General features: G+C 40.8%; 53 protein-coding genes (1 of these 53 only partly in view). 21 read left to right on the top strand and 32 right to left on the bottom strand.

The features are described 5' to 3' along the window. The 3 genes from clpX to tig form a co-directional block, all read right to left on the bottom strand. Positions 1-1,147, bottom strand: the 5' portion of a protein-coding gene (gene clpX / locus JFU56_RS09820; protein ID WP_198437110.1) for an ATP-dependent protease ATP-binding subunit ClpX. It extends 128 nt beyond the left edge of the window; 1,147 of the gene's 1,275 nt are visible here — the first part of the coding sequence; it begins with the start codon at positions 1,145-1,147; its stop codon lies off the left edge, out of view. Positions 1,148-1,229: 82 nt separating this feature from the next. Beyond that, on the bottom strand, positions 1,230-1,853 hold the full coding sequence (clpP, locus tag JFU56_RS09815) for an ATP-dependent Clp endopeptidase proteolytic subunit ClpP (protein ID WP_019440901.1): 624 nt from the start codon (positions 1,851-1,853) through the stop codon (positions 1,230-1,232). A 94-nt stretch (positions 1,854-1,947) separates the two neighbouring features. Further along, positions 1,948-3,258 (bottom strand): trigger factor, encoded by a 1,311-nt coding sequence (gene tig, locus JFU56_RS09810; protein WP_198437109.1) that lies wholly within the window; start codon positions 3,256-3,258, stop codon positions 1,948-1,950. A gap of 377 nt (positions 3,259-3,635) precedes the next feature. Here tig and JFU56_RS09805 point away from each other — a divergent pair, with 377 nt between their 5' ends. From JFU56_RS09805 to JFU56_RS09750, 12 genes are all read left to right on the top strand, one after another. Next, a complete protein-coding gene (locus tag JFU56_RS09805) occupies positions 3,636-3,908 on the top strand; it encodes a hypothetical protein (RefSeq protein ID WP_198437108.1) in 273 nt (90 codons plus the stop codon). A 231-nt stretch (positions 3,909-4,139) separates the two neighbouring features. Further along, complete coding sequence (gene coxB / locus JFU56_RS09800; protein ID WP_242065938.1) at positions 4,140-5,237, top strand: cytochrome c oxidase subunit II; 1,098 nt, start codon at positions 4,140-4,142, stop codon at positions 5,235-5,237. Positions 5,238-5,298: 61 nt separating this feature from the next. Beyond that, on the top strand, positions 5,299-6,882 hold the full coding sequence (gene ctaD, locus JFU56_RS09795) for a cytochrome c oxidase subunit I (protein WP_198437168.1): 1,584 nt from the start codon (positions 5,299-5,301) through the stop codon (positions 6,880-6,882). Beyond that, positions 6,882-7,433 (top strand): cytochrome c oxidase assembly protein, encoded by a 552-nt coding sequence (locus JFU56_RS09790; protein WP_198437106.1) that lies wholly within the window; start codon positions 6,882-6,884, stop codon positions 7,431-7,433. Before ctaD ends, JFU56_RS09790 begins: the two co-directional genes overlap by 1 nt. 21 nt (positions 7,434-7,454) lie before the next feature. Beyond that, entirely contained in the window at positions 7,455-8,351 is an 897-nt protein-coding gene (locus tag JFU56_RS09785; protein WP_198437105.1) for a cytochrome c oxidase subunit 3, read from the top strand. Positions 8,352-8,533: 182 nt separating this feature from the next. Continuing rightward, positions 8,534-9,565, top strand: a complete 1,032-nt coding sequence (pyrC, locus tag JFU56_RS09780; protein ID WP_198437104.1) for a dihydroorotase — start codon at positions 8,534-8,536, stop codon at positions 9,563-9,565. 152 nt (positions 9,566-9,717) lie between these two features. Continuing rightward, on the top strand, positions 9,718-10,443 hold the full coding sequence (locus JFU56_RS09775) for an SURF1 family protein (protein WP_198437103.1): 726 nt from the start codon (positions 9,718-9,720) through the stop codon (positions 10,441-10,443). 40 nt (positions 10,444-10,483) lie between these two features. Next, positions 10,484-10,993 (top strand): hypothetical protein, encoded by a 510-nt coding sequence (locus tag JFU56_RS09770; RefSeq protein ID WP_198437102.1) that lies wholly within the window; start codon positions 10,484-10,486, stop codon positions 10,991-10,993. Positions 10,994-11,016: 23 nt separating this feature from the next. Beyond that, positions 11,017-12,057 (top strand): heme A synthase, encoded by a 1,041-nt coding sequence (locus JFU56_RS09765; protein ID WP_198437101.1) that lies wholly within the window; start codon positions 11,017-11,019, stop codon positions 12,055-12,057. Next, on the top strand, positions 12,054-12,950 hold the full coding sequence (cyoE, locus tag JFU56_RS09760; protein WP_198437100.1) for a heme o synthase: 897 nt from the start codon (positions 12,054-12,056) through the stop codon (positions 12,948-12,950). The genes JFU56_RS09765 and cyoE overlap by 4 nt, the downstream gene beginning before the upstream one ends. Before the next feature lie 350 nt (positions 12,951-13,300). Then, positions 13,301-14,692 carry an L-serine ammonia-lyase gene (locus JFU56_RS09755; RefSeq protein WP_198437099.1) on the top strand — a complete coding sequence of 464 codons (1,392 nt, stop codon included), beginning with the start codon at positions 13,301-13,303 and terminating at the stop codon, positions 14,690-14,692. A gap of 341 nt (positions 14,693-15,033) precedes the next feature. Next, positions 15,034-16,638, top strand: coding sequence for a wax ester/triacylglycerol synthase family O-acyltransferase (locus JFU56_RS09750; RefSeq protein WP_198437098.1), 1,605 nt, complete (start codon positions 15,034-15,036; stop codon positions 16,636-16,638). A gap of 118 nt (positions 16,639-16,756) precedes the next feature. Here the strand turns inward: JFU56_RS09750 and cysB are convergent, their stop codons facing one another. Continuing rightward, on the bottom strand, positions 16,757-17,731 hold the full coding sequence (gene cysB / locus JFU56_RS09745; protein ID WP_198437097.1) for an HTH-type transcriptional regulator CysB: 975 nt from the start codon (positions 17,729-17,731) through the stop codon (positions 16,757-16,759). A gap of 122 nt (positions 17,732-17,853) precedes the next feature. On the opposite strand from cysB, the gene JFU56_RS09740 reads away from it, so the two are divergent. Together JFU56_RS09740 and JFU56_RS09735 are read left to right on the top strand one after the other, a co-directional pair. Then, positions 17,854-18,573, top strand: a complete 720-nt coding sequence (locus JFU56_RS09740) for a sensor histidine kinase KdpD (RefSeq protein ID WP_198437096.1) — start codon at positions 17,854-17,856, stop codon at positions 18,571-18,573. Between the two features lie 55 nt (positions 18,574-18,628). After that, entirely contained in the window at positions 18,629-19,402 is a 774-nt protein-coding gene (locus tag JFU56_RS09735) for a DNA repair protein (RefSeq protein WP_198437095.1), read from the top strand. Positions 19,403-19,525: 123 nt separating this feature from the next. On the opposite strand, the gene JFU56_RS09730 is transcribed toward JFU56_RS09735, so the two are convergent. The 23 genes from JFU56_RS09730 to JFU56_RS09620 all read right to left on the bottom strand — a co-directional run bounded on the left by JFU56_RS09730 (position 19,526) and on the right by JFU56_RS09620 (position 44,005). Next, complete coding sequence (locus tag JFU56_RS09730; RefSeq protein ID WP_198437094.1) at positions 19,526-20,806, bottom strand: CinA family nicotinamide mononucleotide deamidase-related protein; 1,281 nt, start codon at positions 20,804-20,806, stop codon at positions 19,526-19,528. After that, the gene (locus JFU56_RS09725; RefSeq protein ID WP_198437093.1) at positions 20,806-21,990 is read right to left on the bottom strand and encodes a Bcr/CflA family multidrug efflux MFS transporter; all 1,185 of its coding nucleotides are present in this window, start codon (positions 21,988-21,990) and stop codon (positions 20,806-20,808) included. The genes JFU56_RS09730 and JFU56_RS09725 overlap by 1 nt, the downstream gene beginning before the upstream one ends. A 107-nt stretch (positions 21,991-22,097) precedes the next feature. Continuing rightward, positions 22,098-24,209, bottom strand: a complete 2,112-nt coding sequence (locus tag JFU56_RS09720; RefSeq protein WP_198437092.1) for a 6-hydroxymethylpterin diphosphokinase MptE-like protein — start codon at positions 24,207-24,209, stop codon at positions 22,098-22,100. Between the two features lie 9 nt (positions 24,210-24,218). Further along, a complete protein-coding gene (locus JFU56_RS09715) occupies positions 24,219-24,536 on the bottom strand; it encodes a hypothetical protein (RefSeq protein ID WP_198437091.1) in 318 nt (105 codons plus the stop codon). Between the two features lie 2 nt (positions 24,537-24,538). Beyond that, positions 24,539-24,961, bottom strand: a complete 423-nt coding sequence (fliS, locus tag JFU56_RS09710) for a flagellar export chaperone FliS (protein ID WP_198437090.1) — start codon at positions 24,959-24,961, stop codon at positions 24,539-24,541. Between the two features lie 48 nt (positions 24,962-25,009). Then, positions 25,010-26,404: a flagellar filament capping protein FliD gene (gene fliD, locus JFU56_RS09705; protein WP_198437089.1), complete on the bottom strand. Its 1,395-nt coding sequence runs from the start codon at positions 26,402-26,404 to the stop codon at positions 25,010-25,012. A gap of 91 nt (positions 26,405-26,495) precedes the next feature. Then, positions 26,496-26,909, bottom strand: a complete 414-nt coding sequence (locus JFU56_RS09700) for a flagellar protein FlaG (protein WP_198437088.1) — start codon at positions 26,907-26,909, stop codon at positions 26,496-26,498. A gap of 59 nt (positions 26,910-26,968) precedes the next feature. Beyond that, positions 26,969-27,787 carry a flagellin gene (locus JFU56_RS09695; protein ID WP_198437087.1) on the bottom strand — a complete coding sequence of 273 codons (819 nt, stop codon included), beginning with the start codon at positions 27,785-27,787 and terminating at the stop codon, positions 26,969-26,971. A gap of 383 nt (positions 27,788-28,170) precedes the next feature. Continuing rightward, positions 28,171-28,998: a flagellin gene (locus tag JFU56_RS09690; protein ID WP_198437086.1), complete on the bottom strand. Its 828-nt coding sequence runs from the start codon at positions 28,996-28,998 to the stop codon at positions 28,171-28,173. Positions 28,999-29,508: 510 nt separating this feature from the next. Next, on the bottom strand, positions 29,509-30,327 hold the full coding sequence (locus JFU56_RS09685; RefSeq protein WP_198437085.1) for a flagellin: 819 nt from the start codon (positions 30,325-30,327) through the stop codon (positions 29,509-29,511). A 125-nt stretch (positions 30,328-30,452) separates the two neighbouring features. Then, a complete protein-coding gene (flgL, locus tag JFU56_RS09680) occupies positions 30,453-31,691 on the bottom strand; it encodes a flagellar hook-associated protein FlgL (RefSeq protein WP_198437084.1) in 1,239 nt (412 codons plus the stop codon). 5 nt (positions 31,692-31,696) lie between these two features. Continuing rightward, the gene (locus JFU56_RS09675; RefSeq protein ID WP_198437083.1) at positions 31,697-33,676 is read right to left on the bottom strand and encodes a flagellar basal body rod C-terminal domain-containing protein; all 1,980 of its coding nucleotides are present in this window, start codon (positions 33,674-33,676) and stop codon (positions 31,697-31,699) included. A gap of 74 nt (positions 33,677-33,750) precedes the next feature. After that, positions 33,751-34,755: a flagellar assembly peptidoglycan hydrolase FlgJ gene (gene flgJ, locus JFU56_RS09670; protein WP_198437082.1), complete on the bottom strand. Its 1,005-nt coding sequence runs from the start codon at positions 34,753-34,755 to the stop codon at positions 33,751-33,753. A gap of 329 nt (positions 34,756-35,084) precedes the next feature. Beyond that, entirely contained in the window at positions 35,085-36,239 is a 1,155-nt protein-coding gene (locus JFU56_RS09665) for a flagellar basal body P-ring protein FlgI (RefSeq protein ID WP_198437081.1), read from the bottom strand. Between the two features lie 232 nt (positions 36,240-36,471). Then, positions 36,472-37,227, bottom strand: coding sequence for a flagellar basal body L-ring protein FlgH (locus tag JFU56_RS09660; protein ID WP_198437080.1), 756 nt, complete (start codon positions 37,225-37,227; stop codon positions 36,472-36,474). A 48-nt stretch (positions 37,228-37,275) separates the two neighbouring features. Next, positions 37,276-38,064, bottom strand: coding sequence for a flagellar basal-body rod protein FlgG (gene flgG / locus JFU56_RS09655; protein WP_019440868.1), 789 nt, complete (start codon positions 38,062-38,064; stop codon positions 37,276-37,278). Positions 38,065-38,113: 49 nt separating this feature from the next. Then, the gene (gene flgF / locus JFU56_RS09650; protein ID WP_198437079.1) at positions 38,114-38,857 is read right to left on the bottom strand and encodes a flagellar basal-body rod protein FlgF; all 744 of its coding nucleotides are present in this window, start codon (positions 38,855-38,857) and stop codon (positions 38,114-38,116) included. Positions 38,858-38,996: 139 nt separating this feature from the next. Beyond that, positions 38,997-40,304, bottom strand: a complete 1,308-nt coding sequence (gene flgE, locus JFU56_RS09645) for a flagellar hook protein FlgE (protein ID WP_198437078.1) — start codon at positions 40,302-40,304, stop codon at positions 38,997-38,999. A 24-nt stretch (positions 40,305-40,328) separates the two neighbouring features. Beyond that, positions 40,329-41,033, bottom strand: coding sequence for a flagellar hook assembly protein FlgD (locus tag JFU56_RS09640; RefSeq protein ID WP_198437077.1), 705 nt, complete (start codon positions 41,031-41,033; stop codon positions 40,329-40,331). Positions 41,034-41,048: 15 nt separating this feature from the next. Continuing rightward, complete coding sequence (gene flgC, locus JFU56_RS09635) at positions 41,049-41,468, bottom strand: flagellar basal body rod protein FlgC (protein ID WP_198437076.1); 420 nt, start codon at positions 41,466-41,468, stop codon at positions 41,049-41,051. A gap of 2 nt (positions 41,469-41,470) precedes the next feature. Beyond that, positions 41,471-41,866 carry a flagellar basal body rod protein FlgB gene (gene flgB, locus JFU56_RS09630; RefSeq protein ID WP_019440863.1) on the bottom strand — a complete coding sequence of 132 codons (396 nt, stop codon included), beginning with the start codon at positions 41,864-41,866 and terminating at the stop codon, positions 41,471-41,473. A 323-nt stretch (positions 41,867-42,189) separates the two neighbouring features. Further along, a complete protein-coding gene (locus JFU56_RS09625) occupies positions 42,190-43,014 on the bottom strand; it encodes a protein-glutamate O-methyltransferase CheR (RefSeq protein WP_198437075.1) in 825 nt (274 codons plus the stop codon). Between the two features lie 55 nt (positions 43,015-43,069). Further along, positions 43,070-44,005, bottom strand: coding sequence for a chemotaxis protein CheV (locus JFU56_RS09620; RefSeq protein WP_198437074.1), 936 nt, complete (start codon positions 44,003-44,005; stop codon positions 43,070-43,072). 166 nt (positions 44,006-44,171) lie between these two features. On the opposite strand from JFU56_RS09620, the gene flgA reads away from it, so the two are divergent. The 3 genes from flgA to JFU56_RS09605 all read left to right on the top strand — a co-directional run bounded on the left by flgA (position 44,172) and on the right by JFU56_RS09605 (position 45,710). Further along, positions 44,172-44,873: a flagellar basal body P-ring formation chaperone FlgA gene (gene flgA / locus JFU56_RS09615; RefSeq protein ID WP_198437073.1), complete on the top strand. Its 702-nt coding sequence runs from the start codon at positions 44,172-44,174 to the stop codon at positions 44,871-44,873. Between the two features lie 73 nt (positions 44,874-44,946). Further along, positions 44,947-45,261 (top strand): flagellar biosynthesis anti-sigma factor FlgM, encoded by a 315-nt coding sequence (gene flgM / locus JFU56_RS09610; RefSeq protein ID WP_198437072.1) that lies wholly within the window; start codon positions 44,947-44,949, stop codon positions 45,259-45,261. A 20-nt stretch (positions 45,262-45,281) separates the two neighbouring features. Then, on the top strand, positions 45,282-45,710 hold the full coding sequence (locus tag JFU56_RS09605) for a flagella synthesis protein FlgN (protein WP_198437071.1): 429 nt from the start codon (positions 45,282-45,284) through the stop codon (positions 45,708-45,710). Positions 45,711-45,769: 59 nt separating this feature from the next. On the opposite strand, the gene JFU56_RS09600 is transcribed toward JFU56_RS09605, so the two are convergent. After that, positions 45,770-47,137, bottom strand: a complete 1,368-nt coding sequence (locus JFU56_RS09600) for an L-serine ammonia-lyase (protein ID WP_198437070.1) — start codon at positions 47,135-47,137, stop codon at positions 45,770-45,772. A gap of 370 nt (positions 47,138-47,507) precedes the next feature. Here JFU56_RS09600 and JFU56_RS09595 point away from each other — a divergent pair, with 370 nt between their 5' ends. Further along, the gene (locus JFU56_RS09595; protein ID WP_198437069.1) at positions 47,508-48,356 is read left to right on the top strand and encodes a MurR/RpiR family transcriptional regulator; all 849 of its coding nucleotides are present in this window, start codon (positions 47,508-47,510) and stop codon (positions 48,354-48,356) included. Between the two features lie 210 nt (positions 48,357-48,566). Then, positions 48,567-50,003 carry a pyruvate kinase gene (pyk, locus tag JFU56_RS09590; protein WP_198437068.1) on the top strand — a complete coding sequence of 479 codons (1,437 nt, stop codon included), beginning with the start codon at positions 48,567-48,569 and terminating at the stop codon, positions 50,001-50,003. A 160-nt stretch (positions 50,004-50,163) separates the two neighbouring features. On the opposite strand, the gene JFU56_RS09585 is transcribed toward pyk, so the two are convergent. The 3 genes from JFU56_RS09585 to JFU56_RS09575 all read right to left on the bottom strand — a co-directional run bounded on the left by JFU56_RS09585 (position 50,164) and on the right by JFU56_RS09575 (position 54,979). Beyond that, the gene (locus JFU56_RS09585) at positions 50,164-52,452 is read right to left on the bottom strand and encodes an acyl-CoA dehydrogenase (RefSeq protein ID WP_198437067.1); all 2,289 of its coding nucleotides are present in this window, start codon (positions 52,450-52,452) and stop codon (positions 50,164-50,166) included. A gap of 65 nt (positions 52,453-52,517) precedes the next feature. Next, positions 52,518-53,165: a TetR/AcrR family transcriptional regulator gene (locus tag JFU56_RS09580; RefSeq protein ID WP_198437066.1), complete on the bottom strand. Its 648-nt coding sequence runs from the start codon at positions 53,163-53,165 to the stop codon at positions 52,518-52,520. A gap of 305 nt (positions 53,166-53,470) precedes the next feature. Continuing rightward, positions 53,471-54,979, bottom strand: a complete 1,509-nt coding sequence (locus JFU56_RS09575; protein WP_198437065.1) for a fumarate hydratase — start codon at positions 54,977-54,979, stop codon at positions 53,471-53,473. Positions 54,980-55,276: 297 nt separating this feature from the next. Between JFU56_RS09575 and pabB the strand changes: the two genes are divergently transcribed. Next, on the top strand, positions 55,277-56,683 hold the full coding sequence (pabB, locus tag JFU56_RS09570; RefSeq protein ID WP_198437064.1) for an aminodeoxychorismate synthase component I: 1,407 nt from the start codon (positions 55,277-55,279) through the stop codon (positions 56,681-56,683). A gap of 93 nt (positions 56,684-56,776) precedes the next feature. Continuing rightward, the gene (locus JFU56_RS09565) at positions 56,777-57,346 is read left to right on the top strand and encodes a CoA pyrophosphatase (protein ID WP_198437063.1); all 570 of its coding nucleotides are present in this window, start codon (positions 56,777-56,779) and stop codon (positions 57,344-57,346) included. An 86-nt stretch (positions 57,347-57,432) separates the two neighbouring features. Here the strand turns inward: JFU56_RS09565 and JFU56_RS09560 are convergent, their stop codons facing one another. Beyond that, a complete protein-coding gene (locus tag JFU56_RS09560; RefSeq protein ID WP_374221039.1) occupies positions 57,433-57,591 on the bottom strand; it encodes a YqaE/Pmp3 family membrane protein in 159 nt (52 codons plus the stop codon). Between the last annotated feature and the right edge of the window lie 80 nt (positions 57,592-57,671).

Raw genomic sequence — 57,671 nt, 5'->3', positions numbered from 1 at the left:
TATCCAGTAAAACAGCTTCTACAATTGAACGTAAACCACGTGCTCCGGTATTTCGAGACATCGCTTTTTTCGCAATTGCAATCAGCGCATCTTCACGGAACTCCAGCTCAACACCTTCTAAATCGAATAGTGCTGAATACTGTTTAGTCAGTGCATTTTTCGGTTCTGTTAAGATCTGAATTAATGCATCTTCATCAAGTTCTGTTAATGTCGCAGTCACAGGTAGACGACCGATAAATTCAGGGATAAGACCGAATTTAACTAAATCTTGTGGCTCAACTTTTGCAAAAACTTGAGATAAAGTTGCTTTTTCAGCTTCACCTTTCACTTCTGCTGTAAAGCCAATACCACTGCCTACGTTCGTACGCATTTCAATCACTTTATCTAAGCCAGCAAACGCGCCGCCACAGATAAATAAGATCTTAGATGTATCTACTTGTAAAAACTCTTGTTGAGGATGCTTACGACCACCTTGTGGCGGTACTGAAGCAACAGTCCCTTCAATCAGTTTTAGCAATGCTTGCTGAACACCTTCACCCGATACGTCACGAGTAATAGATGGATTATCAGATTTACGTGAAATTTTATCAATTTCATCAATGTAGACAATACCTCGTTGGGCTTTTTCTACATCGTAATCGCATTTTTGCAATAGTTTCTGAATAATGTTTTCAACATCTTCACCAACATAACCAGCTTCAGTTAATGTTGTTGCATCAGCCATAGTAAAAGGTACATCAAGAATACGCGCTAACGTTTCAGCTAATAATGTTTTACCGCTACCAGTTGGACCGATTAATAAGATATTACTCTTACCTAGTTCTACACCGTTTGATGTATCGCCATTGCGTAAACGCTTATAATGATTGTATACCGCAACTGCTAATACTTTCTTAGCATGATCTTGGCCAATGACGTAATCATCTAATTTGCCACGAATTTGATGCGGTGTTGGTAACTCATCACCTTCACGTTTTGGTGCAATTTCTTTAATCTCTTCACGAATAATATCGTTACAAAGATCAACACATTCATCACAAATGTAGACAGATGGGCCAGCAATTAACTTACGTACTTCGTGTTGGCTTTTGCCACAAAAAGAACAATAAAGTAATTTACCGTTATCCCCATTTTTTGTTTCTGTCATTCGATAACCTCACATTACAGGTAGAAAATCTTATGCCTAATCTTAATTATGGCTAAAAGAGCCTCGACCTGTCAAAAATTACTTAATCACGTTTTGTTATTACTGTATCGATAAGACCATAATCCATCGCTTCAGCAGCCGTCATATAATTATCACGATCTGTATCAGCAGCAAGACGATCATACTCTTGACCAGTATGCGCAGCTAATATTTCATTCAATTTACGCTTAGTTTTAAGAATCTCATTGGCGTGAATTTCAATATCAGATGCTTGACCTTGATAACCACCTAACGGTTGGTGAATCATGATCTTAGCGTTAGGTAATGCGTGACGCTTACCTTTTTCGCCACCAGCAAGAAGGAATGCACCCATGCTCGCAGCCATACCCATACAAATTGTAGACACATTTGGTTTGATAAACTGCATGGTGTCATAAATTGACATACCCGCACTTACAGAACCGCCTGGTGAATTGATATAAAGGAAAATATCTTTATCTGGATTTTCTGATTCTAAGAAAAGTAGCTGTGCAACAACTAGATTAGCCATGTGGTCTTCAACCTGGCCAGTCAAAAAGATTACACGGTCTTTTAAAAGTCGAGAATAGATGTCATAAGAACGCTCGCCTTTAGCTGTTTGTTCAACAACCATAGGGACTAACGCGTTTGACGGAGACTCAGTGATATCATTAAAGAATTTTGACATATTATCATCCCTAAATAAAAATGGCCCAAGTGAAATACCCTCACTCGAGCCATTATAGCGCTTAATTACGTATTTTGTTCAATCGAATCAACAATTATGCGTTTTGAGTCGCTTTATTCATTAGTTCTTCAAACGCAACTTCTTTTTCTGTAACGTTTGCTTTTTCTAATACTAAATCAATAGCTTGGTCTTCAACAGCTACGTTACGAACGTTTTCTAGTGCTTGTTCGTTGTCTTTGTAGTGTGCGATAACTTCAGCTGGATCTTCGTATGCAGACGCCATAGATGCGATCATGTCTTGAACACGAGCGTCATCAGCAGTGATTTCGTTTACTTTGATGAATTCACCAAGTACTAGACCGATTTTAACACGACGGCTAGCTTGCTCTGTGAATAATTCATCAGGAAGTTCTGGTGCGTTTTGTGGTGCCATTTGGCCAAAACGTTGCATAGCTTGCTCACGTAATGTAACGATTTCTTGCTTAACTAGTGCAGCAGGAACGTCGATATCATTTGCTTCAACTAATGCGTCAAGCACTTTAGTTTTTGTGTCAGCTTTGATAGCTTGCTCAAGTTCACGGCTCATGTTTTTGCTGATTTCAGCTTTTAGAGACTCAAGAGTACCGTCTTCAACGCCGAATTTACCTACGAATTCTGCATTGATTTCTGGAAGTTCTTGCGCTTCAACAGCGTTTAGCGTGATAGCGAAGCTTGCAGTTTTACCTTTCAGGTTTTCTGCATGGTATTCTTCAGGGAAAGTTACTTCAACAGTGAACTCTTCGCCTGCAGATTTACCTACGATGCCTTCTTCGAAACCAGGGATCATACGACCTTGGCCCATAGCTAGTGTGAAGTCTTCAGCTTTGCCGCCTTCGAATTCAACACCATCGATGCTACCGTTGAAGTCAACTTTAACTTGGTCGTTAGCTTCAGCAGCGCGATCAGCAGTAACCCACTCAGCGTGTTGCTTACGTAAAGTTTCGATCATGCCATCAACATCTGTATCTGTTACTGAAGATACTGATTTTTCGATTGCGATTGCTTCGATACCAGCAACTTCGAATTCAGGGTAAACTTCAAGTGTTGCAGTAAAAGAGAAGTCTTCGCCTTCTTTAACAGCTGCAGGCTCAAGAGTTGGTGCGCCAGCAAGGTTTAATTTTTCAGCTACGATTGCTTCGTAGAAGTTACGTTGCATGATTTCGCCAGCAACTTCTTCTGCTACAGCAGCGCCAAAGCGTTTTTTGATTACTTTAGCTGGTACTTTACCTGGACGGAAACCGTCGATACGTTGAGTTTTTGCTAAACCACGTAAACGATTGTCGATTTCTTTGCTAACTGTTGCAGCTGGAACTGTGATAGTTAAACGGCGCTCTAGGCCTTGAGTCGTTTCTACAGAAACTTGCATTTAGATACCTCTAATGAATTTATTAACATTTCCAACTGGAAATTTAAGACGCGATATTATAGCTAGCAGCAAGAAAAAAATCGAGCATTGCCACTCTAAATAGCACTTTAATATTTTATTTGCTTATAATGTATGGATGAAAAGTTAAAATTCAAGAACAAAACTGACTTTTATGACGAAATAAGATGAAAAACTACAAATTTATAGTGTTATAACTTCACTTTGGTTAATTACTCACCATCACAAGAAAATCCCCAATCTCTTACTTTCACCGACAGTGAACAATATCTACGAGTCAGTATAAAATTAAAATGTACACTATAATCAATTTGACGTGAACCAGAACAACCTGCTTTAGATTGCTATTAGGAGTTTTCATGACCCTTGTCGAAATTGAACATGCATTTTTAGATTTTACCAATCAGCTCGAATCACTCAAAGAAAAATATCCCAATCCTGAGATGATGCAGCATATTGATAACTTGATGACCGATACCCAAATCATCAAACTAAAGGTGATGCGCTTAGACAGCGTAAAAGAACAGGACCAACAAGACTTGTCACAATCGGTTGCCTGCCACATCAAGAAATTACAGGAGCAGATATCAGCCCTAAAAAAATCTTTTGAAATCGTCACCTTCAACGCGTGAAACACGACAGATAAAGTCGTTTATCTTCATCATAAATAGCGCAATTAACATTTCTGTAACTATACTTCGGCAAATAACAGTGGATTGTTAAATGCTGACAGTTGTCGCAGAGAGCTAACACAATTCACTCATTATCTAATCTATATTTTGCGAGTCATTATGGATAATTTTGAGGGAGGTTATGTGCGCTTATCTAAACTAACGATAACATTAGTCGCATTTGTACTAGGGATGGGATCAACACCGCTATTTGCCCAGCAGTCAACACTGAATATGACCGAGGGCGTGACGGGGATCAGCAACACAGTTTATAACTTACACATGACCATTCTCTATATATGTATAGCGATTGCGGTCATTGTATTTGGCATTATGTTTTGGTCTTTATATCGTCACCGTAAATCCAAAGGTGCCGTGGCCGCCAAGTTTCATGAAAGCACCACGGTTGAAATTATTTGGACTGCGATCCCGATCGTCATTTTAATTGCAATGGCCGTGCCTTCCACACAAGCGTTAATCTTGATGGAAGATACCACAGAAGCAGATATCACCATTCAAATCACCGGCTCACAATGGAAATGGCATTATCGCTATTTCGATGATGACCTTGAGTTTTATAGCCGTTTAACCACCAGCCAAGCAGAGATTAATAATGAAGTAGTAAAACAGCCGCATTACCTCAAAGAGGTCGATAACCCGCTCGTATTACCCACCAATAAAAAAATCCGTTTCTTGATCACTGCTGATGATGTGATCCATTCCTGGTGGGTACCCGCCTTTGCGGTAAAGAAGGACGCCAACCCCGGTTTTATTAATGAAGCTTGGACCAAAATTGATACACCTGGAACCTACCGTGGCCAATGCGCTGAGTTATGCGGCAAAGATCATGGTTTCATGCCAATCGTGGTTACAGCGCTAGAACCTGCAGCATTTGATACTTGGCTAGCGCAAGCAAAAGTAACAGCCAAACAACAGTTACAAGCAGAACAAGAAAGTCTGACGCAAACGCTAGACATGCCTGCAATGATGATGCTCGGCAAAGAAGTCTATAACCGCACTTGCGCAGCTTGCCATCAAGCTGGAGGGCTAGGTATTCCAGGCGCATTCCCGGCACTTAAAAACAGCCCTATTGCACTTGGCGATGTGAATAAACACATCGATATTGTCCTGCACGGGGTATCCGGCACCGCAATGGCTGCCTTTGCCAAACAGTTAACTAAAAAAGAGCTCGCAGCAGTTATCACCTATGAACGTAATGCTTGGGAAAATAACACCGGTGACATTGTACAGCCAGCGCAAATTGACACTGCATTAAACAATAGCAACTAATCGGTAATTCAAGGGACTGCACATGAGCGATATACAATTAAAAGATAATGCAGAGCAAGTAATGAACTCTATTCCTGAAGCACTGCACGATGACGAACACCACGGTGCACCGAAAGGCTATAAACGTTGGTTATTTTCGACTAACCACAAAGACATTGGTAGCCTGTATCTGTGGTTTAGCTTAACCATGTTTTTTATTGGTGGCGCCATGGCAATGATCATTCGTGCCGAGTTATTCCAACCAGGCCTACAATTAGTTGAGCCTAACTTTTTCAACCAAATGACCACATCACACGGCTTAATCATGGTATTTGGTGCTGTGATGCCAGCCTTTGTCGGCCTGGCTAACTGGATGCTGCCCTTGATGATAGGTGCGCCGGACATGGCCCTGCCACGCATGAATAACTGGAGCTTTTGGATTTTACCGTTTGCCTTTTCATTATTGCTGTTATCACTATTTACAGAAGGTGGGGGCCCTAACTTTGGTTGGACCTTCTATCCACCGTTATCAACTAAGTACAGTCCCGACAGTACTGCAATGTTTGTATTCTCAGTACATTTAATGGGGATCAGTTCGATAATGGGCGCCATTAACGTCATCGTGACGATTTTAAATATGCGCGCACCGGGCATGACATTAATGAAAATGCCAATGTTCGTATGGACCTGGTTAATTACCGCATTCCTATTAATTGCTGTGATGCCGGTATTAGCGGGCGCGGTGACCATGATCTTGACCGATAAGTATTTTGGTACCAGTTTCTTTGATGCCGCTGGCGGTGGTGATCCCGTACTCTTTCAACATATATTCTGGTTCTTTGGTCACCCCGAAGTTTATATTATGATCTTGCCATCGTTTGGCATCATCTCCGCAATAATTCCAACCTTTGCTCGTAAGCAATTATTTGGTTATCACTCGATGGTATACGCCACTGCATCCATTGCTATTTTAAGTTTCACTGTGTGGGCGCATCACATGTTTACCGTCGGTTTACCGCTTGCCGCAGAACTATTCTTTATGTATTGCACCATGCTGATATCAGTGCCAACAGGGGTGAAAATATTTAACTGGGTTTCAACACTCTGGCGTGGGTCTATCACCTTTGAAGTGCCGATGTTATTTTCACTGGCGTTCATCGTCCTATTTACTATCGGTGGGTTTTCAGGATTAATGCTGGCGATCACCCCCGCTGACTTTCAATACCATGATACTTATTTTGTTGTGGCACATTTTCATTACGTACTGGTTACTGGCGCCGTGTTCTCGATTATGGCAGCGGCCTATTACTGGCTACCGAAATGGACAGGCTTTATGTTCAATGAAACACTGGGTAAATGGCATTTTTGGTGTTCACTTATCTCGGTCAACATCTTGTTTTTCCCAATGCATTTCTTAGGACTTGCCGGTATGCCACGCCGAATTCCTGACTACGCATTGCAATTTGCTGATATCAATAAAATAGTCAGTATTGGTGGTTTCCTATTTGGACTGTCTCAGTTGATTTTCGTTGCTGTGGTTATTATGGCGGTTCGTGGTGGTCAAAAAGCCCCAGCAAAACCATGGGAAGGTGCTGAAGGATTAGAATGGACAGTGCCCTCACCAGCGCCTTATCACACCTTTGATACACCGCCAGAGGTGAAATAATGACAGCGCCGAAAATAAAAAAACACTTACGACTGCTAATTTTTAGCGCCGTCGGTATGTTCGGTTTTGGTTTTGCCTTAGTACCACTCTATGATGTTTTTTGTGACATTACCGGACTAAACGGCAAAGATTTTAGCCGAGAGTCATCCGTACCGATGACAACTGTCGATGAGTCTCGCACTGTGAAAGTTGAGTTTGTCACCTATCTAAGCAAGCAGCTGCCTTGGAAATTTAAACCTGAGATTAACAGCATTGAGTTACATCCCGGTGAACGTTATCAAGTCAGCTTTGTCGCCACAAATCAAAGTGCTCAAGACACCTTTGGCCGCGCCGTCCCGTCGATTAGCCCAGGGTATGGCGCGCAGTACTTAGTTAAAACAGAGTGTTTTTGTTTCCAAGAACAAATGTTAGCGGCCAATGCAGAGGCGATGATGCCACTTATTTTTTATATCGACCCAAACATCCCTGCTGATATATCGACATTAACCCTCGCCTACACCTTGTTTAAAAACGAGCCAACAACTGATTTAGCAATGAGCCAACAAAAGTAGCGATGCGCTAGGAGCCTTGTAATGCAAGATAATAACGAATATGCCAAAGCACCCAAAAATTACTACGTACCAGCCAGTAGTATTTGGCCTTTAGTCGGGGCCATTGCACTGTTTATTATTGCTATTGGCGCAGCGACCACAGTACAACTCATCGGTAAGGAAGGTAGCAATACCGGCATCCCTATTTTATTTGTTGGTATCGCCATTTTATTATTCATGCTGATTAGTTGGTTTCGTAATGTCATCAACGAATCGATGAAAGGTCTCTACAATGAACAGCTCGACCGTTCATTTCGGATGGGCATGCTGTGGTTTATTTTTTCTGAAGTGATGTTTTTTGTGGCGTTATTCGGGGTATTATTTTATCTACGTAACTTGTCGATCCCTTGGCTTGGTGGTGAAGGTAATAATGCCATGACCCATGACGTAATTTGGTCTGAGTTTATCCCCACATGGCCACTAACAACAACGCCTGATGGTAGGGTAACCCAAGCAATGCCTTGGTATGGATTACCATTAATTAATACTGTCATTTTAATTAGTTCATCAGTAACACTACATTTCGCTCACCATAACCTGATCGCCAAACACCGCGCGAAACTAGTGACTTGGTTAGCGATTACTGTGACTCTTGGAGTTACTTTCTTATTTTTCCAAGCTGAAGAGTACATACACGCTTATCAAGCGCTATCATTACGCTTTGACTCCGGTGTCTATGGCAATACTTTTTATATACTCACAGGCTTTCATGGCATGCACGTTACCTTAGGCGTGATCATGTTAACCGTGATGTTATTACGGGTCATTAATGGCCATTTTACCCCAGGTAAACACTTTGCTTTTGAAGCATCAGCTTGGTACTGGCATTTTGTGGATGTCGTTTGGATTATTTTATTTATCTTTGTCTACATCGTTTAACCATTTATCAGTAAAGTGTTTCACTATCGCGACACAAATCACGTCATGACTTCGATACCAAATAAGCTAAAATTAACTATAGACTTACTTGGTATCGTCTTTTCGCATCAATTGATACTAGCTCTTTGACTTCACCAGCATTAATCTTTAGAATCTCCGGAAATTAGCGATGGAGAAATCAAATGGAAACTTTAACGATCACCCGCCCAGACGACTGGCACTTACACCTTCGAGATGGTGATGTTTTAAAACATACTGTTGCTGACATTAGTCGTTACATGGGCCGTGCTATCATTATGCCTAACCTAGTACCGCCAGTAACAAATGCTGAGATCGCCAAAGAATATCATCAACGTATTTTAGCTAACGTACCTGCGAATTCTTCATTTAGTCCATTAATGACTATCTACCTTACTGATCAAACAACGGCTGAAGATATCCACGCAGCAAAAGCAACGGGTATTGTTTATGCGGCAAAGCTTTATCCTGCTGGCGCAACAACAAATTCATCATCAGGCGTGACGTCAATTAAAAATGTTTACCCTGCACTACAAGCATTACAAGATGCAGGCATGCCATTGTTATTACATGGTGAAGTAACAGATGCAGACATCGACATTTTTGACCGTGAAAAAGTCTACTTAGATACAGTATTGAAGCCTGTTGTTGCTGATTTCCCCAATTTGAAAATTGTACTTGAGCACATCACCACTGCTGATGCTGTTGAGTTCGTGAATAACGCCAGTGATAATATTGCTGCAACAATCACAGCCCATCACTTACTGTTCAATCGTAACCACATGTTAGTTGGCGGCATTAAGCCACACTATTATTGCTTACCAATTTTGAAGCGTAATACCCATCAAGCGGCCTTGATCCAAGCGGCAACGAGCGGTAGCAATAAGTTCTTCCTTGGAACAGATTCAGCACCACACGCCGATGATAAGAAAGAGTCTGCTTGTGGTTGTGCAGGTGCTTACACATCGCATGCTGCAATTGAACTTTATGCTGAAGTATTTGAACAAGAAAATGCGCTTGATAAACTAGAAGCATTCGCCAGCTTCAATGGCCCTGATTTTTACAATTTACCACGCAACGCTGACACGATCACGTTAGAAAAGTCGGCATGGCTAGTACCAACAACGCTACCATTTGGTGACGCGAAGATGGTGCCAATCAGAACTGGCGAGACTATCGCTTGGCAAGTAAAATAACACCGCTTTAGTGATGTGTTGCTATCCCAGTACCCTGTACTGGGATATTACTCTGTAAGTTACTTATAAGTTTAATATTTCTACTGTTTTACTCCCTTTCTATTAAATCAACTCTATGCTTAATTGCACGCTACTATTGATCGAGAGTAGATATGCAAACACATGTTGATGCCATACCTAAAGCTAAGTCTAAGCCCAAATATAACCACCCTAAGCGTTTAATTGGGTTTGTGGTTTTTAGTCTATTTGCCGTCGGAATCTGTATTAAATTAGGACTATGGCAGCTTGCACGAGCGCAAGAAAAGCAAGCGCTATTGGATATTGAGCAAGTCACCATCACGACATTAAGCCAAGTGAAAGCAGATAACTTACATCATCAAGTATCATTACAAGGCTCTTTTGACAATCAACAGCCGATATTACTCGATAACCAGATCAATCATAAACGTATCGGTTACCACTTATATCTGCCTTTTCACAGCGATGAAAATACCATATTGGTTAATCTTGGATGGCTAGCCGCATCGCCATCACGGCAGGTACTGCCGGAGATCCCCAAATTCACAGGTCTCTATCATTTAAACGGCACATTAAGCGCCCCACAAGGCTCGCCTTGGTTACTCGGAGATAATATCAGTGCTAGTAAAGACAACGTATTGCTGGTGCAACGTACGGACATCTTACAACTGCAATCTTATTTAGATACCCCATTGAAACCACTATTATTGCAGCTGGAGCATAATTCCACGGTTGGCTTTAACAAAACGTGGCAAATCACCGTCATGCCACCAGCAAAACATATCGCTTATGCTGTGCAATGGTTTGCCTTAGCATTTGCATTAAGTCTATGCAGTGGTTACTGGATAAAAAAATACTAACTCTAACAAACGAACATAGTACGCAAGATAAGGATTAGTCATGCAAAAGAAACCGTTATTTATCATGCTCGGATTATTCATAGCACCTATTTTAGTGGCTAAAATAGTGCTGGTTAATGATTGGTATCAGGGGGCTAAAACCAATGCAGGAACATTAATAACCCCGACTCTCGCAATCCCATCCAGCCCTCAGGCCTGGTTACTACTCTACAACCCAGCCGATAATTGCAGCGTCGTTTGCCAAGAAAGTATCTGGCAAATCCAGCAAGTACACACTCTACTCGCCTCCGAAGGCAGTCGCGTGCAACGCTACCTCACAGCGATCCCCTCATTAGAGTCTGAATATATCGATACGCAGGCACTCACAAAATTACAATTAAGCGCAGTCAATCAACAGCAATTAAGTGCGGATACACTATATTTAGTTGATCCACTAGGAAATATTTTCATGCGTTATCAATTCCCTGCAGATAAAACAGCTGCAATGAAAATATCAGCGGGTCTATTAAAGGATTTAAAACGCTTACTAAAAATATCGAAAATAGGGTAAGCCGTAATACACAAGGATGGTCTATGCCAAAACTACTCAATCTGACGATAATGTTAGCCTTCATCGTTATTATTCTTGGCGCTTATACACGCCTTACCGACGCAGGGCTCGGCTGCCCAGACTGGCCGGGCTGTTACGGCTTTAATGTTGTTCCAGCCAATGCACAAGACATTGCCTCTGCGCAACAGGCTTACCCAGATAAACCATTACACGCAGGAAAAGCCTGGAATGAAATGATCCATCGCTATATTGCTGGACTACTCGGTATTTTTATCCTCATCATTTTCATCCTCAGTGGTAAACAAAAACAACAACTCCGATTAGCAACCGCACTCATTCTCTTGGTTTTATTTCAAGCTGCGTTAGGTATGTGGACTGTCACGATGAATTTACAGCCTATTATCGTCATGGGGCATTTATTGGGTGGCTTTAGTATTTTATCCCTGTTGATATTATTCCGATTGCGGTTATCTCGACCAACAATGACACCGAATCTACTAACCCAGTCTTTAGATAATCAGAGTCAGCAAACTCTTATATTGCCTCTCCATAGACAGCGTTTAGCTCGCGTTCAATTATATTGTGCCATTGCGCTGCCAATCGTCATCATTCAAATTGCGCTTGGTGGTTGGACAAGTTCAAATTACGCTGCAATTGTCTGCACTGAATTGCCTATTTGTAATGGAGACTGGTTAAGTCGCTTTGATCTCAATGATGTATTTAGCCTCAGTCCCATAGCTGACACCTACCAGTACGGGGTTCGAGATACTATCGCCAGAATGAATATCCACATCACCCACCGAATATGGGCAGGCGTGACTATCATTTATATTCTGCTCACAACCTATCAATTACTCAAGCATCAAGTCGAAAAAAAGATACGCGTCATTGCTATCGCCTTGCTTATCATTCTTTGTTTACAGGTCAGCTTAGGTATCGCTAATGTTTTATTCCAGCTACCACTTGGCATTGCAGTGGCACACAACCTAGTTGCGGCGATCTTACTGATAACCTTAATCACTCTACTTTGGTTCAATCAACAGCAACTGCAAGAGGTGCTATGAATACACAATCCATTAAATTAACGCTTGCCCCAAACTGGCGCGCTTACTATCAACTCACTAAGCCTAAGGTTGTGGCACTCCTATTACTCACTGCATTGGTCGGTATGGTACTTGCTGTTCCCCATTTACCTAGTCTCGCGCTATTAGTACCAGCGATAATTGGTATTGGACTACTGTCTGCCGCCGCGGCCGCTTACAACCACATTCTAGATCAGCGTATTGACGCCATCATGACCAGAACCCACCAGCGTCCATTAGTACAAAATACCATTACTACACCCAGAGCATTGGTCTTTGCGACAAGTATGGCAGTCGTTGGTATGGCGACCCTATTTATATTTGTTAATGCCTTAACCGCGTGGTTAACCTTCGCTAGCCTAATTGGTTATGCCGTGATTTACACCATGTATTTAAAACGTGCGACACCACAAAATATCGCTATCGGCGGTCTTGCAGGTGCCACACCACCACTGCTTGGTTGGACTGCAATGACTGGTGAAGTGACCGGCCAAGCACTGCTACTTGTCATGATCATCTTTATTTGGACTCCCCCCCATTTTTGGGCGCTGGCGATCCATAAAGAAAAAGAATATGCCAAAGCGAAAATCCCGATGCTCCCAGTTACCCATGGCGCGGAATATACTAAAACCCTGATACTGCTTTATACGCTATTGCTATTACCTGTCACTTGGTTGCCTTGGCTTACCCAGCTCAGCGGTTTACTTTACTTAGCAGGATCAACAATCTTAGGGGGTTGCTTTATTTATTACGCTTATCGCTTAAAATTCAAACCCACTCGTAAAACGGCATTTCAAACCTTTAAATTCTCAATCATCCATCTAATGGTGTTATTTATATTATTGTTAGTGGATCACTGGGTTATTCACTACTAAAACAAAACCGCTAACTCCCTCCTAAGTAATTCATTGTTAAAGGTAATAATAATCCTGAAAATAAGGTTTTTTATTACCTTCGCCTTTAAATTCCGCCGAAGAAATAAAATCAACAAAGCTTTACACTACAAATTAGAAATATAATGAATTGTTATATGGGATCAATCTCTAATTAACAGCGCTGCCTACTATATTGCTAGTTGTTTTTTAGAATTAAATCGCTATCATAGCGAAATAAAAATTTGAGAGATTAAAAAAAAGTTTAATCCTCGTTATTCTGCCTAACAAGAGACTGTTAGCGCGCTAATTATTTAAGCTTATATAACTTAAGCATCTGCTGAGGAATTACTATGATCAGTGTATTCGATATCTACAAAATTGGTATTGGTCCATCAAGTTCTCATACTGTTGGTCCAATGAAAGCTGCCAAACAATTTATCGACGACCTACGAGCGACAGGGAAGATCCGCGAAGTCACTCAAATCACAGTGGATGTGCATGGTTCATTATCGTTGACTGGTAAAGGTCACCACACTGATATTGCTATTATCATGGGTTTAGCAGGTAACTTACCTGAAACTGTTGATATTGACGCAATCCCAGAGTTTATTCACCGTGTTGAACAAACACGTCGTTTAACGATCGGTCTACAATGTCATACTGTTGATTTTCCCGCTTCAGCTATGAACTTTATCGATGAACCACTTGCACTTCACGAAAATGGTTTGAAAATTCATGCTTACATCGATGGTGAAGTTTCATTCACAAAAACTTACTACTCTACGGGTGGTGGTTTCATCGTTGATGAAGAAAACTTCGGCCTAACACAAGGTGAAACAGCTGACGTTAAATACCCATTTAACAGTGCTGCGCAACTAGTTCAACACTGCCAAGATAATGCATTATCTATCAGTGCATTAATGGCTGAGAATGAAAAATCATTCCGCACTGAACAAGAAACACATCACTTATTCTCTGGCATTTGGACTGCAATGGCAGAAGCGATTGAACGCGGTTGTAAAACTGAAGGTTTACTTGCTGGTCCATTACGCGTACCACGTCGTGCAGCGGCGCTTAAACGTCAACTAGAAGCAAGCGATGGCTTTAATACTGATCCAATGACTATCATTGATTGGGTTAACATGTTTGCACTTGCTGTAAGTGAAGAAAATGCTGCAGGTGGCCGTGTTGTTACAGCACCAACAAACGGCGCAGCTGGTATCATTCCAGCTGTATTAGCATACTATGACAAGTTTATCCGTCCGCTAACACGTGATGAATACACTAAATTCTACCTTGCATCTGGTGCTATCGGTATCCTATACAAAACTAACGCATCTATCTCTGGCGCGGAAGTAGGTTGCCAAGGTGAAGTTGGCGTATCATGCTCAATGGCTGCAGCAGGTCTTGCTGAGTTAATGGGTGCAAGCGCATCACAAGTTTGTGAAGCCGCTGAAATCGGCATGGAACATAACCTAGGTCTAACTTGTGATCCTGTAGGTGGCCAAGTACAAGTACCTTGTATCGAACGTAACGCGATTGCTGCAGTTAAAGCAATCAACGCTTCACGTATGGCAATGCGTCGTACGAGTGAGCCTTGTGTGTCGTTAGATAAAGTTATCGAGACAATGTACGAGACTGGTAAAGACATGAATGCTAAATACCGTGAAACATCACAAGGTGGTTTAGCAATTAAAGTATTAAATGTTGGCGATATCAAAAAAGCCCACACTTGTACTTAATCTGTCGTACTCCTAGATAACAAAAATTATTTAGGGACAGAACAAATAAAAGCCAGAATGTGCTCGCCACTATTCTGGCTTTTTTATATTCGTCAAAATCGGCATTAAAACTACCTCATAAAAGGTGTTAATCAAGCCTAACGCCTTTGATTACTGCGTTTAATCAATTCGTACTCCCCCTTAGAAAAAGCCTCATACTTTCAGGTGTAAATAGCAGTGAATAGGCATCACCCTGATGACTTTGCTAGTTAATTATTCTCTACTCCCTTATTAAGTCACTTATTCTATTTTATCGCACGACGTAACCAGCTGTCCGCTCTGCAAATATGAGGGAAATATAAATGAAAGCGCTCACTCTGCCCGACATGGGATTTCTGTATTGCGAAACGGTATCACGCCCAAATCATGTTGCTGCAATGCAAATTTTTGATATGCCAAATAACGACCAAGGCGATTATGGTGAAGAGCTTTACCAACAGCTTATGCAGTTTACCCAGATAGAAAAACCATTTAATTACAAGTTACATACTGCTTATTCCGGATTAATGTATTGGCAAGAGGATGACAACATTGACCTGGATTATCATGTTCGTCAGGTCCGTTTACCTACCCCTGGCGGCAGAGAGCAATTGCTTGAGTACATAGAACACGCACACTCTAACCTGATGGATCGTAACCGCCCATTATGGGAAATGCATTTAATTTCAGGGCTTGCTAACGGTCAATTTGCCGTCTACCTGAAAATGCACCATGCATTTACTGATGGTGTTAAAGCGAATAGCATTCTGCTTAGTTATTTAACAACACAAGCCAATGGAAAATTAAAAGCATTTTGGACTCAAACAGGTTTTGAAAGTGAACAGCCTGATACTGAAGTAAAAGCAAGTATGGTGAGTAAATTAAAGCAGAGCAGTGCGATATTAACGAAACAAGTACGCGCTATTCCATCCATACTGGGACTTGGCTCTAAATTAATATTACAAGGTGTGAATGTCTATAAAGCGAATATCATCACCCCATTTACCTCACCAAAAACCCCCTTTTCAATCAGTCCGAAACGAGCTCGTCGAGCCTCAACCAGCATACTGCCACTATCACGGGTAAGAAATATAGGTAAAATAGCAGGGACAACAGTTAATGATGTCGTCGTCTGTATTTGTGATATCGCATTACACCGCTATCTATCTGATCTTAATTACCAACTTAAACAACCGCTTACCGCGCAAATTCCGGTGAGCCTACGCGATGCAAACGATATTACCTCCAATAACCGTATCGCGATCACCATGATTGAGCTTGCCCACAGTAGTGCCACGCCACTCTCGCGGCTAATGGCAATTAAAGATGCTTGTAACAAGTTAAAACAAGAAACCAGTTTATTATCAGATGAAGCATTAACAAGTTATACCCTTGCCAGTCAGGGATTAGCGGTGATAAGCGAATTATTGAACCTAGATAATGTATTGCCACCCGTCGGGAATGTACTGATCTCTAATGTACCAGGTCCACGTAAACCTATGTATATGATGGGGGCGAAAATGCAAGAATGCTTCCCGCTATCAGCTTTACCGCCAGGTATGTCACTCAATATTACTTTATACAGTTATATGAATAACATTAATGTCGGTTTAATTGCTTGCCGCTCAAACCTACCCGAGTTGACCAAATTATCGAGTTATATCGATGATGCATTTACTGAACTCGAGCAAGCTGTTATGAATAGCGCGATTGATATTGTCAGTGAGCAAATCGCACGACTAGGCCACGATGATGTATTATCAAATAGCATGCATGAGTTGATTAGTGTCATTAACGATAATGCCTGTTCGACCGTTGTGCTCGATACAGCAAAAAATCCAGTGGTCGCAGTAAAAGAAGATAATCAGAAAAGTAGTAAAAGGCGGGTCGTCAAAGTAGCCAAGCGGACTGACGATATGCTTAGTTAATTTATTTTTGAATTAGATGACGCTTAATAACACTTAAAATACACTCGGCTAAATACAACATTTAGCCGAATATATTGACTCTGATTATATAAACGGTTTGATGATAGCGATAGCCTCGTTACCTTGTTGGTAACAGGATCTCTTTAAACATATCGTCAATCTCTTCTGCTGTTTTAAGCATAATCGCTTTATCAACAACATCGCGTGTTAAGTGCGGGGCAAATCGTTCCATAAAATCATACATATAAGTACGTAAGAAAGTCCCTTTACGGAAACCAATTTTAGTCGTACTTGAAGTAAATAAGTGGCTAGCATCGATACGCACTAAATCATCATCGACTTCGTCATCAAATGCCATTGTCGCTAATACACCGACGCCAATACCTAACTTCACATACGTTTTAATCACATCGGCATCTGTTGCAGTAAATACAATTTTAGGCTCTAGTCCAGCTTCATCAAACGCACAATCTAATTCTGAGCGGCCAGTAAAACCAAATACATAAGTAACAAGTGAATATTTAGCGATATCTTCAACCGTGATCTTACCCACTTTCGTTAACGGGTGACCCGGTTTAACGATAATAGAACGATTCCAGTGATAACAAGGTAACATCACCAAGTCACTGTATAAGTGCAACGCTTCAGTCGCAATCGCAAAATCAGCAGTACCTTTAGAAACCGAGTCACTGATCTGTGCAGGTGTGCCTTGATGCATGTTTAATGACACATCAGGGTAACGTTCTATAAAACCTTTAATCACTTTCGGCAATGCATAACGCGCTTGCGTGTGCGTCGTCGAGATATTTAAGGTGCCTTTCGAAGGATGGGTATGCTGACTCGCAACCGCCTTAATACTCTCAACCTTGCCTAGAATATCAGCAGCAATACGAATAATATCTTTACCAGCAGGCGTCACTTTAGTGAGGTGTTTTCCGCTACGTTCGAAGATCTGTACACCAAGTTCATCTTCTAACATACGCACTTGCTTACTGATGCCAGGCTGCGAAGTATAAAGACTTTCTGCTGTCGCAGACACATTCAAATTGTGATTGAGAACTTCGACTATGTATCTAAATTGCTGTAACTTCATTCGTGATGTGCTCTATATTCCAAATAATTAATTGCATTCTAACAAAACAATAGCAGAATGCTGTTATTTCTTGTTAATAATATATCCTAGGGATCATTACTTTATACGCCAGTCAAAATATCATGACACCATTAGACGATAACATTAAACCAAGCAAAGACACAGTTGATTATGCCCTGATCCTGACATCTGCCGTGCATGACATGAAAAATTCATTATGCCTGTTATTGCAATCCATTGAATCTATGTCGGCAGATAGTCACATCGAGCAAGATAAACAAACCCATACTGCGAAGCTGGCTGATTTGCACTATGAAGTATTACGACTGAACAGCGGCTTAATTCAAGTGCTGTCGCTCTATCGCGATGAAAAAGATCAACTGCCATTAAATATTGCTGAATGTTTTATTGCTGATTACTTCACTGAATTTTGTATTAAAAATCAGTTATACAGCGACAGTCATGGCATCGAGATTAACGTTAATATTGACCCCGATCTTGCTTGGTACTGCGATCATAATTTAATTAGTTACTTATTATCAGATGTCTTTATTAATGCGTTACGTTATAGCAAAGGCAAGATCCTAGTGACTGCAAATCTTGTTAATAATCAACTTGAAATAGAGATTGCCGACAACGGTGACGGCTACCCTGATAGCATGCTGCAAGCTCAACACAACTCAATGTCAGAGCTAAGCTGTAAGCAAGGGCGTACGGGGTTAGGCTTATATTTCGCTCGTTTAATTGCGAATGCACATGTAATTAAAGGGAATACAGGACATATATCACTGCGCAATGGCGGCAAACTTGGTGGTGGTATCTTTACCTTAATACTACCTTAGCAAGGGTATTTATAGTAGTATCTTAGTACCGCAGCAAATTTAGGTTTATAACACCATGAAGCTCACCCTTATAGTCATCGCCATTGCTGTGCTACTTTTTCTAGTGATCGGCTATAACATCATTTTACAATTCAAGCGTAAAGCTGAGACTGAAAAACGTCAGATCATCATTAAACATAAGCAAGTCATTCAAGACACTGAAGAATTGCTACTAAACGCAACATCACTACCGTACAGTAAAGTACTTACATTAGTGCTGCACAGCCGTATGCATGATTCACTTACCGCTACATTACAAATGGATCCAAGTTTACCGCAAGTACGACAGCGTCTGGTGAATGTCAAAGCGCAAATGGCGCAACTAAAAGAAGCGCCAGGGCACAGTGAAGAAAAAATGTTTCGCTCCCCAAATTCAGATAGAGAAGCAATTGTATTACTTCAACAAATTAAAAAAATTCGTGCAGTATTGCGTGCTGAGCATGCGAAAAGTAAACTGAACACTCAGACCTTCGTCATTGAAGATCGTAAGCTTGAATTAATGCAACTCAATGTCAATATTGATAATTTATTAAAGCGAGCCTATGAAGCGCGTGCAACACGTCAATTTGGTTCTTGTAAGCAGTTGCTACGTAAAGGCATTGATACCTTAAACAATATCAATGATAAAAATGAATCACTGACCACCAAACAGCAAACTTTGGCATCACTGCTGAACGACGTCAATGAGCAGCTTACTCAGGCATCATCAGACGATTTAAAGGATCGCCAAGAAAAAGAAGATGAAAAGAACGAGCTAGACTTACTGTTCCAACCAAAACAAAAATGGTAATACGTAACAGTTACTCGTTAAAATAAGACTCAAACTTAAAACCGAAAACAATAAGAAATACGTTGTGATCCTACGATCACAACGTAACGACTTTACTAATTCCCCACCGACCTTACCAATGCATTATTTATCCTGAACACGTTCATCTCGACGCTCTACAGAGCCAAATTCTGCCGCTAAGTCTAATCCTAATAACGCGCGTCTCAGCATATCTAATGCGATATATAACGCCACAGTGCGGATACCTTGACGGCTCCAACGAGGGATAAATAACAACTGACTATAAGTCCGCGTTTTACTGGCCAGTGCAAAGGCAACCGTGCCAACCGGCTTTTCCTCACTACCGCCACCAGGGCCAGCAATACCTGACACCGCGACCCCAAAATCAACACCCGCATTAAGCATCGCACCTTCGGCCATCTCAGCTGCGACTTCGATTGACACGGCGCCGTGTTTAGCCAATGTCGTTTGCTTAACATTCACTAAACGGCTTTTAGATTCATTGCTATAAGTCACATGACTTGAATCGAGATAACCAGAGCTCCCTGCCACGGCAATCAATTCACTTGCGATCATGCCACCAGTACACGATTCAGCAAGCGATAAGGTCTGCCCTTTCTCTAGCATCATGCTTTGCAAATATTCAGCAAACGATAAGTCACCTTCGAATAGAATAAAATCAGCTATTTCCGCAACGACTCGTGCTCTTGCCTGCTGCAAATCAGCACTGTTCGTCGACAATAATTTGATTTCTACCATGGGAAAATCGACTCGAAAACCTAAGGTGATTGAGTCCGGTAAATTTAATGCCTGCAGTTGCTCATTCAGCACAGATTCAGAAATACCAAAGGTTTTAATTTTGATTAAAGTCGGCACGCTCACAGCAGTAAAGTGCTGTTGAATATCCGGTAATATTTGCTCTGATACCATGTGTTTAAACTCACTTGGTACGCCAGGCGTAAAATAAAAACGCGCGCGATTGAATTGAAAACTAAAACCACAGGCCGTGCCGACCGCATTATCCACCACTTCACTACCCTGCGGTAACCAAGCTTGCTTTTCATTGCTCGTAGACAAGGCGCTATTAGATTTAGCATATTTAGCCACAAGATGATCAAACCATACTTGTGAACGCACTAGCGGTACACCCATTGCTTTGGCTGCCGCATCGGCACTGAGATCATCCGATGTAGGCCCTAAACCACCATTCATAATCACGACGTCTGCGCGATGACTGGTTTCTGTGATAATATCGATAAGCGACTCTAAATCATCAGCCACGGTATGGCGACGAGTGAACGATCTACCCTGGTCAAAAAAGTGTTGTGATATCCACGCCGCATTGGTATCGACAATCTGACCTGACAATACTTCATCGCCTGTACTAATAAATTCAATACGCATTAACTGTCCTTATTTACTCTATCCGTTAATATAAAATAACTGAGAAACGATAATATCCCACAACCACTAATCACCATGATCATAGGTAGCGGCGTTCCATCATGCAAAATGCTAACAACTAAACCAGCAATGGCACCAAAACCAAAGCGTATTGTCGCCGATAATGCCGATGCAGTGCCGGATATATGCGGAAATTCAGCCAATACCCCAGTCATCACGTTCGAACCGATAAGGCTAATTAACGAGATATAAGCAACGGTAGAAATAACTAATCCAGCTAAACCAAATGTCAGGTTCATATTTAATAACCAAAACAGTACCGACACCACTGCACTAATGATAATGCCCGCACGTAAAATCTGCTGATAACCAAAACGCATCACTATTTTAGCGTTCATCCACGTAACAGCCATCATACCGAGAATATTACAAGCAAATAAATAGCCATAAGCTTGTGCATCAATATCAAAATACTCAATGTATACAAAAGGCGATGCGGTTAAAAATGCGAACATACCAGAGACATTAAACCCACCACACAACATCAGACCAAGTACTTTACGATTACGTAAAATAAGCCAATAATTACGAAACACCTGCGGTAAATTAAAGGCGACGCGACGTTCTTTCGGTAATGTTTCTTTAATGCCGATATAACTCACGAATAAACATATTGCCGTCACTATCGCCAAAGCAACAAAAATACTCGGCCAGCTAAACCACACCAATAATTGCGCGCCAATGAGCGGTGCAACCAGCGGTGCCAGTGTCATTGATAGCACGACATAAGACATCATTTTAGAAAACATCGAACCGGAAAATAGATCGCGTAGCAATGAGCTAACAACCACAGATGCAGCACCACCGCCGATAGCTTGCAGTAATCTTAACCATTTAAATTGCTCAATCGAATCGCCGTAAACAATACCAATACTGGCAATAAAATACGTGACTAATCCGCAAATCAGCACAGGTTTACGACCATAGCTGTCTGCTAACGGGCCATAGAAAAGTTGACCAATGGCAAAGCCTAATAGGTAAGTACTGAGTGTGGTTTGAATGATTTCAATAGAAACATTGAAATCACCGGCAATACTTGGCATTGCCGGTAAATACATATCAACAGCAAGCGGTGTTAATGCTGATAACAATGCAAGAAAAGGAATTAAAAAATAAGTTTTCATCATAAGCCAAGCGATTAAAATGGCTTATGAGTATATACCTAAACTATTACAAGATGCAGTGATAAGATGCTGTCTTATCACTTTTTTAAGCCTATTTAAACGACAGCTTAATTCCAGTCTTTAGCTAACTGGGTATTATCCTTTTTAAACAATTCACGCAGGTATTTATCTTTCGTCTCTTCAAGGTAAGCCGTAAAGATATCGATAGCCTGTTGATAACATACTAGCCCCGCTTCAGCCTCAGCTGGTAACAATAATACTTTAATGATCATCGCATGACAGTGCTGCATAGTGCCACGTAACATCTCAACTAAAAATGAGTGCTTCGTATCATATTTACTGTGTAACAAAATGAACTGTTGGTGTAATTGCTGCAGAGCATCATAACGAGTCTCAACCGACGGCTTTATTAAGGCAATCATCTCATCAACAAAGTCTGCAAATACGTTTTGTTCTAAAACGGCGCTGTACAGCACCGCTAAATCACGGGTATCTGAAGAATAGTGCGCTAACATACGGTCAACTAACTCGACTTTATCCAATGTTACATCAGGTAATCTAATATCTGCTTGATAGGCAGGGATCGTATTGTCAATTTTGATACCGTTACCCAAGTTATAACAATTTACATCAGGATAAAAAGTTAATAACTCCCCGAGCCCTTTTGCTGACATTTGGAAAATCATCGTTGTTTCAACTTCTTCAATATGATTTCCAGGTGCTACAAAACCAGATAAGGCTTTTTTATCAAACAATAATTTATCATCACCAGCCTTATCGTAATAAATACTTTTCTTACTGTGATGCGCTTCACCGCTAAAGCCAAGATCCACACCAAATAAGTAGATGTTTTTAAAGCCCATCTTGGTGAAGTAAGAAAGTGCAAGGTTGGAAACAGTCGGATTCGAGTATGTTAATAGCGCTAAACGATCCTTATCAAAACCAAGCTCTTCATTCTGAAGAATATACGTTGATGGTTCAACCGCTTTCAAGCCCATTAACTGGCGATCAAATAAATCAGTTACATCTGGGGTAATGGTATTTAATGTCAACAAGGGTATCGATTTTACATATTCATCATCATCGATCGTTTTCAGTACTGAATAGGTCTGTTTAGTACGTTCCATTTCCAGATGAAAATCAGGTTTGATATCATATTGGTGTAATGCCCGCAATGTTGTCCCACAGCTAGCGAGTAAGACCTTATCTCGATTCGCAATAATATATTCAATATGCTCATCCAGCGATGGGCCATTGCCTAATATAAATACCGGTAGCGCCTCACACTCTGGTAAAGGGACCGTTTCTGCAAGTAAAGGCACATGATTATTTAAGGTGTGATATTGATGTGCTAACGCCAATAATGAATCATCAAAAAATCCAAGACCAAATGCGATATGATAGTTTTGTGCGTTGAATTTTTCTAACGCCTTATTGACTTGCTCACTTTGATAATGCTGATAGCAAAAGTTAAAAGTCGCATCATAGCGCCCTTTAACCATCAGTTCATTAGAGATATCAGTAAAAAATTCATCTTCATCCGCACCAAGGCAGAAGTGAATACTACCGCCGCTCTCATCAAGCTGTGTTAAAACACTCGCCCAATCAAGCGTAAATAAACTCGCGTAGAAAAAATCATTTTCAGGCTCATAAATATACAGACGTTTAACACTATGCTTACTGAGCATTTCTGGCAAGAAATAACCTAAACCTAAGCCAAAGCAAACCATCATATTAATTGCTTCAGGTAAGATAAACTCTTCTTTATGTTTCTCGTGATAACCACGCCACAATCTAATTAATTGATTCAAGTATTTAACGTGGATGAAGTCAGCGACTGAATCAGCCTCTTTATTAAAATCAAGACGAGCCATTTTAGGATTAATACGATATTGTTCAAAATCAATCAAACTATCACGGTAATATTCTTCACCCAGCACAAAGTTATTATCAATATCAACCAGGTGTAGCAACTCATCAACTTGTGCTAATTCGAATTTAGCCGGTTGGTAAGTCGAAAATACGTTATAAATGTCAGGGATATAATCCTGAAAAGCCTGCATATTGGCTTCATATATGGCAATAGGATCTACTTTAGGTTGAGTGGCGGCATGAATCGCATCGATTTCATATGCTAAACTAACCTGTTTTTTTTGCTGGGTTTGCTGTGATTCTAAAGCAGCAATCTGAGCTGCGATATCGACGTTTAATTGACTCATAATAACAACCTAAAATTGTTTAATAGCAAGATACCGATTAATCGATTTAGACCTACGTTTAGTGGTAACTTGTTGGGATTCGATGTCTGATTTGAATGCGTTTAATTGTGTAATTTGCGTTTGATCATCAGCCATAATCTGCGATAAGAAAGCGTGTGTTCGAGGACATTGAGCAGGGTTAGTTAACGCTACTAACTGCTCAATTAAATGCTGACGTTGAAACAACAGTTCATCACATAGTGCCAACTGCTCAGTACTAATAGCGGCTATTGCGTCTGCAGATAGCGCTTCAATACTAGCCATCAATTCAACGTCAGTACGCTCCATTATTAAGCACCGCGACCTTGAGTACGGATTGACTCTGCTTTTAATTTTTCTGCTTGAGGAATGTTTAGCCACGCATCTTTAATCGGTGTCACTAATGTCGTAATTTCATCTAATGGTTCTACCGACTGCTCTAATGACGCATCATTTAGACGCAGTTGTATATAACGATATAGCGCATCAAAGTTTTCACCAATCTCAGGGTGAACCTTATGGTTGATGCCATCAATTAATCCCGATGTAATATTAATTGATTTATTAATCGCTTTTGCTCGGCCTTCAATATCTTTGCGTAAAACACAACCCTTTGCGACAGCAACAGAGTCTAACAATCCCTGTAACAACATAAAAATAACCTGATGGTTATCAGCCGTAGAAATACCACTTTCACGACTTACTTGCTGATAACGTTTTATATTAGCTCTCATGCTTTTTACCTAACTATTAATGTATATAAATATTAAAAAACAATATCACTAGCCTAATACATTACGAATATAATCACCGGTGGCGTTGTATCGTGTAACCGTATTATCTAAGGCTGTGTATTTTTTTCGTAATGTATTCTCAAATGATGAAATATGTTCATCTAATTTAATGCGATCATCTTCAATATCACGCAAGTTATTGTTCAGCATGTCCTGCTGCACGGAAATCATACCTCGATTTCCTAAACTATCAGACAATACCTTATTTACTTGTGCTGCAATACCATTATCCCCTGCAAAAAGTTTGCCAAGATCGTCTAATGAATTGCTTACTGCATCATTTAAGCGCTGAGTACCCGATTGACCACCATTTTTTCCAAATGGACTGATGGATAACATGCCCCCTTCTTCCAAGGAGATACCTGCAGCATATAGTGTATTTAACTGCTTATTAGCGCCTTCAACCACACCACCTGTAATCGTCTGCAGTTGCTGCTTCACACTACGTGCGGTCGGATCTAACTTCAGCACACCCGTTTCAGGGTTAGTCAACACGTTGATCGTATCCATTAAGGTATTATAACCGTCAACAAACCCATACACTAAATCCTCGACAGCAGCATGATCTGTCGCAGTGGAAAAATTGGCTGGTTCGTTAAGGTTCGTCAAACTATTGGCAGTGATCGTCACGCCCGATACGGCATGATTAAAGATATTGTTATCTTTGGTTATCATATTGCCATCAACAGTAATGATTGCATCAGTGGCTTGCTGGCCAACCATGCTTGATGAAATACGATTAAGACTTGAATCGGAAGTAAATACGGTTAAACCATTTTCTTTACCCGTTTTATCTGAGGTATAGATAATTTTGGCACCGACATCAGAGCTAATAACATTGGCACTAATACCATAATTATCAGGCGCATCATTAATTTTCATCTGAATGTCTTGCAAGGTATCAGTGATATTGACATCCACTTGAAAAGTATTTTTACCCGCATCAAAATACAGCATACCTTGGCCAGGTTTTGAATCCCGATCTGGTAGAAAATCAGATTCTAAGCGTGCACCTTGAGCAATTTGTTTAACTTCAACATCAAATGCACCTTTAGGCACAACGCCTTTTGTTTGAATAGTAATAGGTGACGCAGCACTATCACTACCAGCATCGGCTGACGTTTGCTCGACATTGCGTCCCTGATAGCGAATATTCGTTTTGCTCTGAAAAAAAGAATCTGTATTGCCGAGTTCAGCAGATGTCGCCTTAAAATCTGCAAGCGCAGCCTTCAATGTCCCAACACCAGATAGCTCAGTAGTGACCGCGACTTCTTTCTTATTCAGTCGGGATTCTTTTGGCATTTTTTCAGCGCTTACAAATGAGGTAATGATAGATTCAAGATCTAAACCAGAACCTGAGCCTGCCATCGTTATACCAGCCATACATATCCTTAATTTTCATCTATAGATAATGTAAGAGGCAATTATTTGCCTCTTACATTAAACATTCGACTATTTTATCACGCTATTAACATCAGACCATTTCATCGAATAAAAGTCCTGAACTAGCTGATACATTATCCTGAAACTTTTCAATGTTAGCAGCCATCTTCAATACAGCCTCTGACGGCAGTTCTTTCAGTATTTCACCACTATCAGGATCCACAATTTTAACAAGCATGCGGCCTGTATCGTCATGGATACTAAAATTTAACTTCTTATTATTAACATCGAAATGAGCTTGCAGTGTATCCTTTGCTTCAAGCAATTTTTGTTCCAGATCTATGTCATCGGCAAGTTTAGGGACAGATAGATGAGTTTTTTCAGGGAATGGGCTTTCACTAGGTGAAATTAAAACGGCAGGATTGGTAATGACAGATTCTTTTGTCACTACAGGGTCGGGATAAAAACGAGTGCTCTTATTATCCATATGATTATCAATGGACATGGTAACCCCCAAAGACTAAAATGCCCCGCAAAGTGCAGGGCAAAAATAAACTTAACCGTTTACAGTAGAGATAATGCTACTTGTGACGATTGGTTCGCTTGGCTTAACATTGAGCTAGCAGCTTGTTGCTGTACTTGTGTTTGCGCCAATTGAGCTGATTCTGCTGCAAAATCTGTATCAACAATACGTGATTTAGATGCTGAAACATTTTCAGAAATATTCGTAATGTTACGAATTGTTGATGAGAAACGGTTTTGTTTCGCACCCAGTTCTGCACGTGTGTCGGTTACAACAGCAAGCACTGAATCTAATTTAGCAATTGCAGCTTGTGCGCCACCGGCAGATGAAAGAGTCACTGTCGCAGTTAAACCAAGCGCTGTAGCGCCCATATCTTGTGAAATGGTAAGGTTAATTGTTTGACCTGAATCCGCACCGACTTGAATGTCAGCAGCGTATGTACCATTAAGTAGCTCTTCACCCGCAAATGTAGTATCCGTTGATACACGGGTAATTTCTTCTTTTAATTCACCAAACTCTTTATCCAATGCTACACGGTCAGCATCGCTGTTTGAACCATTCGCAGATTGAATTGAAAGCACACGCATACGTTGTAACATATTTGTTGTTTCGTCTAACGCACCTTCAGCTGTTTGAGCAAGCGAAATACCATCATTAGCATTTCGTGCGCCTTGGTTTAGACCATTTACTTGCGACTCTAAACGTGAACCGATTTGTAAACCAGCAGCATCATCAGCAGCGCTATTAATACGTTTACCTGATGATAAACGTTCGAAAGAAGTTTGTAAGTCGTTAGTCGCATTCGATAAGTTACGTTGTGAATTTAAAGATGCTACATTGGTATTTACATAAACAGCCATATTCGTCTCCTAAAAGAAATCCTGTAAAGGACTGCTGTGTATGTAAAATACAGCCCTTATTCATAATCGGTTATTTGTATCGTCATAAAAGTTATCGACACCAAAAATACATCCTTTAGAGTTATTTTGGTTTTTTTCTGTTTTTTTTCTTAAAGATATGAAAAACAAAATAAAATCATTACATTTCAGTTTGTTATGCAACAATAATTTTATCTGTCGAATTATTATATTATTGATAATCATAAAGATATGGAATAACAGAGGCTGTCAATTAAAAGTAGAGCAAATAGAGGGGGTCGTTTAGTGCGGTGCTATTTTCATTTAGTGCAGTACTATTTTGGCTCTTGCGAGCCAAAATAAGAATATCATTAACGTTACTACAATTAGCCTTGCAGTAATGACATTGCCACTTGTGATTGCTGATTAGCTTGACTAAGCATAGTACTTGCCGCTTGTTGTGATACTTGGTTTTGCGCCAGTTTTGCTGATTCTGCGGCAAAGTCTGCATCCATAATACGTGATTTAGACGCTGACACATTCTCTGAAATATTAGACAGATTACGAATAGTCGAAGAAAAACGATTTTGTTTCGCACCTAAGTCTGCGCGAATGTCCGTTACCGTTGCAATCGCTGAATCAATATCTGTAATAGCGTCCTGTGCGGCCGTTGCCACGAGTAGGTTAGCCATTGTTGAACCAACACCTAGACCTGCGGCATTGGTATTCGTGGTAATTTTTACATTAATAATTTGATTGGCATCGGGACCGATTTGAAAATCTTGATCAAAGGTCGCGTTAAGTAAATCCATACCACCGAATGTTGTATCGTCAGCAACACGGTTAAGTTCTTCTTGCAACTGACCAAACTCTTTATCAAGTGCAACACGATCAGCATCACTGTTTGAACCATTGGCAGATTGAATTGACAGCACACGCATACGCTGTAGCATATTCGTTGTTTCGTCTAGTGCCCCTTCCGCTGTTTGCGCAAGAGAAATACCATCATTGGCATTTCGTGACGCTTGATTCAAGCCGTTTACCTGAGACTCTAGACGAGAACCGATTTGCAGACCTGCTGCGTCATCAGCCGCTGAGTTAATACGCTTACCAGAAGATAGGCGCTCAAATGATGTTTGTAACGCATTTGTAGAATTCGTCAAATTACGTTGTGAATTTAAAGATGCTACATTTGTATTTACATATAAGGCCACGGTATCTTCCTTCTTCGCTATTTCAAATTAAATTAATTTTATATATCTAAAGATATAGCAATCACTGTGCCAAATACTAAACAAGCTAACAACAATATTACAAACCATTGATTTTACTTAACTTTAAATAAATTTAAAATTGATTTATATGACTTTAATTATATCAATGCCACTTCTAACCCTTACACTTTCCGTCAAAGCCAAAAAATTGCCGCCCAAGTGGCGGGAATATGCCAAGGAAACAAATAGTTTGCAGGTATATGTACGTTAGTTGAAATAAGGGAAGTGGCACTGTATGACTCGGGCGAGTGAAATAAACGTCGAACATAGGCATAAGTAAAACGAAGATGGTTAGTCAGTAGTAATAGTGCTGGAAGAAGGGTAATAGAAGGAGATAAAGGGAAAGAAAATACTTTTACCTATACGCTTAATAAGGGCTGTCGCGATAAGGATATAGGTAAAAGCAATATATTAGGCGGCCCCAAAAGGGGCCAGAGGGAGCCCGCCCTCTTAGCCTAATAGCGACATAGCAACTTGTGATTGCTGATTCGCTTGACTTAGCATCGTACTCGCTGCTTGTTGCGATACTTGATTTTGCGCAAGCTGTGCAGATTCAGCAGCAAAGTCAGCATCCATAATACGTGATTTAGACGCTGATACATTTTCAGCAATATTCGTTACGTTACGAATAGTTGATGAGAAACGGTTTTGTTTAGCACCCAGGTCAGCTCGAATATCAGTTACCTGTGCAATCGCACTGTCTAAATCAGCAATCGCGCCTTGCGCAGTACCCGAAGAAGCAATACTTGCAGAGTTAATCGATAAACCTGTCGTATTCATTGCTGTCGTAATTTTAACATTAATAACTTGGTTAGCATCAGCACCAACTTGGAAGTCATTATTAAACGATGCATCAAGCAGCGTCTCACCACCAAATGTAGTGTCTTTTGCAACACGATTAATCTCGTCTTTTAATTGACCAAATTCTTTATCTAACGCAGTTCGGTCAGCCGCACTATTCGAACCATTCGCTGATTGAATTGAAAGAACACGCATACGTTGCAACATGTTTGTTGTTTCGTCTAACGCACCTTCAGCAGTTTGCGCCATTGAGATACCGTCATTGGCATTTCGAGCGCCTTGATTTAAGCCGTTCACTTGTGCTTCTAAACGAGAGCCAATTTGTAAACCCGCAGCATCATCCGCAGCTGAGTTGACACGTTTACCCGATGATAAACGTTCAAATGAAGTTTGTAGATCATTTGTTGAATTCGTTAGATTACGCTGCGAGTTTAAAGATGCAACGTTAGTATTTACATATATAGCCATTCGTTTTCCCTCTGTATATAACGTGATTAAGCAATGACATGATTTTCATTGAAGTCGTGCTTAACGGTTAGTCTATAAATTATTATATGTTCATTGATTAAATAAATTGCAAATTGTGTGCCAAATTAAGCAATCGAATTAAATAAGCTTAAGTTATTGATTTTGTTAAATGACTTGTAACTCATCTCTAAAACATTCTGCTCTTTAGTCAGGTCTGTCATTGCCGCGGCAAGATCTGCCTCGGTAAGAATTGCCATCGCTTCCTGGTTAATAACCTTAAATGATTCATTTGATTCAGTAACACGTTCAATCGTGTTGTTACGACCACCAATCGTTGACATCGTTGACATCACCGAGTATTTCGCATTCTCAATACCGACTTGAGCATCAGCCATTCTTTCCCGAAAGCCCTCTTTCGAGAGAGAAGTGTCAAGTAATGATTCTTTTAAGGTTTCAAGCGTGTTCAAAATATTGTCATTGTGAGGTGGCGATAACGAAATATCGACACTCCCCACTGCGCTACCTGTAGCCATAATCTTGACACCATTAAATTGAATGCCTTGATCTGATGTGAAATTACCGCTTTGTAATACCGTATTACTACTATCAAGTACTTCAAACGTATCGCTATTACCCGGTATCAGGGGGGCGATAACATTAAGCTTGAAGGTATTATTAGCTGGGTTATTATGATCATAATTACTGGCATGGAAGTTATCGAACTGCCCTTGATTAATCACTTCAGTCTCTACCGCACTGACATTACCGACCAGATTACTGGTATTCATAATTAATCGCGCTGGCGCTGACTCAAAAACACGCTTGCCGTTATCACCACTATTTACATAAACATTGGTGGCAATTTGAATATCATTATCTTGTTCATTACCACGGTAAGTGTATTGCCCTGTTTGCTCATCTTTTGCATATGCTTGTAAATGCGCAGTCGTGCCTGAAAAAATGAAATCACCATTGGCATTTTTAGTATTTACTAAGCTGAACACTTCTTTTTGTACTTGGCCAATTTCTAATGAAATTGCAAACCTATCTTGACTATCAACTGTACCATTGAGCGCTCGAACAGAGAGCACACGACCACGTTCCATGGCTGTGTGTAAATTGTTAAGGGTTGTTTCTTCTAACCCCAATGTACCTTTAAGCATTAATCCATTGGTCTGGTACTGGGTATTTTTTTTGATTTCATCATTCAGATAATTTGATTTAGCCACTTCAGCTGGTGCGTCACCCGAGGTTCTGAACTTCTCTTGTGATGTCACTTGTGAATGCGCTGTATTTAAACGTTTTTGCGTTTGTGACATATCTTGCATCGAACGTGAAAAGATTTGATTGTTGGTTATTCTCATCTCGATTACCTCGCCGCATTCAGAATAGTGTCAAATATTTCTTTTGAAATATTAACGACTTGTGCCGAAGCATTGTAAGCTTGCTCATAGCGCACCATATTTGCCGCTTCTTCATCTAAATTGACGCCAGAAACACTTTCAACCCAATTTTGGCTCTGTATTAACTTGGCTTGATTGGCAGATGAATCAACCCGTGCCGCACGAGTTTGGTTACCGACTGTAGAGATTAAGGTTGCAATACCCTCGGCAAACGTCATCTGATTTTCACCGTTATTATTATGATTCTTTCGTAACTTATCGTCATTTTCTAAACCGGCAAGTCTTAAACCGTTGCTGTTATCTGCTATCGAATCTCGGTTATAAGCCAAAGTAAAACTTTCACCAGGGTTTGGCTTGCCATCCATTTTAATTTCATAACCCACACCTGGGTTTAATGGTGGGACGGCATTACTAAATAAGTTTTGGCCATTTAACGCACCTGAACTCGTTGCCATGTATGTGCCGTTACCATCGAAAATATCAAAATCACCACTATTGTTTACAGTGATTTGTTGCGGCGCCGTCAGGCTTAAATCATTATTCGAAAAAGATAAGCTCGCGTCCGATATTTCCGTCACCGCAAGTCGACTCATCGTCGTATTCGTTACGCCAGTCTTAGTTTGTAAAATCGATGCTAAAGCAATATCTTCCGGTTGCGTATTGATAATGTCATAGTCATCAAGATTGAATAATGTCGGGCTCATTAAAAATTTATCACCGCTTTGAAAACCACCAGCCGCAGCAGAAAAGTCAACTTCAAAGCCATGGTCTGTTACTTCAACAGGACCAGGATAAGCACCATTAACGGCGAGTGGATTAGTGCTACGTTCACCGTTTTTAATTTCAAAGATATCAAAGGTCATCGGACTCGTCATCGAGATCTGATATTGGCTAGTCGTTAACGAACTGCCCTCACCTGCAATCATCTTAGAATTAATCACATGCGCTGGGTTCGAGTTATCTGAAAAGTGCTTAGCTTGCGTTGGTGGAATGGTGTATATGTCTTTGCCCATATTACCGTTCAAGTCCAACCCCATTTTATTTTGACTATTTACTGCATCTGCAATACCCAGGCTCAACTGGCCAATTTCTCGCAATGATGAATAAACAGTTTCATCACGAAATTCAAGTAAAGCGCCAATTCGGCCACCAAGATTCGTGTTTTGCAAAGGCATGGTATTTTTATCAATATTCAATACCAGTTCTACATTATTAGACTCGGGATCACCTGTCACAGTAGAAAATTGGCTGACATTGTTTTGCATGACCAAGGGCTGGCCATTCAGTAAATTAATTGAGATGCTTTTGTTATCATTCACAATCGTTGATATATCTAGCTCTTTTGCTAATGACTCTATCGCCACATCTCGCTGATCAAGTAATGTTCCAGAGGCGCCACGAGATGTACCGTCTGCGATCATTACCTGCTTATTCAAACCATGTACATCTTGAATCAGTGAATTCAGTAGTGCGGGTTTTTCAGCTATTTCACTGTTAGCGGTTTGTGCTTGGTTATTTAATTGCTCACCGACATTACGAAAACTTGCCGCTAACGTTTTTGCATCGGTGACAGCAAGTTGACGATTTGAGATGGACGTAGGATCATCATTGGCGGTATGAAAAGATTCAAATAACTGTGATACACCTGCAGCCATGTTATTCGATTTATCAGATAGTACTTGATCGGTGCGGGTGATTTCCGCCAGGAATTTTTCTTTGTTACCAAAAGCGCTGGTATCAATTAATAATTCAGCTTGCGCAAATTTATCCACTTCTCGGCCGGTAACTGAACGAGCAAGCCCCATGTTATCGGTTTGCGAATTATGCTGGGTACGCTGACGGCTATAACCATCGGTATTAACATTCGAAATGTTATTACCTGTGGTCTGAAGCATTTGCTGGTGACCAAGCACACCAGAAGTACCTATTTGTAATAAATTCGCCATCAGATTATAGCCCTAACTATTAGTTCATCACTCAAAAATAAGATTGCTTTACGCTACCACGACATTAACCAGCGTTATTTAAATGCATCATGTTTCATCACATTCTGTATTTTCGCTGCATAATTAGGGTCCGTGGCATAACCCGCTTGTTGTAAACCATTCAAGAACTGTGCCGAGTCTGCAGAATTACTTAATGCGTCACTATAACGGTCACCCGATTGCAAGAAGTTAGCAAAATCATTAAAGCTCGATTGGAAGTCTTGATAACTTCTAAATTGATGATTTTCACGTTTGGCCACACCGTCTTTAAACTCTAACGTATCCACACTTGCCGTCGGACCTTCCCAACGTTTATCAGCTTTAATATTGAATAGGTTATGCGAACTATCGCCTTTGTTATCTGTAGAGACTTTCTTACCCCAGCCTGTTTCTAGCGCCGCTTGCGCAAGTAACACATCAGGAGATACGTTCAAACGCTTGGCAACGACATCAGCAAAAGGGGCAAGTGAAGCAACAAATTCTTCAGGGCTATTGAACTGCATTTTTGGCGCTGCAGCTGCTAAAGGGGTTGTGCCTGCTAAAGGGTTTACAGCCTGTGCGGTATCGTCGTTCGGGTTGCCGTCTGCATCAACTGCGGGGATTGCTAGACTTTTGCTCTCTTCCGGTAGCGCCTTTTCTGCAGTCCCATCAGCCTTATTCGCTTTCAGGTTCTGTAATGGGTTGGTATCACCATTTAATGACGAAGCTGGCATATAATTGCCGCCATCATTGGATAACTGCTTAACAATGACGTCTGCTAATCCTAGGCTACCTGTTTGGCTCATATCTGCGGCCATCTGCTTATCTTGCATGTCACGATAAAACTGGGTGTAGTTATTATTCATTGGGCTGTCGGTTTCAAATGCGGCATTGGCTTCACGCATACTTTTCATCAGCATGTTGGTAAACAAAGATTCAAATTGCTGCGCGACTTCTTTTAACGCACCTTCATCATTGCCTTGCGCACGCTTACGCAAAGAATCCAGATTATGCGTATCTAAGACGTTACTGTTCACATTTGTTTTAAATGAATTATCCATACCCAGCCCGTTACTTTTTTCGATTGTATTATTTAGATCGTTATTTCAAGTGATTAGTTTAGATCGTTATTTTTCAGTCAGTTATTCTGCTACAAAATATATAAGTCAATATCACTGCCATTTATCTGTCGCTATTCAAAACAATAGAATCAACAACTTAAGATGTAAAAAACGGATTAACGCTAATCGTCATAGATAACAAAGCAATTCTTAGACCAACTAACGGATTAATAAAAAATAGGCACAAAAAAGCGCTAAACCACATCAGGGGTATAGCGCTTTTACATAACGGATCCAACAACAGATTTAAACTGAGCTAGCTTATCGCCTTAAATAATAATCAATTGCCCGTCCAGCGCCCCTGCATCCTTCAGCGCTTCTAAAATGGACATTAAGTCACCCGGCGCAATACCGACCTGGTTTACAGCACGGATCAAATCATCGAGGGTCGCGCCTGCATCTAACTTAAACATACGCGCATCTTCTTGCGTCACATTAATGGTCGATTTATTGGTCACGACTGTTTCGCCGTTAGCAAACGCATTCGGCTGTGATACTTCTTGCGTTTCATTAATGGTCACGGTCAAACCGCCATGGGTTATCGCGGCTGGTTTAAGCTGGACATTTTGACCAATAACAATAGTACCAGTACGAGAGTTAACAATAATTTTGGCTGATTCATCCGCCATTTTTAATTCGAGGTTTTCCAATGTCGCCAAGTAAGCCACACGCTGTGAAATATCACGTGGTGCGAGCACACGCACTGACGTTGCATCCATAGGGTAAGCGGTATTAGGGCCTACAAGATTGTTAATTGCATCCGATAAACGTTTGGCGTTAGAAAAATCACCACGATGTAAATTGAATGTCAGAAAGTCACCATCACCAAATGGTGTCGGAACTTCTTTCTCCACAATAGCACCACTACTAATACGGCCAACAGTCGGGGTATTCACTGTTATCTGAGAACCATCTCGGCCTTCAACACCAAGACCACCAACAACCAAGCTACCTTGTGCTAATGCATACACCTGGCCATCAGCACCTTTCAGGAACGTTTGCAGTAATAAACCACCACGTAAGCTCTTTGCTTCACCAATAGCAGCAACAGTCACATCGATGGTTTGACCTGGTTTGGTAAATGCTGGTAATACCGCACTCACCGCAACAGGAGCCACGTTTTTAATTTTGACTTTCGCACCTTCTGGCATGGTGATGCCAAAGTTATTCAACATGGTTTTAAAACTTTGCTCAGAAAAGGCGTTACTTTTCTCACCGGTACCCGGTAGACCAACAACCAGACCATAACCGATTAATTGGTTATCTCGAACGCCTTGCACAGAACTAATATCTTTAATGCGAGCAGCATTAGCGGAATTAATGGTAAGCACAAAAAAGCTTAACAAGACAATACTCATCCCCAGCAATATATTTTGCTGTAGCTTAACTTGAGTTGCTAACTTGATCCGTGTTGATAGTTTCATCTAGATAACCTGTGCTATAAAAATTGTCATTATTTGCTGCCCTGTCATTATTTTGGTTTGTATTTTAACTGCCAAAATTATGACAACGGCTAAATAATCTCAGTTATATAGCTAAAAGCAATTGTCATACCAAGATGTCGTTTACACACCTGGTCTGAATATATTAGAGCTGGCATCATTACGATATACGCTTGATATCTACATCTACATCTACATCTACATTAAATATAGCTTAGAAAGGCCATGTGCTGCCGTTAAGGAATTTAGTTGCCCAGCCTTGTATTTGCGCCTCGCCTAAATCATCAACCGCGCCATATTGAATTCGAGCATTCGCGATCAGCGCTGAATTAACTTTATTGTCAGCGTCTACATCTTGTGGACGCAATAAACCAGTAAGGCGAATAAATTCATTACCATTATTGAGCATTAACCATTTCTCACCCCGTATGACGAGGTTGTTATTGGGTAGTACACGGACAACTGTGACTGAAATATTACCCTCTAAGCTGTTACTTTGATCAGCCGAACCGTTACCCGAAAAAGAACTGGTTTGGTTTAGACTACCTTCGATTTTATAACCACCGATCACTACATCTTCGCCACCCAAACTGACTGGGTCTAGTTCGAATGAATTGTCTTTGCCTAGATTTGAGCTGGCCTGTTTTTTAGCACTCGTCGATTCTGTTAATGTCACAGTGATAATATCGCCGACACGACGTGCTTTAATGTCTGAAAAAATATTATTATTGTATTGCGGATTAAATAACGAACCCGTCACTTTTGCTTGTACAGGATTATCATCGGGTACAATCGGTGCATAATCAGGTGAATCTTGCTGTGGTGTTTCATTCACATCAGCAGGTTCTTTCGCGTCTTCAGTTTTAGTGGCATCTTGATTTTTAGTGACCACATTTTCTTTTACTTTAACTAAAGACGAACAACCAGCAAGTTGCATAAGCACAAAAACAGCAAAGATAAAATTACGCATAACAATTCTCGATCATAAGAGTTAACGGTTAACTATATTGTAGCTAAATTAAAGCTGTTGATTGGTGTAACTTAGCATTTCATCAACGGCTGATATTACTTTGGAATTCATTTCGTATACACGCTGACTTTCAATCAGGTTCACTAATTCTTCCGTTACGTTGACGTTCGATGTCTCAATCGCACCCTGCACTAATTTACCCAAGCCTTCATTACTTGGTAAGCCCTGTACCGGATCACCACTGGCACCCGTTTGGATATACATATTTTGTCCAATAGGCTGTAAACCACCAGGGTTAACAAAGTCAGAAATATTAATCTGGCCGACGGTTTGATTGTTCGTTTGCCCAGGTAGGCTGACGGAGATCTCACCGTCTTCCGATACTGTCACCGTTTGCGCGTCAGCTGGAATTTGAATCTGTGGTTGTAACGGATAACCAGTACCCGGAGTCACAATAATCCCTTCATCATTTAAGGTAAATTGACCGTTACGGGTATATGACGTAGTACCATCTGGCATTTCAATTTCGAAGAAACCACGGCCACTCACCATCATGTCTAACGAATTATCTGTCGTTAGCATGTTACCTTGTGAGTGATCTTTTTGCGTTGCCACAACTCGCGCACCCGAACCAACCATTAAACCTGATGGTAATTTCGTGTTTTGAGTCGATTGACCACCCGGTTGATTCACCGCTTGGTAGAGCAAATCTTCAAAAATTGCGCGTTCTTTCTTAAAACCAACGGTGCTGGCATTGGCCAAGTTATTTGAAATGGTTGAAATATTTGTTTGCTGTGCTTCTAAGCCTGTCTTACTTATCCATAATGCCGGATTCATAACGTTTTCCTCGTCTAATTTATACTGTTCGTGGACTCATCAATGAGAATTAGCTGATCCGTAATAGTGAATCTGATGCTTTGTCATTCTCTTCTGCTGTCTTCATCATTTTGATCTGCATTTCAAACTGACGTTGCAGATTAATCATGCCGGTGAGTTCACCAACAGCACTTACATTACTGGTTTCTAGTGCACCACCTGCCACTTGGACGTTTAAATCAACTGCGGCAGGCGTGCCGTCAGCTTGTCGAAACATACCATCATAGCCTTTCACTAAATTGCGAACATCGGGGTTGACCAATTTTAATTGATCAACTTCTTCCAATGCGTTTGCTGGTGCGCCTTGCGGACGGATCTCGATACGACCATCAGCATGAATTTTAATTTGTTCAACGGGTGTCGGTATAACGATAGGACCATTTTCACCGATAACAGGACGACCTGATGATGTTAATAACTCACCTGTAGGGCCCATGTGTAAACTGCCACTACGGGTATAGCTTTCTTTATTCTGATCATCCATGACACTTAACCAACCATCGCCTTGGATCGCAACATCCAATGCATTGCCGGTCTGTTGTAATGCACCACCGGTAAAGTCTTGCCCAGGGCTTTCAGTGATCGCAAATACACGAGTAGGTAGGCCTTCACCAAAAGCTTGCATTGAACGTGCTTGTTCAAAATCAGATTTAAAGCCATGCGTATTCACATTGGCGATATTATTGGCACGAACAGCCAATGCATTCATATTTTCTTTGGCACCCGACATCGAGATATAAAGCATATTGTCCATTCGTCAATCCTCTGTCACTTTTCGTTGAAATCGTTAATTACCCGTCTAATACCAGTGATAAAGCAATTAAAGTGCCAAAATGAAAAAGCCACCCTAAATAGGGTGGCTTTTTATCAAAATGGCTTATCAACCCGCTACGTTAACGGATCTGTAATACCGTATCTTGCAGTTTAGAGTTCACTTCTAAGGTTCTTGAGTTAGCCTGGTAGTTACGTTGTGCCGTAATTAAGTCAACCAGTTCACTGGTCAAGTTTACATTTGACTGTTCGAGTGCCGATGAATTAATTTTACCAAAGGTACCAGAGTTCGCTTCACCTGCGATCGCATTACCTGAAAGTTGCGATGCACGCCAGCCGGTATCACCTGTTTGGCTTAGACCTTGTTCGTTAGCAAACTTAGCCATGGCAATCATACCTAACTTATCATTACGGCCATTACTGTAACTCGCCGCAACCATACCATCAGGGCCGATATCAATACCGGTCAAACGCCCTACTGTCGCGCCGTCTTGTTCTAATTTTGTTACTTCAAACGCAGAAGCAAACTGAGTCGGATTATTAATATTGATTTTAACAGTCTGAGTGGTATCCGCACCATTGGTTAAAATCGCGCCGAGTGGCACAGTCTCAGCAATGGCTGGCAGCTGTTGTTGTAATAAACCAGATGAATCAAACGTCAGTCTTAACGCAGCCGGTTTAGCTGGTGTACCAGGCGCAGCAGCCACAGCTTGGCCACCCACGATATCAATTGGTTGGTCATCCACATAGTTAAACTCTAACCAAGAGTTTGCAGGTGCACCCGCTGTACCATCTTTAATGTAATAAGTAGACAAAGTATGTGACTCACCGAGTGAATCATAAATTGATACTGACGTCGCTGATGTGAACGTCGTACTATCTGCCGGATCAAACTTCGTCGGATCTAATACTGGTGAAGTAGCTGGTAAATTCATTGTCATATCAACGTTACTCGTTGATTCTGGTACACCTGCGGTATCAGGTATTTGCAGCGGTTTTGTTGACGCCATGCTCACCGCTTTTGGAGAACCATCATCATTCACATCATAAACTTGTAGATAATTACCCGCCGAGTTAGTCACAAAACTATTTGAATCTAATTTAAATGCACCAGCACGCGTGTAGTTACGATCCATTGATTCAAGACCGTCTGACATAACAAAGAAACCATTACCGTTAATCGCTAAATCCAGCGAGTTCTCGGTGAAATTCAAGCTACCTTGTTGAAACTGCTGCGCAACATGAGCAGTTGCCACACCGTTACCAACCGATGTTTTAGCATTAGAGAAAATCGATGTTGCATACACATCACCAAACTCAGCGCGCGACTCTTTAAAACCCGTGGTATTAACGTTAGCAATGTTATTTGCCGTTGTATTAAGGTCTTTCTGAGCAGCGTTGATCCCACTCAAGGCGATGTTAAATGACATAAATTTTCCTTTTATTCAATAAATTTAATAATTTTTCGAGGCTACTTCTGTTGCTTGGCTCAATGGTAAGCTACCCATGCCTTTTAAGTTCAGCATAATGCCGTTACCAGTATTACCAATGTTAACGCTTTCAACATGCTGGAAACTTAATATTTTAAGGTCTTGGGCATTGCCGTCTATCGACGCTGATGCCTTCAAGCGGTAACTTCCTTCCGCCACTTTATTGCCGTTCATGTCAGTGCCGTCCCAATCAAAAGGAATTGCACCGGCCTTCTGTTCACCCATATCAATCACTTTAACCACTTCACCAACTTGGTTGGCTATTTGTAAGCGCATATTAGGTGCGCCCTGCGGTAAATCAATACGTCCAGATACATTCTCATCCGCAGATAAAAATGCCGACGATGCAGGCGCAAGTACCTTGCTACCGACTAAACTTGACGCTTGCAGTGCTTGGTTCGAGCTCATGATCGTATTTAACTGCTCAAACTTACTGTCCATCTTAGAAATACCATCAGCGGTGGTAAACGACGCCATTTGCGCCACCATCTCCGAGTTTTCTACCGGTTTGAACGGGTCTTGATAAGCCAGTTCTTGCGTAAGTAACGAGAAAAAGTCTTCTTGGCCGAGCTCTTTGCGGGTAGTTTCTGCCGCCTGCTCTGCCGCATCCTTTTTCTCGGTTTTAAACTGACTGCTAAAGTCAGCTATGTTATTGCTAATTGTCGTCACAACCAAATACCTCTATTAACCTTTACCTAACGCCAATGTTTTAGTTAACATTTGTTTAGCAGAATCAGCTATTTGCACGTTAGTTTGGTATGAACGAGATGCGCTAATCATGTTGGCCATCTCTTCCATAACGTTTACATTAGGGCGATATACATAACCATCTTCGTCTGCCAATGGATGATTAGGATTAAACTCATTAACTAATGGTGCATCACTCTCTACAATCCCTGCAACATTCACGCCAACTGCTTCATTTTGAGCTGCATTAGCCTGATCTAATTGTGCTTGGAAGATTGGATAACGGGCTTTATACGTTTCATCAGCACTGCTACTCACACTATTTGCGTTAGCAAGATTACTCGCGGTAGTATTTAAACGTACTGATTGTGCACTCATTGCCGAACCGGCAACATCAAAGACTCGAAATAAACTCATAATTATTGTCCTTTAATTGCCTTGCTCAGTGTTTGAAACTTGCTGCTTAAGAATGACAGTGATGCTTGATATTCCATACTGTTTTGCATGAAGTTAGAACGCTCTTCTTGCACATCAACAGTATTGCCGTCACCGGTATCGGGTTGGTTAGGGACTCTAAATTGCAAATCAGATGCAATACCTCTGCCACCTGATATATGACGCTCACTGGTATTTGATAAGTTAAAGCTAGACCCCTGAGTTGCACTTGCTAATGCATCCTTAAAGGTTAAATCTTTGGCTTTAAAACCTGGGGTATCCGCATTGGCGATATTACTCGCGAGTACTTCTGCGCGTCGTTCTCTTACGCCGACAGAATACTGGTGTATACCTAATGCATTATCAAAATTAATAGCCATGAACGCCTCCTAAACATTTATATCGTAATCAATCGCATGATAATTACGATGATACAAATGATAAAAGCAACATATGTGCCACAAAAATAATTTTTATTGCCTGCATTATTGTAAAATCAAATTAAAAAAATTTAACCATAAAAAGCAATGACTTAAAGTTTGCATTAAATTATCACAAGGGAGTATTACAAGAGGGGTAGAGCAGGATTAAATGAAGAGATAAAGAAAAAGCGTTGTAAAACAATTTTTTGACGCTGTATTTGGGCTAGTTACCGCCAATAAATGAACATCCATGTTCATGCGCTAACTCACCGCAAGATAGATTATTTAAGCTTGTAAACAATGCCAGGATTACAACGGACCATTTCGAATTTATCTGTTAGGCCTGTTAATGACTCAGATGCACCTAAAAATAAATAACCACCCGGTTTTAACGATGCGGCAAATTGATTCAGGATCTGACTTTTAATCTTTGGTGAAAAATAAATAAGTACATTTCGGCAAAAAATGATGTCAAATTTTCCCAACAAAGCATAACTTTCTAGCAAGTTGATTTCACGAAATGATGTTAATTGCTGAACCTCACGATTCACCTTCATTTTGTCATCAGGCAATACACTAAAGAACTGACGTTTACGCTCAGGTGATAGACCACGTCCAAGAGCAAGGCGATCATAAACCCCTTCTTTACAGTGCGTAATCATGGTCGGCGAAATATCCGTACCGACAATTTGCACGTTAGGTTTACCCATGCGCTTAATTCTTTCCTGTGTTTCGATCGCAGACATCGCAATCGAAAACGGTTCTTGACCAGACGATGATGCCGCTGACCATATTTTTACCGGCTGACCTTTATTGATAAACTCAGGTAAGATCTTAGCTTGTAAATACTCAAACGGATACACGTCGCGAAACCATAACGTTTCATTCGTCGTCATCGCATCAATAACATCATTACGTAAATCACGCGCTAACATGGTCATCGACTTTTGTACTAACTCAGTTAAGCTGTTCATCTTATGCTTTGCCAATAGTGGCAATAAACGACTTTTAACTAAATATTGTTTATTTTGCCCTAATACAATACCGCACTGAATCTCAAGAAACTCACTAAAACGGCTATATACTTCATTTGACAATGTTTGCACTATTTTTTACTCAACTTTCTATCTAAAGATATTTATATTCGATATTACAGTTCACCTAGCTAGGATCCGCTGCTTTTAACGCTTTTAATACTGCACCGGCAAGTTCATCAGGGTTAAACTTAGCAATAAAGTCATTTGCGCCAACTTTAGCAACCATCGCCTGATTGAACACACCACTTAATGAGGTATGTAAGATTACATATAACCCATTTAATGACGGATCATTTCTCACTTCTGCCGTGAGAGTATAACCATCCATTTCTGGCATTTCGATATCAGAAATCATTAACGCAACCTGCTCAGATATCGGTCCATTAACAGCCAATTCACGTAACTTATTTAAGCCATCACGGCCATCTTTAGCCAGTACAATCTTGAAACCAAGATCAGACACTGCTTTTTTGATCTGATTTCGAGCCACACTTGAATCATCAACAACTAAGATCACTTTCTCGATTGCTGTTTTATCAATATCGTTTGCAGTATCTAGCACTTCCTTACTAATTTCCATACTCACAGGTGCGACTTCATGGAGAATTTTTTCCACGTCGAGTACTTCAACAAGTTCGTTATCAACTTCAGTCACCGCCGTTAAGTAACTAAAGCGACCTGTACCTTTTGGCGGTGGTAAAATAGATTCCCAGTTAATGTTGATAATACGCTCAACGCTTGATACTAAAAATCCCTGCACAGAACGGTTATATTCCGAGATAATAATAAATGCTTTACTCAGGTCCTGAATCGGACGACCACCCGTCGCTAAACTTAAATCGATGACCGAAATAGTTTGCCCACGAATATGTGCAACACCGCGGACAACACTATTTAGCTTAGGCAAGATCGTTAATGGCGGACATTGCAGTACTTCTTTTACTTTAAATACATTAATGCCGAAACGCTGACGCCCGTTTAAGCGAAACATAAGTAGTTCTAGACGGTTTTGCCCAACGAGTTGGGTACGTTGATTGACCGTATCGAGTAATCCTGCCATTATTTATCCTCAGCTAAAGTAGCTATTATAATCAAAGTGGCTTAAATATTGCTCTTACCACTGTATTATCCAGTTATATTGTCGTTTACGGTATAAATAGCCAAAAAATTGGCTCTCAAATCACTTTATACGTAACCTTTAATCTTATATCGGCTTAGAAACCTAAATGTTTAAATATTTTTTCTCATTGCTATTCTTATACAGCTTCAGTGTAGTAAGCCATTTACCATATGCGCACGCAAAAACAGATAAACATCAAGTTCTTGAAGAGTTTGCGGAATCTTTTATCAAATCGCAACTATTTAGTGACGAGAATGAAAGAGTAAGCATAGAAGTAACTAAAATTGACCGCAGGATAACAGTAAGTCAGTGTGAAGGTAACATGACGGCAGTATTAGTCGGTAATAAAAGCTTACAACGCTCTGCAACCGTAAGAATACGTTGTGATAACACTGATAATTGGCAAATTCACATACCAGTGAAGATTATTCGACTAGTTCCGGTGGTGGTCAGTAACCGACCATTATCAAAAGGTAGCCTATTAACTAAAAACAATACTAAAATAGAATATATGAATCGCGTATTATTACGCTCAGGTTATATTTCTGACTTGGTATTTGTAAATAGAGCACGCCTAAAACGCCAACTTTCGAGTGGGCAAATGATCTCAACACGGGATATTTGTCTTGTGTGTAAAGGGGAAAGCGTTACAATTACCAGTTCAGTGGGAAATTTGACTGTAAAAACAGCTGGTGTGGCTTTGTCTAATGGCGTTCTTGGCGACAAAATCAATGTCCGTAACACAAAATCGAAACGAATCGTTTCAGGTATTGTCCAAGCAGCAGGCACTATCCAAATAAACTATTAAATTATGCTAAAGTTTTATTATCAGGGGTCGATAATATTTTAGTACACCTGTTTACTATGCAATAGGTAGAGAAATGGCCATAAACTTAACCAATTTAAATAATCGTAGTCTCCAGCTTGATCAAGCGAGAAGTACGCAGCAAAAAGCCAACGTAAGTGGTGATAATGCAACGCAAGCTTCACCGCAACGGATCACGCAAGGTGACTCGGTTAACATCACATCACAAGCCAAAAGTTTGACCGCTATGGAACATGATTTAGCTCAAGGTACACCTGTTAATGAGTCAAAAGTAGAAAGTTTGAAAAAAGCCATTGCTGATGGAAGCTATCAAGTTGATGCAAATAAATTAGCAAAGAACATGTCTAACTTCGAAACTTTACTCGCATAACCAGTGCACTGTAGATATAGATGACAATAAAAACATTACCTGAATTACTTGGTTTACAAGTATCTTATGTAGAACAACTAATGGCTCTACTAACGGCTGAAAAATCAGCGTTAGAGTCACGTGATGTCACAGCTTTAGAAAAGATCAGCCAAGACAAGCAGCAGCAAATAACGAAAATTGCCGAACTTGATGTCAAGATCAGCCAGCATGCCGATACTGCAGAATTACTGTCGACCTATCTCCCCCAAAAACAGCAAATTGAAACCGAACTCACTCAATGCCAAGAATTAAATGATGTTAATGGTAAGCTGATCGAACTCAATTTACGTAATACCAAACGACTAGGCGATACCATTATCCGCAGTCGCTCACGCAACAATATTACTTATGACAAGTTAGGCCGTACTCGCGGTTCGTTCTCTACACTTGGCATGACGTTCAAGTCATAACACAACCTTCAGTCACAATAGTACATTCCTACAAAAAATTTTCTACACAGTCCTTTAGCTCAACAAACCGTTACATTAATCGCTAAACCACCTTTCGACGTTTCCTTATATTTATTTTTCATATCATCACCAGTGGCTTTCATGGTTTTAATCACCTGATCCAGCGACACTTTATGATCGCCAGTGCCCATACGTGCCATACGGGAGGCATTAATCGCTTTCACTGCACCAATAGCATTACGCTCAATACATGGGATCTGAACTAAACCAGCAACAGGGTCGCACGTTAAGCCCAAGTTATGCTCCATACCAATCTCAGCAGCATGCTCAACTTGCTCTAATGTGCCGCCCCTGATGGCAGTCAAACCCGCTGCAGCCATAGAGCAAGCCACACCGACTTCCCCCTGACAGCCCACTTCAGCACCAGAAATAGACGCATTCTTCTTATATAAGGTACCGATTGCCGCGCAAGTAAGTAGATAGGTTTTAATTTTGTCTTCCGTTAACGGACTCACGAACTGATCATAAAAATACATTACCGCAGGAATAATGCCTGCAGCGCCATTGGTCGGCGCCGTCACTACTCGTCCGCCTGCGGCATTTTCTTCGTTCACCGCCATGGCGTACATGTTAACGAAATCCATGCCGTGGAAAGTATCATCCTTCGCTTCCGGAGCTTGTAACTTTTCAAACAATCCAGGCGCACGACGGCGCACATTTAAGCCACCCGGTAAGATACCGTCATTACGACAGCCACGTTGGATACAATCGACCATAATACGGTGTAATTCTAAGAGCTTCTCATCGATAACCGCATCGGTATTTAATTGACGTTCATTTTCATACATCAACTTGGCAATCGACAAACCGTTTGCACGGCAGGTGGTCAGTAATTCTTCGGCGCTATCAAATTTATACTTAGGCGGTGTGTGCGCATTTTCTTCTAGTGGTTTATCTATATGGTCATGATCAAGAATAAAACCACCACCAATAGAATAATAAGTCTTACTGAGTAAGATATCATCACTGCCTAATGCTGTGATTGTCATTGCATTGCTGTGGTAAGACAAGGTTTTACGTTGATGTAATATGATGTTCTCTGCTCGCGTAAAAGGTACAAAGCCAATGTCGGCTAAGTGAATCCCCTGATCTGCTTCGATGGTCGATAAAATGGAGGGAACCAGTTCTGAATCGATACGATCCGGTTCATGACCTGCGAGCCCTAAAATAACAGCAATATCGCTGCCATGACCAACCCCTGTTTGTCCTAGCGAACCAAACAGAGCAGCATTTATACTGACTAGAGATTGCCGATTTTCGAGCGCTTTAAGGTGTTGTAAAAAATCAAATGCAGCGCGCATAGGACCAACAGTATGCGAGCTAGATGGCCCAATCCCAATACTAAACATATCAAAGGTACTGATCATAAAATGCTCCCTAATTAATGAATAAGACTTACTGTAGGTATAGCACATGATTGTTGATGCAATTTTATTACTTTATTGAAAATATATTACGACTATAATTAGTTATAAACCTACATATTCTCTGCCAATAAAGGCACCATTCGCGTTATGTTTGTGCTATTCAGGCCGTTTTCATTGTAATAAAATCACAAAAGGCCGTTTAACTATGCTAAAAATAATTAAAAAATGTAATAATAGTTCGACTTAGTTCATATTTTTTACATAATTGACGTAATAAATATTCAGTAAGGTTTATAATGCCGCTATAGATTCGCATTTATCTTAATCACTTTCATCATGCGCCCATTGCGGAGCTTGCCAGGGAAATATCATGAGTATGCTCGAAAAAATAATCCAAAATTTAGAAATATTCAGTAAGTCTGAAAAAAAGGTTGCTGATGTTATTCTTGAATCTCCGCAATCTGCTATTCATTCAAGTATTGCGACACTTGCTAAAGTTGCAGATGTAAGTGAACCGACTGTAAATCGTTTTTGCCGCCGTTTAGATACCAAAGGCTACCCTGATTTTAAACTGCATTTAGCGCAGAGCTTGGCTAACGGTACGCCATACGTAAACAGAAACGTAGAAGCCAACGATGGCCCAGAAGTTTACACACAGAAAATATTTGAAACGACAATCGCGCATTTGGACTCAGCTAAAAACAGCTTAGATCCAGAAGTTATTAATAAAGCCGTTGATCTATTGATTCAATCGAAACAGATCTCGTTCTTTGGTTTAGGCGCGTCCGCATCGGTTGCCCGTGATGCTGAAAACAAGTTTTTCCGTTTCAACGTACCCGTCATTTGTTTTGATGACATCATGATGCAACGCATGAGCGTCATTAACAGTACTGAAGATTCAGTCGTGGTATTGTTCTCACACACAGGCCGTACTAAGAGTATGGTCGATGTGGCAAAACTAGCACGTGAAAATGATGCCATCGTTATTGGTATCACAGCACAAAACTCACCGTTAGCGGAATATTCTAATTTAGTTATTTCACTTGATGTGATGGAAGATACCGACGTATATATGCCAATGGCATCACGTGTGGCGCAATTAGTACTAGTCGATGTGCTCGCAACCGGCTTCACATTACGCCGTGGTGATAAATTCCGCGAAAACTTGAAGAAAGTAAAATCGGCAATCAAAGATTCACGCTTTAACAAGATAGACTAATTGAAAATGGCCACATAATGTGGCCATTTTTGTTTCCACTATTGCTACTTTTAATTATTGTTGTCAGTTATTTATTTTTGTCACAAAGCGGTCATCAAGTCTTTGCATACTAATACCATTCAAGACCCCGTTGTCTGACTGTCATCAAGTTAAATGTAGTTAAATTACATACTATAAAATCAATCATCTCATAATTCATATGGAGTCATTATGTTACGTCGTACTAAAATTGTAACCACTTTAGGTCCAGCAACAGATCGTGATAATAATCTAGAAAAAATTATTCTTGCTGGTGCCAATATGGTACGTATGAACTTTTCTCATGGTAACGCCGAAGACCATATTAAACGTGCAGAAGATGTACGTGCGATTGCAAAAAAACATAACAAACACGTGGCTATTTTGGGTGACCTTCAAGGCCCTAAAATCCGTGTATCTAAATTCGCTGAAGGTAAAATTCATTTAAACCTTGGTGACAAATTCTGCCTAGATGCAACATTTGATAAAACAGCTGGTACTAACCAGTGCGTTAGTATCGATTACCCAGAACTAGCAAGCGATGTATTCGCTGGCGATGTACTGCTACTTGACGATGGTCGAGTACAATTAAAAGTAATCGAAATTAACGGTCAACAGATCCACACAGAAGTCACGGTAGCGGGTCCATTATCAAATAATAAAGGCATCAATAAGCAAGGCGGTGGTTTATCTGCTGAAGCGCTTACAGATAAAGACAAAGCAGACATTATTACAGCGGCAAAAATTGACGTTGATTTTGTTGCAGTCTCTTTCCCACGTAACGGTGCTGATATCAATTACGCGCGTGAACTTGTACGTGCAGCTGGTTCAAATGCAAAAATCTGTGCAAAAGTAGAACGCGCAGAGACTGTTGCAACAAAAGAAACAATGAAAGAAATCATCCTAGCATCGGATGCCATCATGGTTGCTCGTGGTGACTTAGGTGTTGAAATTGGTGATGCAGCATTGGTTGGTGTACAAAAATCACTAATCAACTTATCACGTAAATATAACCGCGTTGTGATCACGGCTACGCAAATGATGGAATCAATGATCACCAGCCCAATGCCAACACGTGCCGAAGTAATGGACGTGGCAAATGCCGTACTTGATGGTACAGATGCTGTCATGCTGTCTGCGGAGACTGCTGCGGGTGATTTCCCAGTAGAAACAGTTAAGGCTATGGCTGAAGTTTGTTTAGGCGCAGAGACGCACCCAAGCGTTAATGTATCGAATCACCGTATTGATTACACATTCGATTCAATTGAAGAAACAATTGCAATGTCGACTATGTATGCGGCTAACCACCTTACAGGTGTTAAAGCAATTGTGGCATTAAGTGAGTCAGGTACAACACCGTTATTGATGTCTCGCATCAGTTCAGGTTTACCTATTTTTTCACTGTCTCCACATCAGAAGACGTTAAACGCAACGGCATTATACCGTGGTGTAACACCTTTACAGTTTAATACTGAAGGGTTATCACAAGAGCAAATCGTTGAAGGTACTTACGCGGTACTAAAAGAGACAGGCCAAGTTAAAGCAGGTGATATTATTTTGCTAACGCTAGGTGATAAAATGGATACGGTGGGTTCAACGAATACCAGCAAGATCCTAACCGTTAAATAAGTCAGTTTATCGACAAAATTAGCGGTATAAGTTCATGCCGTTAATTTATAGAAAATGAACAGACATAAAAAAACCGAGTCTATTTTAAATAGCCTCGGTTTTTTATGCTTTATTCAAAACCTAACCCGCAGGCTAGATTTTAACGTTGTTAATCGTTAAATTAAGCAACTTTATCGTTTTTTGTTACTGTCGAAATACCCGCAAATTCTTCTGCTGTGAATGAATCAACGTTAATTGCAGCAAAACGTAATGCATCGGCAGCAAGTAGTTCATCCGCTTCAACCTGCGTAATGATACCTTTCTCAACAGCAAGTGGCGCAGCAACTTTTGCAGCTAGCTTACGTGGCAATGTACCTTTAGATGCAGCAATCGCAATTTTCTTCTCGATAGGCTGTACTTTATACATAGCTTGGAACGCAGATTCCATATCATAGATAGCTGTGTTTGCATCATTCTCATCACCAACATAACAAAGATGCGTTAGACGATCACGTGCTTCACTTGGTTTAAGCAATACTTCACAGATTTCTTTTGAAATATCGTCAGCAGGCATTTTGTAGTTGATACCGAATGGGAATACAACAGCTTTCAATGTGCCAGCGATACCTTTGTTACCGAAGTTTTGGAAGAAACCAGTAAATGCTTTACCAATTTCAAACAAGTTACGTTCGATTGCCCAAGACAACATAGGTAGATCTTCAGCTTGACGACCTTGCTCTTCAAAATGTTTCAACGTTGCAGATGCAAGATACAAGTTACTTAGTACATCACCTAAACGTGCAGAAATCATTTCACGACGTTTCAAGTCACCACCAAGAACCAGCATAGATACGTCAGCACAAAGTGCTAATGCTTTACTCATACGCGTAAGTTGCTTGTAATATTTCTTCGTTGGACCCGATACTGGAGCAGAGTTTAATGCGCCGCCAGTTAGACCTTGACCTAATGCACCAAAGAAGTTTTTAGTACCAAAGCCGATGTGTTTGAATAACAACTCATCAAATTGCTCTAGACCTTCTTTTTCATTTGGATTAGCAGCTGCTTGTAACTCACCAAGTACATATGGGTGACAACGCGTTGCACCTTGACCAAAGATCATGAGGTTACGTGTAAGGATGTTTGCACCCTCAACCGTAATTGCAACAGGAATACCCCAATAAGCGTGTGCTAGGTAGTTTTTAGGACCACATTGGATACCACTACCCGCTTGGATATCAAGCGCATCATCAATAACGGTACGTGCCATTTCAGTCATATGGTATTTAGAGATAGCCGTTACAATCGCAGGGCTTTGACCTAAATCTAGCGCACCAGTTGTAAATTTACGCGCCGCTTCAAGTTGATAAGTTAAACCACCGATACGTGCTAGTGACTCTTGCACACCTTCGAATTTACCAATTGATAGACCGAACTGTTTACGAACGAATGAATAAGCACCCGTCATACGTGCAGTTAAATGACCACATGCTGTACCTAGTGCAGGTAAAGAGATACCACGACCAGCAGATAGACATTCAACCAGCATACGCCAGCCTTTACCTACTTGATCAGCACCACCGATAACCCAATCAAGAGGGATGAATACATCATCACCGTAAGTCGTACCATTCATGAATGCTAGACCCATAGGGAAGTGACGGTCACCGATTTCAACACCTTCGTGTGATGTAGGGATAAGTGCACACGTAATACCGATATCAACTTTATCACCCAGTAGCGCATCAGGATCTTGTAGTTTGAATGCCAGGCCAAGTACAGTAGCAACAGGTGCTAGTGTAATATAACGCTTGCTCCACGATACGCGGATACCTAATGTTTCTTTACCTTCGAACTCTTCTTTAACTACACGGCCCATATCTGGGATACCGCCAGCATCAGAACCTGCTTCAGGGCCAGTCAGTGCAAAACATGGTACTTCAGTACCGTTTGCTAGACCAGGTAACCAGCGATCTTTTTCTGCTTGTGTACCGTAATGTGCAAGTAACTCGCCAGGACCTAATGAGTTAGGTACCATTACCGTTACAGCCGTAGATAAACTACGTGTTGCAATCGTTGTTACAATTGTTGAGTTAGCGTAAGCAGAGAATGCTTTACCGCCGTACTCTGTTGGAATGATAAGCGCAAAGAAACCGTTTGATTTAATGAAATCCCAAACTGGTTTTGGTAAATCACGGTCTTCATGAACGATTTTATAATCATCCAGCATACCCATTAATGTTTTAAGTTCGTTATCGATGAAGCTCTGTTCTGATTTACTTAACTTAGGTGTTGGGTAGCTAAGCATTTTATTCCAATCAGGGTTACCTGCGAATAAATCACCATCCCACCAAACACTACCAGACTCCATTGCTTCCTGCTCTGTTTGTGAAAGCGGTGGCAAGATCTTCTTAAACACTTTAAATAATGGTGCTGTGATATTATTTTTTCTAAATTCACTCATTGCGCTCATAACGATTTCCTTTTGTTTCATCATTTTGCTGCTGTACTCACAACATCAAAATAACTGAATTGCATCTACATGCTTGTAGTTTCTGTTGAGGTATTCATTCCTGATGCCAAATAAGGGATCACTTTACGGATTAGCCCCTCGACATCAATATCTTGATTAAAATCTGCTTTAGCAATATCCATCAATGCGCCACTCGAACCCATCGTAAATACTGCCGTGCCCAAGGTAAAATGTAATCGCCAAAATAGCTCTTGCGATGACAACGCTGGGTTCGCTTTCAATAAAGCCTTAGTTATGTTGGCTAAGACTTCACCGTAATGCGTTGTTGTGTACCAACGTAAATGCCCTTGCTCATCGGTATAACTTCGACCAAGCAGTTGCATAAAGATCACGGTACCATTTTTACTTTGTTGTTCTAACGCTAATAGCGGATCAACAAAACAGTTAAACACATCTAATAACGATGGCTTTTCAGTTTGCGTGCATAAGGCTGTTAACTTCTCATTCAGTAGGGGCATGAAGAGTTCGAGATGTCGGGCAATAACCGCCTGAATCAATTCTTTCTTAGAACCAAAATGATAATTAACTGATGCCAAATTCACACTTGCTCGTGTAGTTATCAAGCGTAAAGAAGTATCTGAAAACCCGTGTTCAGCGAACAAGCTTTCGGCTGCATCTAGAATGCGAGTTTTTGTATCCAACTTACTAACCATAATTAACCCTTTTTAAACGAACGTTTTAAAATTACGTTCTGGCGGACAAAATGTCAACACAATGTAAACAAATGTTTGAAACAAATGTTTTGAATTTGTCCTACTTCGCATTTTTATGCGACTATTAAATTACAAATAACCATTAGTGGGTAGCTGCAGATGGGTTTAAGCAGATAAACACGAGCGCCGATATTTACCTTCTCTATCCTAAAAATAGCACAGTTAAAATAAATAAAGCGCCAACCTAAGTTGCCGCTTTATTTATTTTCAAACAGTTTTTAAAACACTAATGCGTTATTCAAACACTATTCATTCAATTTTATTTTCCAGATAGCTGGACCTTCGACATGGGCAGACACACCATTAGTATCAACCGCAACTGTCATTGGCATATCAACCACATCAAATTCGTAGATTGCTTCCATACCTAGGTCAGCAAATGCAACAACTCGAGACTTCTTAATTGCTTTAGATACAAGGTATGCAGCACCACCAACAGCCATTAAATAAACAGCTTTATGCTTCTTGATACTTTCAACCGTTGCAGGACCACGTTCTGATTTACCAATCATGCCTAATAAACCAGTCTGTTCTAACATAGTATCGGTAAATTTATCCATACGTGTTGCAGTTGTTGGACCAGCTGGGCCTACAACTTCATCACCCACTGCATCAACTGGACCTACGTAATAGATAAAGCGATTAGTAAAGTCTACGCCTTCTGGTAGGCCTTCGCCTTTATCTAACATGTCTTTAATACGCTTATGAGCCGCGTCACGACCCGTTAAAATCTTGCCTGATAATAGAACAGTTTCGCCTGTTTTCCATTCCAGTACTGACTCTGGTTTAATGTCATTTACGTTAACACGGCGAACACTATCGCTTACTTCCCATGTCACTTCAGGCCAGTCTTCTAATTTAGGCACATGCAATTCAGCAGGACCAGAACCGTCAAGTGTAAAGTGGGTATGGCGTGTCGCGGCACAGTTAGGGATCATAACAACAGGTTTTGATGCTGCATGTGTTGGGCAAGATTTGATCTTGATATCCAATACCGTTGCCATGCCACCTAGGCCTTGCGCGCCAATACCGAGTTTATTAACACGGTCAAAAATATCTAAACGCATTTTTTCATCTGTCGTTTCAGCACCACGTTCCATCAGTTCATGGATATCAACAGGTTCCATTAATGACTCTTTTGCCATTACTGCTGCTTTTTCTGCCGTACCGCCAATGCCTATACCAAGCATACCCGGTGGACACCAACCCGCACCCATCGTCGGTACTGTTTTCTCAATCCACGCGGCAACATCATCAGATGGATTTAACATCACCATCTTACTTTTGTTTTCAGAACCGCCGCCTTTTGCTGCGATCATCACTTCAACTTTCGCGCCAGGTACCATTTCTACGTGAACAACACCCGGGGTATTATCTTTGGTATTTTTACGTGCGCCTGCAGGATCTGCAACAATAGATGCACGTAATGGATTACCTTCAAAAGCGTAACCACGACGAATACCTTCATCAACCATTTCTTGTACAGTTTGATCGGTTTCCCACTGCACGTTCATGCCAATTTTAACGAAACAAGTCACAATGCCCGTGTCTTGGCAGATTGGACGTTTACCTTCCGCTGACATACGAGAATTAATTAAAATCTGCGCAATCGCATCTTTAGCGGCTTGGCTTTTTTCTGCGTTGTAGGCTTTTTCCATTGCTTGGATAAAATCAAGCGGATGGTAATATGAAATGTATTGTAGTGAATCTGCAATACTGTCGATAAAGTCCGCTTTACGGATAACTGTACTCATGGTCAACTCCCTTTTGCTTACTCACTGTGTTAACTGATTATTATATTTATCATGATTAAGACGCTATAACCGCCTCAACCTAGTTAACAATAAGATATGTGGTTCTCTGAATCTGCCTCTATCATACCTTTGCTGATAACTTCTCTCCACTAAAAATGCGCTAAATCCATACTAAATAACAACAGCAGCACAACTTTATAGCAACACAGTTTTAATTTAGAACCGCATATCATTCAAGATTAATCGCCCTAATTGTGATAATCTGCGCGCATCAAAATTTAGGGATATGCTGTACTAATGAAATCACTTGTAATAAAACCCATTGCCTTTCCTAGCAACGGCATTCACGCATTTTTTGCCCCGCTAAGTCATGCTCCTTGGTCAATTTTACTCGAGTCAGGATCAGCGGATCACATTGATAGCCGTTTCCATATTATTGTTGCCGACCCTATTGCTACGCTAGTGACAGAAGATACGCAAACCACCATCAATCAAGCGAGTGGTGAAACTGTCACTCATGACGATGCATTTGCAGTATTACAAACACTAAACCAACAGCTCATTGGTGAATTGCCTTCGCATCCCCTAGATATCGAGTTACCTTTCATTGCCGGTGCACTCGGTTATTTTGGCTACGATCTCGGCCGTAATATTGAAAATATCGGCAATACTGCCAGCAATGATCTGCACTTCCCTGATATGGCAGTAGGTTTATATGATTGGGCGATTGTAGTGGACACTCAATCTCAGCAAGCATGGCAAATTCAATTTAGCGACAACGCCGAGCAGGCTTGGCTACAACGTCATGACTGGTTGCTTGAATGTGGTGTTGGTCAAGCAGTAGACCAAACGACAGCAAGTCAAACACCCACATCAGCCTTTGAGCTACAAAGCAGCTGGCAATCGAATATGTCAGAGCAAGCATATCACCACAAATTTGCCCAGATACAAGCCTATTTACGCTCTGGTGATTGCTACCAAATTAATTTAGCCCAGCGCTTTAATAATCAATACCAAGGTAATGAGTGGCAAGCTTACTGCACTTTGAGTCAGCATAACAAAGCGCCCTTCTCCGCATTTATACGTTTAGAAAATAAAGCCGTATTATCTATTTCACCGGAACGTTTTATCCAAGTGAACGATGGCAATATTGAAACCAAACCAATTAAAGGCACGCGCCCACGTAGCCAAGATCCCAAAATTGACTTGGCCAACGCACAAGCATTAAAAATTGCCGAAAAAGACCGTGCTGAAAACTTAATGATTGTCGATTTACTGCGAAATGATATTGGCAAAATTGCCATACCGGGTTCGGTTAGCGTGCCGAAACTATTTGATATCGAGAGTTTTCCGGCAGTGCATCATCTTGTTAGTACCATTACAGGTAAACTGCCTGTAGATAAACAACCAAGTGAATTATTACGCGCTTGTTTCCCAGGCGGCTCTATCACTGGCGCTCCTAAGGTTCGAGCAATGCAAATCATTGAAGAATTAGAGCCACATCGTCGCTCACTTTATTGCGGTAGTATCGGTTATATTTCAGCACATGGTCATATGGATAGCAGCATAACCATTCGTACATTGTTGTGTGATCGTGGGGAAATATACTGCTGGGCTGGCGGCGGTATTGTTGCCGACTCGGTCGTCGAAGAAGAATATCAAGAAACATTTGATAAATTAGGTAAAATATTACCTATACTTTAAATTAACCATTCCGTATTTTAGTTAGTGAAGCACCATTAATCAGTGGCTGCGCTAAATTACGTAGATTCAACAGCATAAGTTGCAGGGACGCATATGGATATTAATTCGTTAACTTCACGTTTTGTACTATCACCAAGTGATCAGTCAATCAGTAAACTCACTAAAGTCTTTACCCCTGCTGCCGTGCTGTTTCCTATTGTTGAACGCGAGCAACAACTCAACCTCATTCTTACTCGTCGTGCATCACATTTACGTCATCACAGTGGCCAAATAGCGTTGCCGGGTGGTAAAACTGAAAAAACAGATGGCTCATCCATTGCGACTGCATTACGTGAAACCCATGAAGAAATCGGTATTCCAGCCGACAAAATTACCGTCTTAGGTACACTGCCTAGCCGCCCTACCATTAGTCGCTATTATGTGACGCCAGTTGTAGCCTTAGTTGACAGTGATTATCAGTCTAAAATTGATCCGAATGAAGTGGATGAGATTTTTGAAGTACCGTTAGCTTTTTTACTTGATGATGATAATCATATTATCGAGAAAAGTTTATTTAAAGGTAAGTATCGAGAAGTGACGTTTATGCCTTGGGGTAAATATCCGATATGGGGCACGACGGCGGCAATTATTAAAGATTTTTCCAAACATATTAGGTCTAACTAAGGGTATAACGAATAGCGCACACCTAATAGCCCTGAGATAATACTTCAGATAAAGTTCACCACTTATCGACGTTATCGCTATGGCAGCTATTTCAGCACCAGCCAAAGTGCATGGATCATGCCTGGGATAACAAACAGCAAACACAATAAGATATTAATGAGTAAATCTTTACCGACACCATTATTTAAAAATACAGCCACTGGCGGTAAGAATATAGCCAAAATTATTAAGAGTATTTTATTCATCTGCACATCTCCAATTATTATCAATAATAGCTCCCCTTCAGTATAGAAGTTTACAACTTTATTATGCGCTTGTTAGCTAA

Source organism: Moritella sp. F3, assembly GCF_015082335.1.
Taxonomy (GTDB): Bacteria; Pseudomonadota; Gammaproteobacteria; order Enterobacterales; family Moritellaceae; genus Moritella.
This window is presented reverse-complemented; position numbering and strand designations above follow the sequence as displayed.

What these genes read in the sequence shown, in the direction of transcription:
- clpP (WP_019440901.1), bottom strand. Translation starts at nt 1,853, where the DNA reads ATGTCAAAATTCTTTAATGATATCACTGAGTCTCCGTCAAACGCGTTA.
- tig (WP_198437109.1), bottom strand. Translation starts at nt 3,258, where the DNA reads ATGCAAGTTTCTGTAGAAACGACTCAAGGCCTAGAGCGCCGTTTAACT.
- JFU56_RS09805 (WP_198437108.1), top strand. Translation starts at nt 3,636, where the DNA reads ATGACCCTTGTCGAAATTGAACATGCATTTTTAGATTTTACCAATCAG.
- coxB (WP_242065938.1), top strand. Translation starts at nt 4,140, where the DNA reads ATGGGATCAACACCGCTATTTGCCCAGCAGTCAACACTGAATATGACC.
- ctaD (WP_198437168.1), top strand. Translation starts at nt 5,299, where the DNA reads ATGAACTCTATTCCTGAAGCACTGCACGATGACGAACACCACGGTGCA.
- JFU56_RS09790 (WP_198437106.1), top strand. Translation starts at nt 6,882, where the DNA reads ATGACAGCGCCGAAAATAAAAAAACACTTACGACTGCTAATTTTTAGC.
- JFU56_RS09785 (WP_198437105.1), top strand. Translation starts at nt 7,455, where the DNA reads ATGCAAGATAATAACGAATATGCCAAAGCACCCAAAAATTACTACGTA.
- pyrC (WP_198437104.1), top strand. Translation starts at nt 8,534, where the DNA reads ATGGAAACTTTAACGATCACCCGCCCAGACGACTGGCACTTACACCTT.
- JFU56_RS09775 (WP_198437103.1), top strand. Translation starts at nt 9,718, where the DNA reads ATGCAAACACATGTTGATGCCATACCTAAAGCTAAGTCTAAGCCCAAA.
- JFU56_RS09770 (WP_198437102.1), top strand. Translation starts at nt 10,484, where the DNA reads ATGCAAAAGAAACCGTTATTTATCATGCTCGGATTATTCATAGCACCT.
- JFU56_RS09765 (WP_198437101.1), top strand. Translation starts at nt 11,017, where the DNA reads ATGCCAAAACTACTCAATCTGACGATAATGTTAGCCTTCATCGTTATT.
- cyoE (WP_198437100.1), top strand. Translation starts at nt 12,054, where the DNA reads ATGAATACACAATCCATTAAATTAACGCTTGCCCCAAACTGGCGCGCT.
- JFU56_RS09755 (WP_198437099.1), top strand. Translation starts at nt 13,301, where the DNA reads ATGATCAGTGTATTCGATATCTACAAAATTGGTATTGGTCCATCAAGT.
- JFU56_RS09750 (WP_198437098.1), top strand. Translation starts at nt 15,034, where the DNA reads ATGAAAGCGCTCACTCTGCCCGACATGGGATTTCTGTATTGCGAAACG.
- cysB (WP_198437097.1), bottom strand. Translation starts at nt 17,731, where the DNA reads ATGAAGTTACAGCAATTTAGATACATAGTCGAAGTTCTCAATCACAAT.
- JFU56_RS09740 (WP_198437096.1), top strand. Translation starts at nt 17,854, where the DNA reads ATGACACCATTAGACGATAACATTAAACCAAGCAAAGACACAGTTGAT.
- JFU56_RS09735 (WP_198437095.1), top strand. Translation starts at nt 18,629, where the DNA reads ATGAAGCTCACCCTTATAGTCATCGCCATTGCTGTGCTACTTTTTCTA.
- JFU56_RS09730 (WP_198437094.1), bottom strand. Translation starts at nt 20,806, where the DNA reads ATGCGTATTGAATTTATTAGTACAGGCGATGAAGTATTGTCAGGTCAG.
- JFU56_RS09725 (WP_198437093.1), bottom strand. Translation starts at nt 21,990, where the DNA reads ATGAAAACTTATTTTTTAATTCCTTTTCTTGCATTGTTATCAGCATTA.
- JFU56_RS09720 (WP_198437092.1), bottom strand. Translation starts at nt 24,209, where the DNA reads ATGAGTCAATTAAACGTCGATATCGCAGCTCAGATTGCTGCTTTAGAA.
- JFU56_RS09715 (WP_198437091.1), bottom strand. Translation starts at nt 24,536, where the DNA reads ATGGAGCGTACTGACGTTGAATTGATGGCTAGTATTGAAGCGCTATCT.
- fliS (WP_198437090.1), bottom strand. Translation starts at nt 24,961, where the DNA reads ATGAGAGCTAATATAAAACGTTATCAGCAAGTAAGTCGTGAAAGTGGT.
- fliD (WP_198437089.1), bottom strand. Translation starts at nt 26,404, where the DNA reads ATGGCTGGTATAACGATGGCAGGCTCAGGTTCTGGTTTAGATCTTGAA.
- JFU56_RS09700 (WP_198437088.1), bottom strand. Translation starts at nt 26,909, where the DNA reads ATGTCCATTGATAATCATATGGATAATAAGAGCACTCGTTTTTATCCC.
- JFU56_RS09695 (WP_198437087.1), bottom strand. Translation starts at nt 27,787, where the DNA reads ATGGCTGTTTATGTAAATACCAATGTAGCATCTTTAAATTCACAACGT.
- JFU56_RS09685 (WP_198437085.1), bottom strand. Translation starts at nt 30,327, where the DNA reads ATGGCTATATATGTAAATACTAACGTTGCATCTTTAAACTCGCAGCGT.
- flgL (WP_198437084.1), bottom strand. Translation starts at nt 31,691, where the DNA reads ATGAGAATAACCAACAATCAAATCTTTTCACGTTCGATGCAAGATATG.
- JFU56_RS09675 (WP_198437083.1), bottom strand. Translation starts at nt 33,676, where the DNA reads ATGGCGAATTTATTACAAATAGGTACTTCTGGTGTGCTTGGTCACCAG.
- flgJ (WP_198437082.1), bottom strand. Translation starts at nt 34,755, where the DNA reads ATGGATAATTCATTTAAAACAAATGTGAACAGTAACGTCTTAGATACG.
- JFU56_RS09665 (WP_198437081.1), bottom strand. Translation starts at nt 36,239, where the DNA reads ATGAAACTATCAACACGGATCAAGTTAGCAACTCAAGTTAAGCTACAG.
- JFU56_RS09660 (WP_198437080.1), bottom strand. Translation starts at nt 37,227, where the DNA reads ATGCGTAATTTTATCTTTGCTGTTTTTGTGCTTATGCAACTTGCTGGT.
- flgG (WP_019440868.1), bottom strand. Translation starts at nt 38,064, where the DNA reads ATGAATCCGGCATTATGGATAAGTAAGACAGGCTTAGAAGCACAGCAA.
- flgF (WP_198437079.1), bottom strand. Translation starts at nt 38,857, where the DNA reads ATGGACAATATGCTTTATATCTCGATGTCGGGTGCCAAAGAAAATATG.
- flgE (WP_198437078.1), bottom strand. Translation starts at nt 40,304, where the DNA reads ATGTCATTTAACATCGCCTTGAGTGGGATCAACGCTGCTCAGAAAGAC.
- flgC (WP_198437076.1), bottom strand. Translation starts at nt 41,468, where the DNA reads ATGAGTTTATTTCGAGTCTTTGATGTTGCCGGTTCGGCAATGAGTGCA.
- flgB (WP_019440863.1), bottom strand. Translation starts at nt 41,866, where the DNA reads ATGGCTATTAATTTTGATAATGCATTAGGTATACACCAGTATTCTGTC.
- JFU56_RS09620 (WP_198437074.1), bottom strand. Translation starts at nt 44,005, where the DNA reads ATGGCAGGATTACTCGATACGGTCAATCAACGTACCCAACTCGTTGGG.
- flgA (WP_198437073.1), top strand. Translation starts at nt 44,172, where the DNA reads ATGTTTAAATATTTTTTCTCATTGCTATTCTTATACAGCTTCAGTGTA.
- flgM (WP_198437072.1), top strand. Translation starts at nt 44,947, where the DNA reads ATGGCCATAAACTTAACCAATTTAAATAATCGTAGTCTCCAGCTTGAT.
- JFU56_RS09605 (WP_198437071.1), top strand. Translation starts at nt 45,282, where the DNA reads ATGACAATAAAAACATTACCTGAATTACTTGGTTTACAAGTATCTTAT.
- JFU56_RS09600 (WP_198437070.1), bottom strand. Translation starts at nt 47,137, where the DNA reads ATGATCAGTACCTTTGATATGTTTAGTATTGGGATTGGGCCATCTAGC.
- JFU56_RS09595 (WP_198437069.1), top strand. Translation starts at nt 47,508, where the DNA reads ATGAGTATGCTCGAAAAAATAATCCAAAATTTAGAAATATTCAGTAAG.
- pyk (WP_198437068.1), top strand. Translation starts at nt 48,567, where the DNA reads ATGTTACGTCGTACTAAAATTGTAACCACTTTAGGTCCAGCAACAGAT.
- JFU56_RS09585 (WP_198437067.1), bottom strand. Translation starts at nt 52,452, where the DNA reads ATGAGCGCAATGAGTGAATTTAGAAAAAATAATATCACAGCACCATTA.
- JFU56_RS09580 (WP_198437066.1), bottom strand. Translation starts at nt 53,165, where the DNA reads ATGGTTAGTAAGTTGGATACAAAAACTCGCATTCTAGATGCAGCCGAA.
- JFU56_RS09575 (WP_198437065.1), bottom strand. Translation starts at nt 54,979, where the DNA reads ATGAGTACAGTTATCCGTAAAGCGGACTTTATCGACAGTATTGCAGAT.
- pabB (WP_198437064.1), top strand. Translation starts at nt 55,277, where the DNA reads ATGAAATCACTTGTAATAAAACCCATTGCCTTTCCTAGCAACGGCATT.
- JFU56_RS09565 (WP_198437063.1), top strand. Translation starts at nt 56,777, where the DNA reads ATGGATATTAATTCGTTAACTTCACGTTTTGTACTATCACCAAGTGAT.
- JFU56_RS09560 (WP_374221039.1), bottom strand. Translation starts at nt 57,591, where the DNA reads ATGAATAAAATACTCTTAATAATTTTGGCTATATTCTTACCGCCAGTG.